This is a genomic window from Syntrophomonas erecta subsp. sporosyntropha, assembly GCF_055395365.1.
Genome location: NZ_AP042459.1, coordinates 57,672 through 115,342, shown reverse-complemented (window position 1 = coordinate 115,342; position 57,671 = coordinate 57,672). Strand labels below are relative to the sequence as shown.

Here is a 57,671-nt window from a genome sequence, read left to right as displayed (position 1 = left end):
GCATATACTCGATTTTGGCAGAGGATGGTATGGTAACTGTACAATCAGAATCACCCATTTTTTTCGAGGAAGCTTTTCGCAGTGTGCATAAAAATATGGGGGCAGTATTTCCCAGGGTAAATATTTATTTAGCCAGTATCCCCACTTATGTAAGCGGACCGTGGACATTTACTATAGGGAGCAAAAAACATAATCCGGTGAAAATACAGGGTGACAGGACATGCTTATCTGGTTTAAAATATTATAATGAGAGTGTACATGAAGCAGCATTCTCTTTACCCCAGTTTATCAGGAGTATGGTAGGATAGTACGGTAGATAGGCTAGGGAGATACAAGGTTTAAGGTGAGCCAAATTTACTAAAGAATCTTAAATGTTGGACGGGAGGACGGTAGAATGTTATTTAAATGGGTTATGGTGTTTGGCTTTGTGTGTTTGATACTGGGATTAAGCCTGTATACGAGAACCAAAACTAACACTATTGATGACTTTGTAGTAGGGAACCGCTCAGTGGGTCCCTGGATGTCAGCTTTTTCTTTTGGGACTACTTACTTTTCTGCAGTTCTGATCATAGGATTTGCTGGAAAAGTTGGCTGGGGTTACGGTTTATCTGCCGTATGGATTGCGATAGGTAATGCCCTTATAGGAACATTTCTGGCCTGGAAGATAATGGGCTCCCGTACCCGGGAACTCAGCGGTCGGTTGAATGTGCTCACTATGCCTTCATTTCTTGAAGCCCGTTATGATTCCCCTAATATGCGTATTTTTGCCAGTCTGATTATATTTATATTCTTTATACCCTACTCAGCTTCAGTTTTTATGGGATTAAGCTATCTTTTTGAGCAGATTTTTTCCATTCCTTATGTATGGGCCCTAATTTTTATGACCCTGCTTACCGGACTATATCTGGTGCTGGGGGGATATAAAGCGGTAGCTTTAATTGATTTTATGCTGGGAATTATCATGTTAGCGGGCATAATATTAATGGTAAAGTATGTGGTCGGCAATGATGCTGTAGGAGGTATACTTAAAGGATACCAGTCTTTAAAAGCTATCGATCCTGGTTTGGTAAGCCCGGTAGGGCCTCCTGGATGGGTAGGAATTATTTCGCTGGTGCTGTTAACAAGTCTGGGTACCTGGGGAATGCCCCAGATGATTCAAAAATTCTACGGTATTAAAAACCAGCAGGTTATTCCCCGGGCTACAATTGTCTCTACCATATTTTCCTTGGTGATCACCGGAGGGGCTTATTATGTAGGCTCATTAAGCCACTTGTTCTTTAAATCTTTACCTGTCTATGGAGGAAAGCCTAGTCCGGATTTACTGATGCCTAACATTATTAATCAGGCTTTGCCGGAATTAGTAGCGGTACTGATACTCTTATTAGTATTATCGGCTTCAATGTCAACTCTGTCTGGATTAGTACTAGTTTCCAGCTCATCAGTAGCTATAGACCTGGTTAAAGGAGCTATAAACCCGGATCTAGATGAGAAGAAAACCATGCTATTGGTAAGGGTGTTGTGTGTGGTTTTTGTAGGATTATCATTATGGCTAGCCTTAAATCCGCCAGGAATAATCTTAACACTGATGGCCTTGTCATGGGGTACGGTAGCAGGAGCATTCCTGGCTCCTTATCTGTATGGTCTTTATGGCAAAAGAACTACCCGAGCTGGGGCTTGGGCCGGCATGATTACGGGTCTTTTCATATCCCTGGGCGGTTATTTTATTATTGCTACTGCACCAGATTTCATAAGCCCAGGTATTATAAGGACCCTGCAGGCTTGGGGATCACCGTTTTTTGGAACCTTAGCCATGATCGTACCATTAATGGTGGTTCCTTTGGTGAGTTGGTTAACACCGGAGTATTCTCCAGAACATCTAGGTAAAGTCTTTGGTAAAAAAGAACTGGCCACCGAAAATGCCTAATTGTGAAATACCTGGTATTAACGACCTCATACGTGATAAATGGGCCAGTTCGTTTGCTTCCTAAAACGAACTGCCCTTTCTCATTTACCGGATAATATTTATATGGGAACGGTTTATTTTCTGCCAGCTTGTGAGCGGTGGGTGGGTCTCACTTTCAAAACGACCTATTGATCCTTTATTAAAAGGAATAAAATAAATAGATGAAAACATATTAAGGAGGATTATTTATGGGTGATTTTGTGCAGGATAAGGCCAGGCCTGAGATTTTTAAACTTAAAGCATATGTACCTGGTAAGCCCATCGAGGAAGTTAAACGGGAACTGGGTATTGATGATGTAATTAAGCTGGCTTCCAATGAAAATCCCTTAGGGGCTTCTCCTCTGGGGAAAAAGGCAGTTGAGAAAGCATTAAATGATCTGCACATTTATCCGGACAGTAATTGCTATTATCTGAAAAACAAAATATCAAAACTTACTGGAATTGATCAGCAAGGTATTCTGGTCGGCAATGGATCAGATGAGCTATTAAAATTGTTGGCGGAGACTTTTTTGAGTCCGGGTGATGAAGTAATATATGCCGAACCTTCTTTTATGGAATATGAATTCACTGCCCGTATTATGGGGGCAGATTGCGTAGCTGTACCACTAGATGCATCGTTTAAGCATGATTTACCAGCCATGCAAAAGGCTATTACTGGTAAGACGAAAATTATTTATCTTTGCAATCCTAATAACCCCACCGGATCAATCGTAGGCAGTGAAGAAATAGACCAATTCATGGCGGCAGTTCCGGAAGATGTTTTGGTGGTGTTTGATGAGGCCTATTATGAATATGTTGAAAGTTCAGAATATGTTAGCGGAACTAAATATTTAAGTCAGGGTCGGAATGTAGTAGTAATGCGGACCTTCTCGAAGATTTATGGGCTGGCCGCACTTCGGGTAGGCTATGCTCTGACTACCCCTGAGATTGCTCAGGCGGTTGAGCGGGTCACCGAACCTTTTAATGTCAACCACCTAGCCCAGGTAGCAGCAACTGCTGCCCTGGATGATACAAACCATGTGAACGAAAGCCGGAAAACCAACCAGGAAGGTAAGCAATACCTTTATTGTGAATTTGAAAAACTAGTCTTGAAATATGTTCCTACTGAGGCTAATTTCATTTTTGTAGATACCGGAAAAGAATGCCGCGGAGTTTTTCAGGCCTTATTGGAGAAAGGTGTTATTGTTCGTACCGGTGATATTTTTGGTTATCCGACATTTATTCGGGTTACTATTGGAAATAAGGAGGAAAATGAGCGTTTTGTTAGAAGTTTAATAGAAGTACTCAAATAATAATTTGGAGTAGCTCTATGATCTTAAAAAAATTATATAGCGATGCAGACGTAAAGCAGGAATTGGTACAAGCATTTGTTGAATTATTTTCTCATTTGGAGGATGCTCCGATTTTTATCTGTATAGGATCAGACCGTCATATCCTGGATTGCTTTGGGCCTCTAGTGGGAACCATGATTAAAGAGGTGGCTCCCCATCTGGAGGTATACGGAACCCTGGAAGATCCTATTCATGCTCGTAATTTGGTTACAAAAATTGCTTTGATTAAGAGGCAACATCCGGGCCGATTGGAAATTGCTATCGATGCGTCAGTAGGCATGGAAGCTGACATTGGCGCTATAAAGCTGCGCCGTGGCTTACTGGTACCGGGTAAAGCATTAGCCAAACGGCTGCCAGCCATAGGAAATCTGTCCCTGGTAGGGATAGTTGGATCCCGGCTGGACCACCGTAGTATGCGGGCTATAAATGCCGGTAGTCTTAGCCATGTATATGCTATGGCTCGGGTAGTTTGTGATGCAGTTTATGAATGGGATGGTCTGGGTAAAAATAATAACCAGCTACTTTAGCGTTTACAGGCTGTATAATTGTATGGTATCATCGTGCTAAATAATTATAATGAGTGTAACATTGGTTGCGTTGGGGTCTAGACCTCTCCTCCCTTGCGGACGAGAGGTTTCTTACTATTAATGAGCTCAAGGGGACGAGGAGGAAAAAGTAGTGAAACGACTTATGATTGGTAATGAAGCCATTGCCAGAGGAGCATATGAAGCTGGGGCTACAGTAGCCACAGCCTATCCCGGTACTCCCAGCACAGAAATTGTCAGCAATCTGGCTAAATTTGATCAGATATATGCTGAATGGGCTCCTAACGAAAAAGTAGCACTGGAGGTAGCTATAGGTGCATCTTTTGGAGGAGCTAGGACTCTGGTAGCTATGAAGCACGTAGGAGTAAACGTTGCTGCTGACCCTTTGTATACGGTTTCGTATACTGGTATTAATGGTGGTCTTGTGCTGGTATCGGCTGATGATCCCGGGATGCATTCTTCTCAAAATGAACAAGATAACCGGGGCTATGCCCTTTTTGCTAAATTTCCGGTATTAGAGCCTGGCGATAGTCAGGAAGCTAAAGATTTTACCCGCATGGCTTTTGCGATCAGCGAAGAATTCGATACCCCGGTTATGTTGAGAGTTACTACCCGGCTGTCCCACTCCCAGACCCTGGTTGAGGAGGGAGAACGACAAGAAGTTGGGATTAAGGAATATAAAAAGGATGCTCCTAAATATGTTATGCTGCCCGGATATGCCCGGGGCCGGCATGTAGAAGTAGAAAAACAGATGGTACGATTAAAGGAATACGCTGAATCAACTCCTCTTAACCATATCGAGTGGGGAGAGCGTAGTCTGGGTATAATCACCAGTGGAGTAGCTTACCAGTATGTAAAAGAGGTTCTTCCTCAGGTTTCGGTATTAAAACTGGGCATGGTAAACCCCTTACCAGAGAAATTAATCCGTTCCTTTGCAGCACAAGTGGATCGATTAGTAGTTGTTGAGGAATTGGAACCAGTGATCGAGCAACAGATAAAAGCCTGGGGAATTAATGTGCAGGGTAAGGAGATTTTTACCCTTTTAGGTGAATATAGTCCTGAGATGATTGGGGAACGTTTAGGTGATGAGAAACCTCTTCAAGCTATTGAACTGGATAGCCAGATTCCTCCCCGGCCGCCCTTAATGTGCCCGGGATGTCCTCATCGGGGTGTATTTTATACTTTACGTAGAATGCGCTTAACGGTAATGGGGGACATAGGCTGTTATACCCTGGGTGCGCTTAGCCCGCTGGAAGGCATAGATGCCTGTGTTTGTATGGGGGCCAGTATCGGAATGGCTATGGGTATGGAGAAAGCCCGGGGACAAGAATTTGCTAACAAATTAGTGGCGGTCATTGGTGACTCTACCTTTGTTCATTCGGGTATAACCCCATTAATTGATATTGTTTATAATCAAGGTACCTCAACCGTATTGATATTGGATAATGATACTACTGCCATGACTGGACACCAACATCACCCGGCTACGGGATATACAATTACCGATGAACCTACTACTAAACTGGATTTACCGGCTTTAGTGCGGGCGATAGGTATCAAAAACATTAGGGTAGTGGATCCACTTAATCTGGCGGAACTAGAGCAAGCCTTGAAAGAGGAACTAAATCGGCGTGAACCTTCGGTAATTATTGCTAAACGACCTTGTGCATTGCTAAATCGGACTAAAGCAGAGGTAAGCTATTATGTGGATCCGGAAGCCTGTACCGGCTGCAAACAGTGTATTAAAATCGGGTGTACCGGCGTTTATTTCCAGGAGGAAGAAAATAAAGCGGCCATGAACCCCAATACCTGTGTTGCTTGTGGGCTCTGTCCTCAGGTATGCAAATTTGACGCTATCAAGGTAATGGAGGGATAATTATGGGCGACCGTATAACAAATATATTAATTGTAGGCGTTGGGGGGCAAGGCACCCTGCTCACCAGCAGGATTATTGCGGATGTGGCGGTGAACATGGATTATGATGTTAAAGTATCGGAAATCCATGGCATGGCCCAGCGCGGGGGAAGTGTAGTTTCCCAGGTGCGTTATGGCGACAAGATTTATTCACCAATTATTAAAAAAGGTGATGCTGATATTATTCTGGCCTTTGAAAAAGTGGAGGCAGCCCGCTGGTTAGACTATCTAAAACCAGACGGGATAATTATCATTAATGATGATCGGGTTGATCCCCTGCCAGTAATGAGTGGGAAGATGAAGTACCCGGATGATATAGCTGAGCGGATAGCCAGGCTGGTTCCGAAAACCAGAATTGTAGATGCCACTGGTATTGCCAGGTCTTGTGGCAATGTCCGGGCAGCTAATGTAGTTTTGGTTGGTATGCTCAGTGAAGCTATCGGCTTACCTGCCGAGGAAGTCGAGAAGGCTATTGTTAAACGGGTACCAGAACGTGCTTTAGATATAAACCTGCGGGCCTTCCGGGAAGGGAAAGGGCTTATAACCACAGCCGGCTAAAGATAATATGGTTTTTATGTATACATGGATATAAAATGAATTAACCGGGGACGATTCGGTGGAAGAGGGGACAACCGAATTCGTCCTCGTTCCTTCTTCAAAAAAGTTAGTTGATTATAGGAAGGGGCAAATACCATTGTACTAGCTTCCTGCATTACTAAAGGTACTCCGATTGGTTTTGTTTGCCCTCATTTAAAACCAATCCAAGAAGCAATGGTAAAAAAATTAGGAGAGGGCATAAATATTATTGAATATACCCACTAAAATAAAGGATGTGAATTATAGGATCTTATGATTTATCTCGACTATAATGCTACAACACCAATAGACCGGGATGTAGCCGAGGCAATGATTCCTTATATTTATGGTAATTATGGTAATCCTTCTAGCAGTCATGAATTAGGCGCTATTACTAAAAGTGCGGTTGAATATGCTCGAGGTCAGGTTGCCTATCTTTTAAACTGCTCGCCGGAAGAAATAATTTTCACCAGTGGGGGAAGTGAGTCAAACAATACTGTTATAAAGGGAGTTGCCTTTACTTATAAAAATAAGGGTAATCATATTATCACTTCGCAAATCGAACATCCTGCTGTTATTAACCCCTGTAATTACTTAAAAAAACAGGGTTATGAGATAAGCTATTTGCCAGTTGATAAATATGGCATAGTAAACATCGCTGAACTAGAAAAAAGAATAACTGATAGAACTATCTTGGTTACAATTATGCATTCTAATAATGAAACAGGTACCTTGCAGCCTATAGATAAGATAGCGGAAATCTGCCGGATACGTAATGTTTTATTGCATACAGATGCATCACAATCTGTAGGTAAGGTGCCTATTGATGTTAAAGAATTAGGGGTTGATTTTTTAACGGTTGCGGGACATAAACTGTACGCACCCAAAGGTATTGGTGCTTTGTATATAAAAAAAGGATTAAAAATCGAACCCTTAGTACATGGGGCTGGACATGAATGCGGACAGCGCGCGGGAACAGAAAATATCATTTTTGATGTTGCACTTGGTAAAGCGTGTGCAATAGCCAAACAGGCTTTAAAAAATGATGATGTTAAACATTTAACAGAATATTTTTATAAAAAACTTAAAGGGAAATTGGGTGAAAAAGTGCAATTAAACGGACACCCAGAAAAAAGGCTTCCTAATACATTAAACGTCAGTTTTATAGGCTTAAATGGACATGAAGTTTTGCATAATTTGAGGGATGTAGCTGCTTCAACTGGTTCTGCCTGCCATGCAGGATTAACCTCAATTTCCCCGGTTTTGCAGGCTATGGGAGTTTCAGATGAAGTGGGACGGGGTGCTATTCGTTTTAGTCTGGGCAGATACACCACTAAAGAGGAGATCGATACGGTACTAGAAAACTTATATAAAGTTGTAGTTGATTAATTAGAAAGGAACAGAAGAATCGTTGCTCTATTTTCAACTAATAGTTATGATTGCCTGTTCCACCGATATTAGCGGGGGTTTAAGCTTAATGGCTGAAAATAGAAAAAGAGAAAAGGGGAGGCAGGGGGATAGTTGTTTCCAGAAGGATGGCTCTTACTAGTTGTGTACCCCTGCCTCACGATACTTTTCGGTTAGGCTTCTCCAGAATCAGCATTTATTTCAGCTAATACCCGCTTGGAATGATCCGAAACTTCCTTGATAGACCAGAGATTGAGGAAGGCAGTATAGCCCCAAAACATTGACGTTCCCTGGTTAGGGGCTTTAAATGACAACCACACGCAGCCTAAACCTACAGCCAGAAATATTACTGTGGATGGCCAGCGGCCAAAATACTGGTGGAAATTAACTACCAGGATATGGTACAGTGCTATAGTTGCTATTACGTAAATTCCAAAAAAAAGCCCATAAAGCATTTAAAAATAATCCCTCCGCTGATCATTCTACTTAAAACTGAAAATTTAAGAGCCATCTACTTGATGGGTACGTAAATTAGTTTAACCGTATCAGTATGGAAATGTCTACTTAATAGTAACGTTAAGTTGCTCATTAGTTTACTTATAACCTATTTTAATGCAATAAATACAAAATAAAATTTTTATCCTGTGCTGGGGTGCTGTGAAAAATTGTCTGCCCTATAACTGGTTAACATGCTTAAGTAGCAGGAGAGTAAAGGACGCGAATAAAGTGTCAGCTAAGGGATACTTGCTGCGAGGTGCTTGTCTTAAGTTGGCAGTTTGATATAAGGGAGGTTTTTATTTATGGCTATTGTAGAAGTAACCATTATTCCTATCGGAACAAAATCAACTAGTGTAAGCAGTTATGTTGCTAATTGTGAAAAGGTCTTAGAGAATGAAAAACGAATAAAATCGCAATTAACACCGATGGGTACCGTTTTAGAGGGAGATATCGAGGTGCTTTTTGAGGTAGTTAGAAGGCTGCATGAAGTTCCTTTCCAGCATGGTGCCATGCGAGTTTCAACTACCATAAGAATTGACGACCGGAGGGACAAAACTGCCTCAATGGACCAAAAGCTAAAATCGGTGCAAGAAAAGATGGGCCAATAGCTATGGTTGATTACAGAACTTAGGAATAATATAATCTCTGAAGGAATACTTAGTTAAAATAATCAGGTTAGTTAACAGGTACACTAGATTCAGGTATTAGTGTCTAGCTAAATAAGGGCCAGCTCCATTAAGTTGTAATTATTTTTATCCTATTTGGATGCATTATTGTTATTGGCTATGTAAACAATAGGCTAAAAAGAGGAGGCAACACTTTGAATTCCCAGGAATTATTACAGGAAGTAATGCAGCATATGGGGTATGTAGATCATCTGTTGGCGGATTTGGCCAGCCGGAGTGAATTTCAAAACAAACGGCATAATTACCTGGATTACCAGACGCAGATCCAGCAGATAAGGGATCAATTAGGTAACGATTTGGATAATATTGATGATTACGAGAATTTTACTACGGTGTTGGATAAAATGTAGCTGATTAGCTTAGAAACACTCTCATGTAAATGGGAGAGAAACAATATACTGGATTTAGAAGTAGTCACTTTTCCTACCTTATATCCACTTAATCTTTAAATATGCCTATGAATTAGGCCCATCAGCAACGGAACAAGTAACTAAAACCATGGCAGCTTTATTTAGTTCGCCTGTAAAAATAAACGGACTGACCCCCTAATATTGTACAAAAACTCTTAATGTCTGGCTGATACTTAGAATTTGAAAATTTATATAAACTGGCTTTGCCAGGATCATTATTATACCCTTACAGACTGGATTTTTAAGGATTTCTGCTGTAACAGGTGGTACGCTTCATTTGGAGTATGATATTTCAAACTGGAATGAATCCGCACTGCGTTGTAGTCTTTTATGAATTGGCTTACCGTATCGTAAGCTTCGGCATAACTTTGGAATTCATGCTTGCTCAGACATTCTCCTTCTAGGATGGCATTGAAAGATTCAATGTGAGCATTTTTATTGGGTGTACGACAAGGAATACGCTCATGTTCAACGCCGAATTTAATACAGCTTTCATCAAAATGATGACTGATAAACTGTGGCCCATTGTCACTTCGGATGACTAAATCATCGGTTCCATATACCTGACGTTTAAACATGGCTGCCTGTACAGTACGTGCAGCATCCTGAGCATTACAGTTTAGGCCGATGTGGTAATCCACAATAACCCGATCAAACACGTCTATGATAGGCAGAATATAAAAGAAACGGTTTTCTCCAGTAATATAGCCGTATTTGAGATCGATTTCCCACAGACGATTTGAAGAAGTAATTTCATGGTTCCGTGCCAGTCGTCTGGGATGCTTTGCTTTAAGTTTACGCTGCGGTTTCAATATATCCAGTTCTTTACACAAACGATATACTTTCTTTTTATTGATGATAAGCTGGTATTTCCGTCTGAGCGCCCAGGTTAATTTGTGGTAACCATAGTATTCTCCTTCAGCGAAGATGAGTTCACAAAGCCATTCTTTAACCTGTTCATTGCTTACAAATCTGCCATCGTTAGTGCAGGTACTTGCAGTTGTCGGGTGGCCGCCTCTGTGATTAAGTGCAGAAACTGGATGCTTCAAATGGTAATAGTATGTTGAGCGGCTAAGCCCGACCAATCGCAATACAAGGGTTTTATGATATCCTCTTGATATCCATTTGCTGGATATATCTACTTTATCTTGAATTGTGGGTTCGTTTTTTTTACAAGATCCTTAAGAATGGCTATTTCAAGGTCTTTTTCGCCCAGCAACTTTTTAAGTTTCTCGTTTTCAGATTCCAATGCTTTAGCGCTTTGATTATATGGTCCGATTCTAACAGGGATTGGTCCTATTCCAATACTATTGTGATTCTTATGTTCTCTAACCCAACGACTGACCATGTTGGCAGATAAATCATTCTTCCGGGCCACAATAGCGGCATTGCCAACTTCCAGAGATTCTTTAACAATCTGATCTTTAAATTCTTGTGAGTACCTTTTACGTTGCATATTGCCCCCTCCTGTTTTAAAAGGTACCAGATTAAGATACTTTGTCCAAGTCGGTTAGGGGGCTAAAGAGTAAAAGGTTAAAGGTGTTTATCACTAAACCAGAGGTTAAAACGAATTTTCTTTCTTAATAACCTTCGATTATACTAAGGGCACAGGTTTTAATTATGATCATTAAAAAAGTTATTCGGACCTATTTGTAAGGAGGAATTTTAATGGCAGAAAAACGGGCTGTGCTAGTGGAAATTATCCACGGTACCCAGGTCGCAACCGGGGGTTGCAGCTGCTGTAGTGGTGGTTGTGATGCTGCTGATAGTTGCGGACCAACTATTGACCATAAGGAAATGACCAACCATCTAGCCGATATCTTAAAAGAGAGCTTTGGTAATCAGGTTGAAGTTAAATATGTTGATGCTGATAAAGAAGGTCTGGATAATTACCCTATTATGCAAAAAGTGCTACAGATGGGCTATCCCTATCCGATTACCTTGATTAATGGACAACCACGCTATGCGGGTGCTTTGATGTTTCCGGAAATAAAAACCAGCGTAGAAGAGGAATTGGCTAAAGGGAGTAATTAATCGTACAAAATAAGGCAAATAATAAGGTCCGGGAGCTAAACCTCCCGGATTAGTATTTTCTGTATCTATTCTAACCTGATGGTAAAGTGCAAAAACCATGATGGGGAATGTAAAACTTTGCAAGATGGCCGCAGCCTAACTTGCTGGAAATGAAGGCCGGGGGTCGAAATAGAAAAGTCTTTAGGTATTAGAGATTTTACTATAGATTTTTAGTTTTTTGTGTAAAAAGCTGTATAATATATAAACACGAGGTGATATAAGGAAATGAACCAGGATCAATACAATCCGTCTGGTTATCATATTTTGACTTACGGTTGTCAGATGAATGTTAGGGATTCAGAAATTATGGCTGGACTTCTTGAAGGGATGGGGTACCTGCCGGTAGAACGTCCGGAGGAAGCCAGTATTATATTGTTCAATACGTGTAGTGTACGTCACTCCGCTGAGAATAAGGTTTATGGCAAACTAGGTGAAATTAGTGTTCTTAAGAGAAAAAACCCCCATGTAATGATTGCCTTTGGGGGGTGTATGGCCCAGTTACCTGAAGTACAGAAAAGGTTAAAAAGAATGGGGGTTGATATTGTCTTTGGAACCCATAATATTCACGAACTTCCGGCTTTGATCGAGGAGGTACGGGACAAACGCCATTCCGTTTTTAGGGTGTGGGATCAGGAGGGGATGGTGGTGGAGAACCTTCCTTCCAGCCGCAAAGCCGGTTTAAGTGCCTTTGTGAATATTATGTATGGTTGTAATAACTTTTGTAGTTACTGTATTGTACCCTATACTCGTGGCCGGGAACGTAGCCGGCTCCCAGCTGATATAATTAATGAAATAAAAAAACTAGCTGATCAGGGTTATCAGGAGGTAACTCTGCTAGGTCAGAATGTGAATTCTTACGGTTTGGGTCTGGATGAAAAGGTTGATTTTGCCGATCTTTTGTTAAAGACGGCTGAGGTAGAAGGGATTAAAAGGGTACGTTTTACTACTTCCCATCCTAAAGATATGTCAGATAAATTGATTGATACCATCGCTGCCCATTCTAAAATATGTGAGCATGTACATGTTCCTTTGCAGGCGGGGAGTAACCAGGTACTTAAAAGGATGAACCGCCGCTATACTCGTGAACATTACTTGGAATTGGCGCAGAAAATGCGGGAAAGAATTCCTGGAGTTGCTATTACCAGTGATCTGATTGTTGGTTTTCCAGGTGAGACTGAAGCGGACTTTATGGATACCCTGGATATGGTGCAAAAGGTCCGCTTTGATGCTGCTTTTACCTTTATGTATTCGGTACGCCGGGGTACTCGTGCGGCCGAGTTCGAGGACCAGCTACCATTAGAGGTTAAAAAGTCCCGGCTAGCCCGTTTAAATTTAGTGCAGTATAGAATTGCCCGGGAAATTAATGAATCTTTAGTAGGATCAATTGAAGAAGTGCTGGTCGAGGGTCCCAGCAAAACTAATCGAGAAAAATTAACTTCACGGACTCGAACTAACCGAATTATTATTTTTTCTGGCCCGGAGGAGTTAATCGGTAAGCTGATTAATGTTAGAATAACAGAAGGTAAAACTTTTTCCTTGTTCGGGGAACTAATTAACTAAATATACAGTTGGGAGGATTTAATATTGACTACAGAAGAGATAATCAAACTGGCATTTGATCTGGGTAACGCATTGGCTGATTCTGATGAGGTTACTACTCTTAAGGTTTTGCAATCTAAGGTTACATCCGATCGGACAGCTTATGATTTGATAATGCGTTACCAGGAGGCCAAATCCAAATTAGAGAATAAATATAATGATGGACTGTTGGTAACTAAAGCGGAAGAGGATCATATCAATATTTTGGAGCAGCAGTTAAATGCCAATGCTGCTATCCAGGAGTTGATGATTGCTCAGGAGAAATTTGATAACCTGATGCAGGCGGTCTATTTCGCTATGAATCAGGCTATTTCCGGTGGCTGCAGCTCTGGCTGTGATTCTTGTGGCGGAAGCTGCCACCAGTAAAATGATGCGGCCTTTAAAAGTGCAAATAAAGAAAGACTTAGCTAGCTAAGTCTTTCTTTATTGGGGAGGTTTGTATTTATTGTCCCAGCATACCCCGATGGTGCAACAGTATTTGGATATAAAAAAAGAGTATCAGGATGCCCTGCTATTTTTCCGTTTAGGTGATTTTTATGAAATGTTTTTTGATGATGCTGAAATTGCGGCCCGGGAACTAGAAATAGTACTTACGGCCCGGGATGGAGGAAAAGCAGGCCGTATACCAATGTGTGGAGTACCCCATCATTCAGCCAGCAATTATATCGCCCGGCTAATTAACCGTGGTTATCGAGTGGCCATCTGTGAACAGGTGGAAGATCCTAAACAGGCCCGAGGGCTAGTTCGCCGGGAAGTAGTCAGGGTCATTACTCCGGGAACGGTCATGGAGGATATCATGCTGGATGCAGGTAGTAATAATTATCTGACCAGCCTGGCAGAAACTAATGAGATTATTGGACTGGCCAGTATCGATGTATCTACTGGTGAATTTATAGTAACCGAAATAGGGGGAAAAGATGTCTGGCAGCTGGTAGAAAATGAACTGCAACGATTAAATCCGGCTGAGTGTTTGCTACCCGATACGGATAGGACCTTATGGCAAAATGAAACTAGGCTTGCAACTGGCCCTATGGTTACTTCTGTTGACAGCAATCTGACCGTGGAACAGGCCCAGAAAATCTTGTGCCGGCAGTTTTCAGTTCTAACTCTGGAGGGATTTGGTCTCAAGGATTATCAGGCTGGCTTAATTGCCGCAGCTCAGATTCTATTATTCCTGGATGAAACCCAGAAAGTCTCTTTATACCATATTCGCACTCTAAAACCTTATCAGATCGACCAATATTTGGAGCTGGATTTGGCCAGCCGTCGCAATCTGGAACTTACGGCTACTATCCGGGATGGAAAAAGGGAAGGGTCCCTACTGGCAGTCTTAGATTCCTGTTGCACAGCTATGGGTCGAAGGAAATTAAAAGAGTGGATTGAGCTTCCCTTACGAGATGTAGAGGAGATAAATAAGAGACTAGATGCGGTGGAGGAATTAAAAAACAGTTTTGAATTACGGGGGAGAATAAGGTCTTTACTGGAGAATGTATATGACCTGGAACGCCTGGCTGGGAAAATTGGCAATCAGATTGCTAATCCTAGAGACCTTTTAGTTCTTAAAGCTTCTCTGGAATCCCTTATACCTATAAAAGAAGTTCTATCCGTTTGTACAAGCAATTTCTTACAAGAGATTGCCCAGTTGGATCCTATGCATGATGTACAGGAACTAATTGACCAGGCCATCGATGATAACGCATCAGCCAGCCTGTTAGAGGGCAATATAATTAAGCGAGGCTATCATAGTGAAATTGATGAACTAAAGGATATTTCTCACCGCGGTTCTAATTGGCTGGTGGGATTTGAGAGCCAGGAGAAAGAGCGTACTGGCATTAAGCATCTCAAAGTAGGATACAATAAGGTCTTTGGTTATTATATTGAAGTGAGTAAATCCAACCTGCCCCTGGTCCCTGAAGATTATATCCGCAAGCAAACCCTGGTAAATACCGAGCGGTTTATTAGTGAGGAATTAAAACAATATGAAGAAAAAATCTTAGGAGCCCGGGAGCGACTTTTCAACCTGGAATATCAGGAGTTTTTGAAGATCCGGGAAGAGCTTAGCCAGGCACTGATGCGTTTACAGGATACTGCCTTTAAGGTAGCCATTCTGGATGTAGCTGGTTCACTGGCTGAAACTGCTTTTTTAAATGATTATGTAAGACCGATTGTTGATGACGGGTATTTAATCGCGGTAAAAAATGGACGCCACCCGGTAGTAGAAAAACATTTGCAAGAAACCCGCTTTATTCCCAATGATATTAAACTTGATCAAGACCATCGTTTTGCCATTATCACCGGACCTAATATGGGGGGGAAAAGCACCTACATGCGCCAGGTGGCATTAATTACCCTTATGGCCCAGATAGGCAGCCTGGTACCTGCCGAAAGTGCTCATATCGGGGTAGTCGATAAGATTTTTACCCGGGTAGGGGCCTCAGATGATCTAGCCTCTGGGCAGAGTACCTTTATGGTAGAAATGGTCGAAGTGGCTAATATTTTGAATAATGCTACCCGTAATAGTCTGGTAATACTAGATGAGATCGGAAGAGGTACCAGCACCTATGATGGTCTCAGTTTGGCCCAGGCCGTAGCGGAATATATATATACCCATATTAGAGCAAAAACCTTGTTTGCAACTCATTATCATGAACTTACCAGCTTAGCGGAACAACTGGACGGAATAGTAAATTTATGTGTATCGGTTAATGATACCGGGGAATCAGTAGTATTTTTGAAAAAGGTCTTGCCGGGTAAAGCTGATAAAAGCTACGGGTTACATGTGGCAGAGCTGGCAGGAATAACCAGGCCGGTTATTGTCCGGGCCCAGGAAATCCTAGTACAGTTAGAGAAGGATAATGGTCAGAAGCGAAAAGCTCCTGAAGTATGTCAGTTAGAATTATTTCCGGAAAAGCGGCATCCCCTGCTGGATGAACTGGAAAATCTTGAACTGGATGGGATGACTCCCCGGGAAGCGCTAAAGGTGCTTTATGAGTGGAAGGATCGGTTGAATGATTAGATGCCTTTTTTAAGGAGGTGTGGGCATGTTAATCGGAATAGATGTTGGCGGTACCTATACGGATGGAGTTGTGTTTGCCGGCAAGAATATTGTGGCTACTGCCAAAAAGCCTACTAATAATGATCACCTGGAAGCAAGTCTTTTAGGAGTCCTGGACCAACTTCTGGCCGATATGAGTAGTAGTGACCAGGTAACCCGGGTAGTTTTAAGTACTACCTTGGTGACTAATCTGATTGCCACTGGACGTACTGAACCTACTGCACTGATAATTATGCCTGGTTACGGGCTTCCCTATAGTTCATATGAGATTTCCAGCCATACTTATTTTATTAAAGGGGCCATTGATTTTCGCGGTCGAGAGATTGACCATCCTGATGATAAAGAAATAAAGGCCACTGTAGCCCGGATATATGATAAAGGCATACGGCGGGTGGCCATTGCCGGAAAATTTTCTAATCGTAATCCGGCTCATGAGAATAGGGTTGCTGGTATTATAAAGAAAACTTATCCTGATTTACAGGTAGTGATGAGTTGTAATCTTTCCAGCCGTTTAAACTTTCCCCGGCGAGCAGCTACTGCTTATTTTACCGCAATGATTCAACCGGAATGGCAAATATTTGCTGAAAAAATGGCCCAATCTGTTAAAGAACGTCTTCCCGGATGTGAACTGCATTTTCTTAAGGCTGATGGTGGTACTATGCCATTAGAATCGTCTTTAGCCTCTCCCTGTGAAACAGTATTTTCTGGACCGGCTGCCAGTACCATGGGAGCCGTAGCTTTGATCGGAGATAACCAAAATGCGGTGGTGGTCGACATAGGTGGAACTACCTCGGATCTTTCATTGATCGTAGGAGGGCAGCCCCTGTATGCTTCCCATGGGGCTAGATTAGAAGGACATTACACCCATATTGATGCCTTTTCCGTGAAATCGATACCCCTGGGTGGTGACAGCGCCCTGCTTAATCAACAAGGGAAGATGGTCATCGCCTCTTATCGCCTAGGGCCGGCGGTATGTTTCGGGGGTTCCTACCCAACTGTTACTGATGCTTATAATTATTCTCTCCAGCTTAAAGTAGGGGATTTTCAGCGCTCAGAAGAAAAACTAAAGGAATTGGCCCGCGGGCTGAAAATGGATGTGACTGAGATGTGTCAGCGGGTGGTAACCCAGGTAAACCATCGTCTGACCCAGGCAGTTCAGGAGATGTTTACGGAATGGGAAAATGAACCGGCTTATCGGGTCTGGGAAGTAGTCAACCGGACTAAATTTAGGTTGGACCAGGTTATCGGTATAGGTGCGGCTGCTCCGGCTATTATTCCTGGGCTAGCCCAGGAATTGGAAGTGGACGGTTTCATTCACCGTTATGCGCCGGTAGCAAACGCCTTGGGAGCGGCCTTGGTCAGACCTACTCTGGCAGTATATTTGCATATTGATACCCAACAGGGCATATGCTCTCTGGAACCAGGAGGGGTAACCCAGTCCCTCCATAACCCACGTAAGTTTCAATTGGAAGAGGCTCGCAAGCTAGCCCTTGATTATCTTAATAAGCTAGGGGCAGGCCGGGGTATGAATGATTACCTGTCTGATTACTCCTTTTTTCAGGAAGAACAGTTTAACCTGGTCCGTGGTTGGGATCGGGTAGGGAAGATATTTGATGTTGGGGTGCAAATTGCACCTGGTTTTATTAAAGAGTACCAGGGGGTGAGTATATGAAACCGACCGGAGTATTATTTTTCCCGGCTTTCGACTGGGCCATTTCCCCTACCCATCCAGAGAGAGAAGAACGACTTCTTTATACCAGAGATCAGATTTTTGAGGAAGGGATCATGGATCTCCCGCAGGTTAAGGAATACCTGCCTCGACTGGCTACTCCTCTGGATATTTCCCGGGCACATTTTTTAGTTCCTGACCTTCCCTCCCAGATAATCGAAGCACATTTAGTGGCGGCTGGTTCGGGTCTGGTCATTGCTGATGCCTTTATGAATGACGAAATAAAAAATGGATTTGCCATTATACGGCCCCCGGGGCATCATGCCATGACGGTCAGTCACGGTAACCGCGGCTTTTGCAATATTAATAATGAAGCGATAATGATTGAGTACTTACGGTCTAAATATGGTATTAAAAAAGTAGCCATTGTGGACACCGATGTACATCATGGTGACGGAACCCAGGAAATTTACTATCATGACCCGGATGTACTATTTATATCTTTTCACCAGGATGGTCGGACTCTTTACCCTGGTACCGGATTTACAGATGAATTGGGTGGTCCTCTGGCTTATGGTAGCAATATCAATATTCCTCTTATGCCGCGTACTACCGATAGGGGAATTCTTTACGTTCTGGAAAATCTGGTAATGCCCATAATGGAGGAATTTAGACCTGATCTGATTGTTAATTCGGCTGGTCAGGATAATCACTACACTGATCCTTTAGCTGATATGCGCTTTACGGCCCAGGGTTATGCCCGCTTAAATGAAATGCTGGCCCCGGATATCGCCGTTCTCGAGGGGGGCTATTCGGTTGAAACGGCTCTTCCCTATATTAATATGGGTATTATGATGGCCATGGCGGGGATTGATTACAGTAATTTACGGGAACCGGATTTTTATCCGGAAAAGCTGCGGGAATCCAGCAGTAACCTGGAATACATCCAGACAATTGTGGAGAAGCAGCTTAAGGCTTTTCGGAGCCGGGAAGAAGTCATAGAAAAGAACCGTCGTACCGGAGATGCTTTTTTTAGCGAATATAAAAACATCTTTTATGATACTGACTATATTCACGAGGAACAGGCGGTGCAAGTACGTAACTGCCCTAAATGCAGCGGATTTCGCATGATTAATTCCAGTGCCCAGCAGCGTAATGGCATACCTTACCGGGTATTTTGTATTAATATTCCGGTGAATACATGTTCTGCTTGCCATAATTATGGACAAAGTATCTACCAGGAAATGATAAAAAATGGCAATTATGATCTGGTCTATCTTCAGGACCGGGTTAATGATCAGTTCCGGGCCTATGATATAAAGATTGAGGCGGAGACTATACTACCATGAGTATTCATCTTTTAGATGATCATCTGATAAATAAAATTGCTGCCGGTGAAGTTATCGAACGACCAGCATCAGTTGTCAAGGAATTGCTGGATAATGCTATCGATGCTGGTGCAACATCTATCGGAGTAAGTATTGTCGGTGGCGGTATTAAACGTATTATTGTAGAGGATAACGGAGCCGGCATGAGTCATGCCGACCTTTCACTGGCATTTTTGCGGCATGCTACCAGTAAAATTGAAAATGAAGCTGATTTATTTCGTATTAATACAATGGGGTTTCGTGGAGAAGCCTTGCCCAGCATAGCGGCGGTAGCCCGGGTAGAGGTTTATACAGCTCGCCAGCAGGAAGGATTTTATGCCTGTATCGAAAAAGGTCAGGTAAGTACAATAGAACCGTATGCCTGGCCCGCCGGAACCCGTATGGTAATAAATGAATTATTTTATAATACCCCGGCCCGGCGCAAGTTTTTAAAATCACCGGTTAGTGAAGGTAATGCCATTTATGAAATGGTATGTCGTTATGTACTAGCCCGCCCGGATATTTCTTTTACTTATCAAAATGATAAGAAAACCTTTTTTAAATCACCCGGCAATGGTTTATGGCGTGAAACCGTAGCAGCTCTTTATGGAGCAGATTACAGTGAGCGTTTGCTGGGTATAAATTACCAGGGGGATAACTATAGTGTATCTGGACTGGTATCCTCACCTGATTTTACCCGAGGTAATCGTAAGAATCAGTTTTTCTTTGTAAATCGTCGCCCGATTCGTAGTCCTATGTTGTTTAAAGCTATAGATACTGCTTATAAAGGACTGCTTGTTTCCCGTGAGTATCCGGTGGTGATTTTAAGTTTAGAAATACCTATGCATCTGGTGGATGTAAATGTTCATCCCCAAAAGACAGAAGTTCGCTTTAGTGATGAATCAGCTATTTTTAGCATGGTATCTAAAATAGTGCGCCAAAAAATTTGGGTACAGGACCAGCAGGCAGTTTTTAAAAATGTGGTTAATAACGAAAAACCTAGCTCACCGGTATTTTCCGGTCGTCCCGGTTATAAGCATCAGACCCTGGACCAATTTGGTTTCCCGCCCCAACAGGTTGCGGAAGCTCAGTTTAATATGGCCTTGCCTTATGTAGACCAGGAGCGAGAGGTTGTAGAAGATGGTTACCGTATTATAGGGCAGGTGATGGATACCTATATTCTGCTGGAAAAGGGTAATGATCTATGGATTGTGGACCAGCATGCTGCTCATGAAAGAATATTATATGAGGGGATAAAACGGAACAATAGCAGGGGGGAACCTGGCCAACAACTTATCATGCCTATACCAATAGAGTTAGCCACCCCGCAAATGGATCTTTTGGAGCTTAACCAACCTTTACTACAACAGTTGGGATTTGATTTACAGGTAATCGGCAATAATACTATGTTGTTAAGAGCTGGGCCTGCTTCCATGCGGGGATGTGAAGTAGATATTATATTTGATATCCTAGATCTATTGGAGAATGGAAAAGATATTGATTTGCATAATGCGGCCTGTATAAGTATGGCCTGCCGTAAAGCTGTGAAGGCTGGCGACCGTTTAACCGGGCGGGAAATGGGTACAATTATTGATACACTCTATTCACTGGAAATGTATCGTACCTGCCCCCATGGTCGTCCCACTATGATCAAACTGGAGCGACGTGATCTTGATCGCATGTTTAAACGTTAGAAAAGCACAGGGATATAATATATGAATATAATTATAACCACCAGTCATTCTATGCAAGGACATCCATATCTGACCGGATTTATAAAGGATAGTGGTCTGACCTTTATTCCCCGGCAGGGAAAGGGACTAACTACACTAAAAAAAGAAAACGGAGCCGATGGGGTAGTGGTATGGAAGCCGTCTGGTCCCGTATTATATCTAAATAATGAGGAATTTTTCTTTCATCCTAATATGGCTAAAACCAGGATCGGTAATATTCGCAAGCTGGGTGGGGGTGATCCCCTGATTAAAGCAGGTGACCTTAAACCGGGTGATAAGTTTTTAGACTGTACCCTGGGCCTGGGAGCAGATGCCATAGTGGCTGCCTACTTTACAGGAATGGGGGTCACTGGGCTAGAATCGTCCCGTTTAGTAGCGGCAATGGTGCGCTGGGGCATGAAAATGTACCAGTCGGGAGTGGGATGGTTAGATGAACCTATTCATCGCATCCAGGTTATTCATACTGACCACCATGATTACCTGGAAAAAATAACCAATAAATCATATGATGTAGTCTATTTTGATCCAATGTTCAGACATCCGGTATTTAAAAGTCAGGCCTTAAGCCCATTGCGCCTTTTAGCCAATCCACAACCTTTAAATAGGTCTACTCTGGAAGCGGCCCGCCGGGTAGCCAGAAAAAGGGTAGTTATCAAAGAAACTATTGATAGCGGAGAATTTCAGCGCTTGCAGGTGGATGATATTGTTTTAAAAGCCCACTACCGGATTGCTTATGGAATTATTTTTGTTTGAGGTGAAGCTTTTGTTAAATGTGGCAGCCATAGTAGGGCCAACCGCAGTAGGTAAAACCAGCCTGGCCATAAAAGTGGCCCGCAAAATCCAGGGTGAAATACTTTCCTGTGATTCTATGCAGGTATACAAAAAAATGGATATCGGAACCGCCAAAGCTACTCCCATCGAAAGGCAAGAAGTAGCTCACCACCTTATTGATGTTGTTGATATAAATAATCCCTATAGTGTAGCTGATTACCAGTGCCAGGCCCAACAGCTGATTTGGGATTTGAATCAGGTAGGGAAATTACCCATTTTAGTAGGTGGAACGGGGCTTTATTACCAGGCGGTAGTTGATCAATATCAGTTTTTTCCTATGGTTTCACAGCAGAAGGTACGCCGCTATTGGCAAGAAAGGGTAAAGTACCAGGGATTAGAGAAGGTTTATAAACACCTGGAGTCAGTTGATCCTGGATATGCTGCTAAAATCAGTTCCCATGACGAAAAAAGAATTATTCGGGCTCTGGAGGTGTATGAACTGACCGGTAAACCTTTTTCCAGTCAGCAGAAGCGTCAGGTTGATAGATATAATCTGGTGGCAGTCGGACTGTACCTGGAAAGAGAGCAGCTCTATGACCGCATTAATCGTCGGGTGGATCTAATGCTGGAACAAGGGTTAATTGATGAAGTAAAAGGGCTCTGGAAGCAGGGATATGATCTGCGTTACAATGCCATGCAGGCACTAGGTTATAAACAGGTACTATTCTACCTAGAGGGATTTGTAACCTTTCAGGATATGGTGGAGGAGATTAAGCGGGAAACGAGACGTTATGCTAAACGTCAATATACCTGGTTTAAGAGGGATAAACGCATAGTTTGGATTGATGTGGGCCGCTACTCAGAAGATGAGATGGTAGAAAAAATTTACACCCGTTGGGAAGGACAATTATATGCAGTGTAGAATGAACTATTAAGGTAGATATAGATTTTAAAAGGGAATGGGGGTAACACATATTTATGAGTAGAAATCAACTTAACCTTCAGGATGCCTTCTTGAACCAGGTCCGGAAAGACAAGATACCGGTCACAATCTACCTGGTGAACGGGTTTCAAATAAAAGGCATAGTAAAGGGATTTGACAACTTTACAGTTATCGTAGAGATGGATCAAAAACAGCAACTTGTCTATAAACATGCCATTTCTACAGTGGCACCCATTAAATCAATTGGCCTGCTTAATCTAGATGCTAAAAACGAAGATGACTAACCCGGGGTTTACCCCGGGTTTTCCCTTGTATTATTAATTTTTAACCCATGAACAACAGCTTGTTTTTCCTATAGTAAATAAACCAGTTTTAGCCCGTAATAATTTTTAAATTTCCCTGGTTCGGGGATAGATTTTTACGGTTTCTCCTCCTGATCCTGTCACTAAAACCCGCACATACTCAGCTGCTTCGTAAGTAGATAGAGCTACTGCCTCACCAACATAACCATGCCGTTTTAAAGGTACCCAATTTCCCACATCAAAATAAGTAGCACCAGGTAGATGACTATAACTTACCTGAACCATTGCTTTAACATGACTAGAATCAGACTGGTTAGCTACTAAAAACGTGGCTTGTTTCCTGGCACCCAGAAAAACAGGAGTAGATGTGATGATAGGAACCTCAGGGCAGTCAGGTATAGTGATTTGTTCGACATCATAGCTATTAAGTATACCATCAACAAAGGAAACATGCAGCCTGGGCCAATCAAAGCTGTTCGTAAAATTAGTGCTGCGAAAAGCAACTAAACTGTTGATGTTTTCGTTGCCTATCAATATTAATCCGTTGTTGGGGATTGATCCATCATACCATCCTTTTACTAATTTGGTAACATAAATAAGCAATTTCCCCAGGGAGGTATCGCTTTTTACTATAATGCTGTTAACCGGTATATTATTATGATCCGGCTGGTTAGACCAGGAAATTAGATTTTTATTCCAACCAAACAACAAGTCGTGGATCTCTACCAAAAGTTCATGGGAAGATACCTCATTGCGATACATAGTTAGCTCTAATTCAGCTTTTTCAATAGTACTAGTTGAGGGCAGGTTGTCAAGATCAAATTGTAGAATTGACCGGTAGCCATCTCCAGGTTGCAAATAGCGACTAACAAATAATGCTGGCGTACCTCTAAAGTTAGATTCGGGATACCATTCAGCTATATATGTGTCCTGGATTGGTAAAAGAGTTATAGATGCCATTTATTCACCCTCCTTTTTCTTTTTCTTATATAAAATGCAAAACTAGGGCCAAAGTGTTCCTTTAGGTAGAAGATTTAGTAACCATATGGTAGCAATAAAAACAATAATTAGGATAAATACCTAAATGTAACAATTTTCTCTAATTTTGAATAATATAAGGCAAACACTAAAAGGTAATTAAGGAGGATGGTTTTATGTCTAATTACAAAATGGATCCACATTGTCCCCACGATCACCATGATGACCATTGTCGCCCCGTCCGTAATCAGGTTATTTTAAACTGTGGTACCGGATCAGGTGTGATCTTACCGTCTCATAGCGAAAGTCGCTCGCAACTATTTAATCCTTATGTTGTGGCTGTAGTAGCGTTAGACACCACCGGATTTAAAAATCCTACCGTAAAGCTGGATTTTTCCAGTATCATTACCTATAAGGAAGATAGCTATTATCCTAGTGATCTGCGCCTTACTTTCCAGCTTAGCAAGGTTTGCAATGGAGCAAAAGTCAGTCTGGGCACCTGGAACTTTGAAAGATTCATAAATGTAGAATCTTATTATGGTGGCTGGGCAGGTGCGGAAGACCAGAAAGTTGAACAAGCAAGTAGTAGTGGCGGTTACAGACGTGTTAAGGTTGAAACAGTAGATTCTTTTGGCTTTACCTGGTGTGAGTGTGAGGATTGCCCCGGATGTTGTCATTATATGGTGGAATTAATAAATGTGGAAAGCAAGAACGTGGATTTTGCAGCTGTAACTAATGCTATGATTAATGCTATGGCCGTTGGTCCCCAGTATTTTTAAATAACTGAATAGTTTAATTTAAATTCAAAGGACGCTTAATAATCTTGGCAAGACACTGATTTTAAAAAGGGGCGTTGTTTAGCCGGTTATATAATTTAAGAACTAGTTGTTATTAGAAAGTTGTTTTTGAAAGCACCAGGTCCCTCCGGAATGGAGGGACCTGGTGCTTAACATTATAGCAACAGTTTCATTATGGAATATGGTATCACCACTTTTATCTGTTTATCATATAATAGCTTAGATTTAAGAAGTGTGGTGATCCGTATGGAAATATCCATGAAGTACATGGAAAGGGATAACGGTCAGAGGCGGGTATTAGCCGAGTTACCGTCTGGGTCTTTCTCAAATAGTGACTCATTTAAAGAATTAGAAAAGCTGGTGGGTTTACGTGAGGTTAAACGTATACTAGCCGAAGTAACCGCTTTTTCACTTATTCAAAATAAGCGTAGCGAATTACATCTAAGGGCCTGTCCCAATGTACTGCATATGGTTTTCAAAGGTAATCCAGGCACTGGTAAAACTACGGTGGCCCGTATTTTGGGTCGCATCTTTCAGGAAATAGACATCCTAAGCAAAGGCCATCTTGTCGAAGTGGAAAGGGCTGATTTGGTAGGAGAATACATCGGTCATACCGCCCAAAAATGCCGGGAGATGTTAAAAAAGTCACTAGGGGGGATCATGTTTATTGATGAAGCCTATACACTAGCCCAGGGGGGGGAAAAAGATTTCGGCAAGGAGGCTATAGCCACTATAGTCAAAGCTATGGAAGACCATCGTGAAAACCTGGTGATTATCCTGGCCGGGTATTCTTATGAAATGGACTCTTTTATGGGCTCCAATCCTGGGTTGCGTTCCCGGTTTCCTATCCATGTGGAATTTAAGGATTATGAAAGTGAAGAATTATTTCAGATCGCTCTACAGATGTATCTGGAAAGGGATTATGAACTAACTAATCGTGCCCGGTGGAAACTTAAGAGTCACCTAAATGAATTCGTTCGTAATCGTCACCCCCATAGTGGAAATGCTCGCTATGTGCGCAACCTGGTGGAAAAATCAATACGCTTGCAGGCCCTGCGTATTATTGACAACAACAACCTGCGCCGCCAAGATCTGATGGCAATAGAAGAAAGCGACTTACCGGACCCTGATATTTTTAAATATAAGTAGTATTTGGCTCCCTTATTATGGGGAGCTATTTTGTATTTACGGTAGATTATCCTAAGCCGCTTAAACTGGTACCGCAGAAATAGCCTGTGTAAAACCCTTGCCAGAGTAGATAATTCGGGGGAAAATAGTTATATTACATTTTAACATCTATCTTTACTGCAAATTAGCTTTCAATAGACCCATCAGTGTACTGTGTTAGAACCACTGTGGTCTTAAAATAGAACCATTATGGTCATAGCGAAAACCACACCTGTATAGTAAGGATATGCACTGTTTATCAGTGTAAATCTTATACGGGAGGTCGATATTATGACCCAGTATCGTGAAATCCTTAGGCTTAGTAGCCAGGGTATGAGCAAAAGAGGCATAGCCACTAGCTGTCATTGTTCACGTAATACCATTACTGCCGTCCTGGAACGGGCAGAACAACGTGGTATTTCGTGGCCGCTACCTTCAGACCGAACAGATGGCGAGTTACATCAGCTTCTATTTCCTGAAAAATGTGTTTCTTCTAGCCGGAAGATGCCGGATTGTGAGCGTATTCATAAGGAAATGGCTAAGAGTGGCGTAACACTTACCCTTCTATGGAATGAATATTGTGAGGAGTGCCATTTAAGCGGTGAGATCCCACTTATGTACAGTCAGTTTTGCAGATATTATCGACGCTACGCAAGTACAACAAAAGCTACCATGCGTATCCAACGTAAACCCGGTGAAATTATGGAGGTGGATTGGGCAGGAAAAACTGTATCCATCATTAACAATATTACCAGCGAAATTATTCCGGCTTATGTATTTGTTGCAGCACTTCCGTGCAGCCAGTTTGCATATGTGGAGGCATTTTTATCAATGGATATGGAGAGCTGGATTACAGCCCATATCCATGCTTATCAGTACTTTGGTGGCGTTACTAGAATCCTTGTACCCGACAACCTTAAGACAGGAGTTGATCGAGTTTCAGGACCTACGCCTACTATTAACCGAACCTATAACGAGATGGCAGAACACTATGGTACTGCTGTTATCCCAACCCGGGTGAAACACCCGAAAGATAAAAGTGTCGTAGAGGGGACAGTTGGGATCATCACCACCTGGATCATTGCTTCCCTAAGGAACCAGCAGTTTTTTTCATTAAGGGAATTGAATGAGGCCATCTTTATCAAACTAGACGAGTTTAATGAAAAACCATTTCAAAAGAAACCGGGAAGCAGGAAGAGTGCGTTCCTTGAAGAAGAGAAGGCTTTGCTTTTACCCCTACCCGCTTCCCCATACGAGTTAGCTACCTGGAAAAAAGCTATTGTACAGTATGATTATCTCATACATGTTGATAAAAACAAGTATTCGGTTCCATATGAATACATCAAACATGAGGTGGATATTCGTGTAACAAGTAAAGTCATTGAGGTTTTTTATCATAACCACCGTATAGCATCTCATGTCCGTATTTATGGGGAAGGAAACGATCCCGTAATATTACCGGAACATATGCCAGACAACCATAAACAGTATCTATCATGGAACGGCGAGCGCTTCATGGACTGGGCTAGAACTGTTGGTCCTAACACAGAGGCTGCCATGCAAGCTATCTTATCTTCACATAAAGTAGAACAGCAAGGATATCGTTCCTGTATGTCACTAATGAAACTGGCGGACAAATATTCTGTAAACAGAGTAGAATCCGCCTGTAGGAAGGCATTATCCTATACGCCTTGTCCGAATTTAAAGAGCATCCAGACTATCTTGAAAACCGGATAAGACAAACTGACAGAAGGAACAAACCCAATAGCTACTTCAAAGAAAAATACAGCAGAAAACTTCGGCTTTACCCGTGGTGCTGACTATTTTGGAGGTAAGAAGCATGATTAACCAAAGCACGATAACAAAACTCAATGAAATGCGACTGACGGCAATGGCAGATTCCTATAGAGACCAGCTATCTGATTCCAAATATCAGGAACTATCCTTTGAGGAACGCTTAGGGCTAATGGTAGACATTGAATGGTCAAGAAGAAAAACAAATAAGCTTGCCCGTTTAATCAAACAAGCGCAATTCCGTTTTCCCGAGGCATGTATGGAAGATATTGAATACCACCCGGACAGGAAATTGGACAAAACCCAGCTCTTACGCCTGGCTACCTGTAACTACATACAGGAAAAGCATAACATTATCATTATGGGTGCTGCTGGAAACGGAAAAACCTATATGGGGTGTGCTTTCGGTATAGCCGCCTGTAGAAATTATTATACTGTTAAATATGTTCGTCTTCCAGATTTGCTCAATGAATTAGCTGTTGCACGAGGTGAAGGGGTTTATCAAAAAGTCATGAAGCAGTACAAAAAAGTAAGCCTCCTGATTCTGGATGAATGGTTATTAAGGCCTTTACGAGAACCACAAGCCATGGATGTTCTGGAAATTGTGGAAGCCAGACATCAAACTGGATCGACTATTTTTTGCTCGCAGTTTGATCCCAGGGGATGGCACGAGAAAATAGGTGAAGATACTTTAGCCGATGCCATTTTGGATCGTATAGTTCATGATTCCTATACTATTCTTATTGATGGTGAAATATCAATGAGGGAACGTCATGGTCTAAAAGAATAAAACAATACTTGGAGCTGCCGTCTTTTGACGGCGGCTCTGAGAAAGACCAGAGTGGTTCTCTAAGATGAACAAGGTGGTTCTGATTTAGTACACTACTGGTTCTACCTCAAAATATTACTCACTTTACTAAAGATTAAAGGATGTGAACGATTCTTTGAATGCTCTAACAGTGATTAAGGAAGCGGAAAAAAACCTGCACGAATATTTTCAGGAATTAGAGGAGATCGCCTATCAGAACGGAATTAAGGTGCTTAAGGCTTTTCAAAACCACCGAGTTCGTGATACTCACTTTAATTCTACTACTGGTTATGGATATGGCGATATGGGGCGAGATACCCTGGAACAAATTTATGCTGAAGTTTTCGAGAGTGAGGATAGCCTGGTGCGCTCCAGGATTATCTCCGGGACCCATGCTATATCAGCCTGTTTATTTGGCCTACTTAATCCCGGGGATCGCTTAGTGTCCATTACGGGAAGTCCTTATGATACTTTAAGTAATATAATCGGATGCGGCGATGGGGCTGTAGGCGGTACTTTGATAAAGCGGGGGATACTATATGAAGAGGTGGCTCTGGACGCCCAAGGGCACCCGGAACGGGAAAACATTAAAGCCATCTTATCCAAAAAGGTTAAGATGGTGCTGATTCAGCGTTCCCGTGGGTATAGCCTGCGCCCTGCCCTTAGCCCGGAGGAGATTAAAGATTTAGTTCAATTAGTAAAAAAGCATTCTCCTTCAACCATTGTTATGGTTGATAATTGTTACGGTGAATTTACCGGCTTACTTGAACCCACCGGCGTAGGAGCTGATATCATGGCCGGTTCTTTAATAAAGAATCCGGGTGGGGGGGTGGCTGGTGGAGGAGGGTATATATGTGGAAAAACTCCTCTAGTGGAACAGGTGGCTGATTATCTGGTCGCTCCTGGATTGGGAAAAGAATTAGGACCTAGCCTGGGGCAGAACCGGCCCATGTATCAGGGATTTTTTCTGGCCCCCCATACGGTGTTACAGGCGCTAAAAGTAGCAGTTTTAGCGGCCTATGTATTTGGCCAGCATGGTTATGAGGTTTACCCGCGTTGGAGTGAACCCCGTAATGATATTGTTCAGACCATTGTGTTAGGATCGGGGCAGCAGATTAAAGACTATTGCCAGCTAGTTCAAAAAAATTCCCCGGTGGATAGTGATGTATATCTTGAATTTGCGGATATGCCAGGATACGCTGATAAAATTATCATGGCCGCCGGCACCTTTGTCCAGGGTTCCTCCATCGAACTATCCTGTGATGGACCCCTGCGCCCGCCTTATTGTGTATATATGCAGGGGGGACTTACTTATGAGCATGGGCGTTATGTTTTAGCCCAATTGGTAGAGCAAATAATCTTAAAAAATAATGAGTGAGGTGGACTTAGCGTATTATGAATGGTACAGTTCTGGCTATGGTAATCCTGGTTATCCTCATAGGCTTGGCAGGTACAGTATTACCCATGCTCCCTGGGATTCCACTAATTTTTATAGCTATTGCCGCTTATGGTTGGTATGAAGGATTTCAGTTAATATCGTCACGCTATCTGCTGGTATTAGGCGGGTTGACATTATTATCCCTGTTGTTTAACTATCTTTCAACGGTAATGGGAGCTAAATGGTTTGGCTCAGGAAAATATGGAGTATGGGGTGCGTTATTAGGAACTATAGCTGGGCTGTTCTTTTTTCCGCCGGTAGGAATTCTGGTTGGTCCCCTAGTAGGAGCATTTGCGGGTGAATACGTAGCCCAAAATGATCCCTACCGCGCTATGAGAGCCGCAGTAGGGGCTTTAATCGGTGTCTTTTCCGGGGTAGTTTTCAATGTTATCATTGGTATTGCTATGCTGGTATCGTTCCTGATTATAGTGTTCTGAATAGTCCCCTGATTGCTTGGTAGTAGGTAAATATGGTATCCTAGGGACGTTAGTTAGAGCGTTATTCTGGAGGGGTAATTTTGCATAAGGAATATATATTGAAGAAGGCAGCCGAAGAAAATGTTAAGTTTATTCGCCTGCAATTTACAGACATACTCGGGGTTATGAAAAGCATTTCTATTACTAGTGAACAGCTAGAAAAGGCTCTAGATGGCGAATTGATGTTTGATGGATCATCCATTGAAGGTTTTGTTCGCATTGAAGAATCGGATATGTATCTAAAACCTGACCCTAATTCTTTCCTGATTCTGCCTTGGAGTAGCCCTAATTCAAACAGTAAAACAGCACGCTTAATCTGTGACATTTATGATTCCAATAACCAACCTTTTGCAGGATCTCCTCGTTATGCCCTGCAGAAAGTACTGAAAGAAGCAGCCGAGCTTGGCTATACCATGTACGTAGGTCCTGAGCCGGAATTCTTTATGTTTCATGTCGATGAAAATGGAACCCCGACACTAGACACCAATGATAAGGCCGGCTATTTTGATCTGCCGCCGGTAGACCAGGGAGAGGAAGCTCGCCGGGACATGGTAGAGACCTTGCAAAGTATGGGTTTTGAAATAGAGGCGGCTCATCATGAAGCAGCTCCAGGACAGCATGAGATAGATTTTAAGTATAAAGATGCCATTACTACTGCTGATAGTATTGTCACTTTCCGTATTGTAGTCCGAACGGTAGCCAGGAAACACGGGTTGCATGCAACTTTTATGCCTAAACCTATCTACGGAATTGCAGGATCAGGAATGCATTTACATGTTTCCTTATTTAAGGAAGGTGAGAATATATTCTATGATCCCTCAGCTAAGGACGGGCTGAGTGACTCCTGCCGCTATTTTATGGCCGGGGTACTTAAACATGCCCGGGCCATATCGGCTATTACCAGTCCCACAGTAAATTCATACAAAAGGCTGGTACCTGGATATGAAGCACCCGTATATATTGCCTGGTCCTATCGTAACCGCAGTCCCCTGATAAGAATACCGGCCCGCCGGGGAATTGGAACGCGTATAGAATTACGTAATCCTGATCCAACCTGTAATCCCTATCTGGGTCTGGCGGTAATCCTAAAAGCAGGTCTGGAGGGAATTAAAAACAAGCTACAGCCACCTGCGGCTGTTGAGCAAAATATTTACGAAATGGATCTGGCTACTCGCAATCTCAAAGGTATTCATTCTTTACCGGAAAACCTCTACGAAGCAGTTAACGAGCTAAGCCGGGATAAACTAATTCAGGAAGCACTAGGGGACCATATTTATTCCCGTTTTGTTCTGGCAAAAATGAAGGAATGGGAAAGCTATAGTTCCCGGGTTTATGATTGGGAAATTGACCAATACCTGGAGAAATTCTAGGAAGCACGGGACTCCTTGCTTTCTTTCCCCATTTATTGACTCCAACCAAAAAGAAATAAAGGCATAAGCAACATAAATATTTCGATAGTCATGTTCCGCCTGGGAAACACTAGCTTGTCTAAGGTTCCGGGGTAAGGGACCGATTCACATCCATGTTCAACGACCTTAGTGATGAAAGGTAGTGGATATTAATGGCGCCCTGGGGAGAGACCGCTCACTCTTTTCCACTGCTAGGCCTTAAGAGGGTGTTTCAACCATGTGTCGTTTAACGGGCCCGGTATAATTATGTATTCAAACCAGCTGGTTTAGGGGCTTTCCCGGAGAAAATCAAACCATAAATGTTTATCTGATCGCAAAAGCTCCTGGATTAGGTAATAAACCTGCCAGGAGCTTTAATCAAATCATTCCAATATCTTTTTAACTAATCTTTCTCATCAATCCGGTTACTTTGCCTACTATCTGAATATGGGGAGCTATAATCGGTTCCATAGACGAATTTTCTGGTTTGAGTTCCACATAGCCATCCCGCAAATAGTAGCGTTTTACGGTGGCATCGTCATCAAGTAGAGCCACTATAATTTCACCATTGGAGGCGTCACTTTGCTGGCGTACAATCAGATAATCTCCATCCATAATACCAGCTTCTATCATACTTTCCCCTTTAACCCGTAATATAAAGTGGTTGCCGCTACCTACCAGGTCCTGGGGTACGGGCAGGTAAGTGTCAATATTTTGTTCAGCGAGAATGGGGGTTCCTGCCGCCACTTGACCTACTACCGGCAGTCTTAGGGCCTCCTCGGCTACAGACATATCGTTATCCACCGGTATTATGGCCCGGGGTTTAGCAGGATCTTTTCGTATAAAACCCTTTTCTTCCAACTGGATTAGATAGGAATGTACAGTTGAACTGGATTTTAATCCTACGGCCCGGCCGATTTCTCTCACTGATGGAGGGTAACCAACATTGCGTATTCTGTCTTTTATATAGTCGAGAATGGCTTGTTCTCTTTCATTAAGATGCTGGTTATCGGTCATATGCGGACCTCCCTAGATTTTTAACCAATTATAACATATTTGAGAAAGTATCCAAAACATATGTTCCTTTAAAAATCTAAAATATATTGCTATTGGTCCTTCCAAAAGACATCCGGGCCTACGTTTTCCAGACTGGCTAAAAATTTACGACGGGCGCCCGGATAGATTGCCTCGATATGGTTTAGCAAGGCTGAGATTTCCGTTCTTTTGGTGGTACCATCGGCCGGACAACGGTTTTCAACAATATTCCAGCCCATAGATTCCACTAGTAATTGAATAGCATGCTCCTCTACATAAACCAGGGGACGGACTACCGTGATGTCCATACGATCCAGATAGGTCTTAGGTTTAAATACCTGGAAGCGGCTTTCGTATAACATAGACATAAAAAGGGTATTTACTACATCGTTCAGGTGGTGTCCCAGAGCCACCTTGTTGCAGTAGAAACTTTTCGCGGTTCTATTTAAAGCCCCCCGACGCAGGTTTGCACATAGGGAACAAGGGTGCCTTTCCTGACGGGCATGGAACACAATCTCACCGATGTTAGTTGTTTCTATAGTCAGGGGCAGACCTAATTGAGAACAAAAGTCTTTAAGGCTATCAATCTCATTGTCCCAACCCAGGTCAATATAAATAGGATATAGCTCAAAATTAAGCGGGGTGTATTTTCGCAGCAGAAACAAGAGATAAAGCAGGGTAAAACTATCTTTACCACCAGACATCCCTACTGCTACCCGGTCCCCGTCTTCAATTAGCCGGTATTTCAGATTAGCATCCCGTACCTGCCGGAATATAATTTTTATGTGTCTTTTATTCATTAAAATTGTTTCCTTTTTAGATTAAAAGATGGACATACACTAATCATAACAAATCTAGTGATAATTCAAGTTAATGTGTAATTAGCCTGTACTTAAGGGGTTAGTTTTTAAACATAATGGATAAGCTGGCGAGGGCCAGGAAATAAGATGGTTTTAGGAATTAAGAGAGAGAACTACTTCTGTTTAGCAGTTCTCTCAAAAAATTAAATACCTGATAAATTATTAATCAGCCGCCAATTTCGGCTGGATTTTTTCCATAAAAGGGCTCTAATAGTTCAATAGGGTGTTTTACCTGGCAATTCCATTTGTGTCGGTTTACTCCGTGCTGCAACTGCATCATGCAGCTGGGGCAGCAGGTAGCTAGAATCTGGGCACCAGTCTCCATAGCACTATCCATTTTGCGGTCCAGTATTTTCATAGAGAGATCATAATGGGTAAGACTATAAGTTCCCGATCCACCACAACAGCGATTAGCTTCCGACATTTCCACCAATTCCACCCCGGGAATTCTATTTAATAATTCGCGGGGCTGCTTTTTAATCCCCTGAGCATTAGCCAGGTGACAAGGATCATGATAGGTTACCTTTACTTTATCAGCAGCCGGATCTTCAGGTACCTTAATATCCAGCACCTCCACCAGGAACTTGGTAAGATCCATAACCCGGTCCGAGAAGGCCATAGCCTGGTCTTCAATCTTCAATCCTCCCAGTAGAAACTGCATGTTTTTATGGGAAAGGGCTGCCGAACAGGAAGCACAATCAGTGACTATATAATCAAAGTCATAGGAATTAAATATTTTAACATTATGAGCAGCCAGTTTTCGTGCCGTATCCAGCTTTCCGTTGGCTATGTGAGGTTGTCCGCAACAGCGGGTTTCCTGAGGAACTATTACCTCACAACCGTTTCTGGTTAATACTGCAACCGTAGCTCGAGCCACATTAGGGTGGAGTAAATCTGTACCACAACCCAGAAAATATCCGACCCGGAATTTTTTCTGGCCCTGGGCCGGGTTTACCTCTTTTATCAGGCTGCGTCCTGAACGTCCTGGTACAGAAGTTAATATTTTTTCAGCCCGGGAAAGATCACCGGGTAATAGTTTGGTAAGACCAAGGTTACGGGCTAATTTTTGTAATCCTGTTTTTTGGGCCCCCCACATCAACCGGGTGGAAGTACGCAGCAACCCGGGACGGGTCCAGAGAGTATCAAAAACCAACTCTTTGGTGGTGGAAGGATTTTGCTCATATATATACGCACGTGCAGCAGCATTTAGTTCATGTACATCAATACCTGAGGGGCAGTTTGCACTACAGGTTTCACATAATAAACAGTTGGTAAGTCTTTCGTTGACCTTATTTTCAGGCTTGACTTTACCATCCCGTAACATCTGTACCATAAAAACCTGCCCCCGGGGAGCAGCCGTTTCATTTCGAATCTCCTCAAAAACCGGGCAGACACTGCGACATTTTCCGCAGCGTACGCATTTCATAATTTGATCCCGTACCGGAGGTATTTTCTTAAACTCCATGGAAGGGTCTCCTTTCTAATCTTAGAACAACTTCTCCGGATTCATGATCCCTTTGGGATCAAACACCTTTTTAATACCTTTCATATAATCAACCGCCAGGCCATGTTCTAATTCAGCATATTTGCGACGGACCGCACCCACCCCATGTTCTCCAGTGGTAGATCCCTGCAATTCAATGGCTAGTAAATGAATCTCGTCTACCAGTTTTAAAACCCTTTCTACTTCTTCCGGGTTTTCTGGATTTATAACTGGAGCAGTATGGACATTGCCATCTCCTATATGACCGTAATTGACTACCTTAATACCGTATTTTTCTCCTAGGGCACGTATGGATCTCAGAGTATCAGCAACTCGGGATAGGGGAACACTGATATCTTCTCCGGCAAATACCCGGCTACCATCGGGACGAACCCGGGCAGCGGCGGTAGCAGTAACACTTCTTCCTTCCCATAGCTGGGTCATCCTCTGGGGGTCAGTAGCCCATTCCACATTACGGGCCCGACGACCGGCAATTTCAGCAATCATCTTGCCTTCGTATTCCACGCTGGGGGGATTGCCATCCACTTCAAAAAGTAAAATTGCTTCCGCCTCAGGCAGGTTAATTTCCGGTTTAAACTGATTTACTGCTCCGATGGCAGAGCTGTCCAGGATCTCAATGCCTGAAGGAAGAATTCCTGCCTGGTATACATCCAAAACTGTAGCAGGGGCATCGTCTAAGTGATCAAAAACTGCCATGGCTATACCCCGGGCTTTGGGCTTGGGCCAGCAACGCAGGCGAATCCGAGTAATTATTCCCAGTACCCCTTCTGACCCTACCATCAGTTTGGTAAGATTAAGGCCAGACACATTTTTTATAACCCGGGCCTTTTTACCCCCGGTGTAAATAACATCCCCATTGGAGAGCACAACTTCTAATCCTAGGATGTATTGCTCGGTGCAGCCGTATTTTACTGCTCTTAATCCACTGGCATTATTAGCTACCATGCCTCCTATGGTACACATCTGGCTGCTGCCTGGATCAGGCGGGAAAAACAGGTTAAAAGCGGCCAATTCTTTATTTAAACGGGCATGAATCACCCCAGGCCGTACAATAACCTGCATATTGCTGGCATCAATTTCAACAATTTCATCCCAGTTAGATAAATCCAGAATAATGCCGCCCTTTAATGCGACACATCCCCCTGTCTCCCCGGTTCCAGCTCCACGGGGGACAACATTGATACTATTTTCAAAGGCGAAGCGCATTACCTTTTGTACATCTTCAGTAGAGCGCGGCAGAACAACTGCAGAAGGATTCCCCGGTTCCAGTTTAGTTAAAAAAGAACTATCGTAGGAGTAGTACATTAAGTCCAGGTCATCGACCAGCACTTTATCTTTCCCCAGAATTTTCACCAGTTCTTTTTTTATTTCAGCATTTTCCACGCTAGCTTCCCCCTTATTTACAGACTATCCTTTAAAACGATACTATAAATTCTCTGCTATTATAACATATAGGTAGAGAGGAGAATTATAAAATCCCAATGAATACGGTATAATTTAAGCATTGAGCAGCATATAAAACTAAAGCTACTCGTCTTTTCAGGTATTATTCTTCATATAAAGCAAATGTATAATTATACAGGGACTGTTCATAGTTGCCGGTATTTGTCCTTTTATTAGATAAATTACAGGCCTAATGATCTGGGAAGGACGTTTAAAAGGGTAAGGAGCAGCTAAATGTTACTATCTCAATATCTTTTGTAATTCGCTAACCGTTCGTTTTATAATCCTTGGCAACTTATTGTGGAATGATTGTTATAAGGGTACAGTTAGGTTTTGTTTAGCCAGCCTGGTAACTTAACAGCTAATTTTGCAGAAAGAGATTTTAAAAGGTGATTAATATGAGAGTTAATACTCCGTTCGGGAAAGATTTTATACAGTTTGAAATTCCGGATACGAATTACGCCGGTACACTTTCTTTACTAGGGCCAGCAAAAGAAAATCGCAGTAATGAACAAATGGTTAGCTTAGCTTTGTCTCATCCGGTAGGGACTCCGCGGCTAAAGGAGATAATCCGGTGCAAGCAGCCTAAGACTGCTGTAATTATTGTTAATGATATTACCAGACCTACTCCGTATAAAACCATGCTCCCACCGTTATTGCATGAGATGGAGGAAGCCGGAATTAAACCGGAAAATATCAAACTGGTAGTAGCTACCGGTATACATCGTCCCCACAGCTACCAGGAGAACCTGGCTATATTCGGTGCCGATGTCTGTTCCCGTTATAAAATCGAAAATCATGATTGTGATTCCCACTTGCTATCACTGGGACGGTTAAGTAATGGAATGGAACTGATTATAAATCAGACTGTGGCTGAAGCCGATTTACTAGTTACTACCGGACTGGTAGGTTTACATTATTTTGCTGGTTATTCCGGGGGACGGAAATCAATTTTACCCGGGGTGGCGGCCCGCTCTTTAATAGAGTTAAATCACAAAATGATGGATGACCCCCGGGCCTGCCTGGGTAATTATGAAGACAATCCGGTAAATACATTAATGCTGGAAGCTGCCCGGATGGTAGGAGTGGATTTTATTCTTAATGTAGTGACTAGTTCCCATGATAAAATTGTTTATGCTGCGGCTGGTGATCTGTATTATGCTTGGATGGAAGCGGTACGCTTTTGTGAAAAGATGAGTGTAGTATCTATAAAAGAGAAAGCAGACATTATTATTGCCGGCTGTGGGGGTTACCCTAAAGATATTAATATATACCAGGCTCAAAAGGCTTTGGATGCTGCTGCATTAGCGGTAAAAAAAGGGGGAACCATTATCCTGATTGCTGAATGCCCGGAAGGGCTAGGGGAGGATACCTTTGAAAAATGGGTAACCGAAGCCCGATCCCCTCAGGATATCAGGCAGCGTTTTCACCGTCATTTTGAATTAGGGGGGCATAAAGCCTACGCTATCTGCCGAACTCTTGAACAGGCTGATATACTTTTATACAGTTGTTTAAATCCGGCTATAGTGCGGAGTATATTCATGCAACCAGTAACAAATTTAGAAACTGCCATTAACCAGGCTTTAGAAAAACATGGGTCTGGTGCCTCTATATTATACATTCCTGAAGCACCTAAACTGGCTATAAAGGTCAGTGGAGAGAATATTTCATAAAGCCGGTTAATATATTACTAGCAGAGTTATTATGGAGAGAACACTTATGTACAATGGAATTAAAAAATTAATTAACAATGAAAAACTTTTATTTAATGAACCTATGAGCAATCATACTACTTTTAAAATCGGCGGACCGGTAGATGTCCTAGTATGCCCGTCAAGTGTAGCTGAATTACAAACAGTAGTGAACTATTGTCGCCAGCACAATATACCTTATTTTGTGTTTGGTCTGGGTAGTAATTTACTAGTATTAGATAAAGGCTTTAGGGGAGTTGCTATTAAGCTGGGAAATAACCTGAAAAGTTTATATATATCCGGTCATGAAATAGTAGCTGAAGCCGGTATTCGCCTGTCAGAATTAGCCCGAAAAGCAGCTGCTTATGAACTTAGTGGGCTGGAGTTTGCAGAAGGAATACCCGGCAGCCTAGGGGGAGCGGTAGTAATGAATGCCGGTGCTTATGGAGGCGAAATAAAGGATGTACTGGTACGAGTTTCAGCCGTAGACCAGGAGGGTAATCTTAAAACCTTTAATTCTTCAGATTTTATGATGGGATATCGGCAGAGCATTTTCCAGGAAAACGGCTGTATTATAGTGTCGGCCCTGCTGGAATTAAAGCCCGGTCAACGGGAAGAGATTCAATCTAAAATGAGAGATTTGGCTCGCCAGCGCCGGGAAAAACAACCCCTGGATCTGCCCAGTGCAGGCAGCACCTTTCGCCGGCCGCAAGGATATTATGTAGGACCAATGGTGGAAAAAATGGGATTAAAAGGCCATACTATAGGAGGTGCTCAGGTTTCCACCAAACACGCTGGATTTATTGTCAATACTGGTAATGCAACGGCTCACGATGTAGTAACCTTGATTACCCATATTCAAACCAGGGCCCGTGAGGAGTATGGGGTTGACCTGCAACCAGAATTAAAAATAATTGGGGAACAATAATGAACATGGGCCAGGAAGCGCGCTTCCTGGCCTATATTTAGTTTAAGGAGAAACGTTATAGATGAAGGTGGTTTTAAGCACTTTAAATGCCAGGTTTGTACATTCATCATTGGCACTAGCCTATCTTAAAGCATATTGTCATAATCCACACTGGCAAATTCATATCAGAGAATTTACTATAAATGATGAACTTAATTATGTACTTTCCGAACTATATAAGGAACACCCCCGGGTGGTTTGTTTTTCATGTTACATTTGGAATATTGAACTGGTGATGAAGCTGGTACGCGATTTACGTCAGGTTGATGGCGAGGTAATGATTGTTCTGGGGGGACCCGAAGTTTCATATGAAACCAGGTCATTTATGGAATTAAATCCGGAAGTAGATATAGTAGTGCGGGGAGAAGGAGAAGCAACGATGTTTTCCTTGTTTACCGCCTTATTTCATTCTCATTCTTTAAGTAATGTGGAGGGAATAACCTATCGTTATGGCGAAACTATTGTGGAGAATCCAGACCGACCCTTAATTGAGGATTTGGACACTATTCCTTTTACATATAATTTAGACAACCTCAATTATTATCGAAACCGCACCTTGTATTATGAAACTTCCAGGGGATGTCCATTCAATTGTGCTTACTGCCTTTCCTCTACTATTAAAGGAGTGCGCTTTTTTTCTTTGGAACGAGTCAAATCCGACCTGGCTTTTCTCATGCAACAAAAGGTTAAAGAAATCCGGTTTGTAGACCGAACCTTTAATTGTAATGAAAAACGTGCCCGTGAAATTATGGAATTTATCATCAGGCATAATATCTCGACCCGTTTTCATTTCGAGATGGGGGCCGATTTACTTTCCGAGGAAATGCTATCTTTTTTAGAAACAGTCCCGGCTGGAATTTTTGATCTGGAAATTGGTATCCAATCTACCTGCCCGGAAGCCCTGCAAGCGGTAAACCGCACTGCCGACTGGCAATCACTACAGCGCAATGTTAAAAGATTAGCTGTCAAAGGGAACCTTCACCTGCATGTAGACTTGATCGCTGGATTACCATATGAAAGCTATGAGCGTTTTGGACAGTCTTTTGATGATGTTTATGCTTTACAGGCCGATGTAATTCAATTGGGTTTTTTAAAATTATTAAAAGGTTCGTCTTTACGTGATGAGGCTGATAGACTGGAATATGCTTATCAAAGCCACCCTCCGTACCAGGTTCTTTCTTCTAACTGTCTGTCCTATGGCCAGCTTATCAAGTTAGTTCGTATAGAGGATTTGGTAGAACGGTATTATAACAGTGGTTTTTTCAAACACACTCTAAAGTATTTGACCAGAGTATGTTTCCAGCACGGTGCTTTTAAATTTTATGAAGAATTTGGGCACTATTGGGCATTACGGGATTTATTTAGTCACCATCACCAGAGAGCAACCGAATATACTATCTTAATACAGTTTATAGAATCCTATTACCCTCAATACAGTTTGTTGGTGGGCGAGGTGCTTAAACTGGATTATCTGACTAACCAGCGGTCAGTTAATCTACCCGAAGGAATGATTAGTTTCAATCCGGATGACTGGAATAAAAAACTTTATATATGGCTTAAGGACGAGCTTTTTTTACAGCAATTCCTGCCAGAGATGAAATCCTTAAGTCCGCGACAAATCAGGCGTAGAGTTCACCTTGAATATCTAAAAATAGATCCTGGCACTGGAGAGGAATTATCTCAACCTGAACCGGTGCTTTTCGTATATCCCCCCGGAGGGAGCCAGGCCTGTTCCACCATTAAATTACCTTTGTACTAGTGAGATCTGCATTTAGTTCATGAGTCTTAATATTTTAATTAAACTCCTTTTTCTGTTAGTATGTTCAGAATATAGTTTAAATAAGATTAAGTGTAAACATAGGGTTTGGAAATATGTTTTAGCCTTCGGTATACTTTTCCAATATTTAAGACGATACAATTAATAGAACCTTAATTGGTTATAAAAAAGTTATGAGGCGTTAGCAGTAAAGTTTCTGGGGCAGGGAGGTAAAGTAATTATGAAGATTTTTGTATTAATTGGACCACCGGCAGCAGGGAAATCAATCTTGATGGATTATTTGCTCCTACATGATAGTGATTTTATGACCCCGATCATATCTTTTACTACCCGTTCCCCGCGTCCCGACGAAAAAGAGGGTAAGAACTATTATTTCATTGACAGAAATAAGTATTTGCAATGGTGTATAAATGGAAGCATTCTGGAAGAGGTAAACTATCTGGATCAGATTTATGGATTGACCCATGAGGAAATTAGCCGGGTAAAGGAAACTGGTAAAAATGGAATCATTATCATGACCCTGGAGGGTTTAAGGATGCTTAAGGCCCGGCTGGGGGTGAGAAACATTGTGAGTATATATATATATCGCGATATGAAAGATATTATAAAAGCAATTGAAAGTGGGAATGAAGACCGGGAGAAAAAAGCAGCCCGCATCGAAAAGGCCTACCAGGAAGTGTTAGACATAAGTGCCAGTGACTACGTAATTTATAATATCGGATCCCTAGATGACGCTTACCGGCAGCTGTTAAGCATCATTCGTAAGGAAATAAATGCTCCTCCCTTCAACCTGGATATAAAGCCGGGACAGCGTTACCGACATTTTAAAGGCAATATTTATGAAATAATAACAATAGCCCTGCATACGGAAAATTACTGTCCCCTGGTAATCTACAAAGATTTGGAATCGGGACGGGATTATGCCCGGCCCTATGAAATATTTTGCGGCAAAAAAGAGCTAACAAAGGAAAACCGGATTGTAAATCGGTTTGAGTTAATCCGGGAAGAGGATGGTGCTGATAGTTAGATATGTTTGGCTCTTTTTTGTAACCAGTGGTGAATCTGTTTGATAAAAAACAATGAACTTATAAACCAGGCTATAGTTGCGATAACCAAAGATAGGCCCCACTGTTGTAAATAAATGAAACCCAGGACCGCAACTATTACGCAAACTGTACATCCCAGCATACCAGCTGTAGCTCCCAGGGCAATGTCAGCAGCCTGTTTTGATCCTTCAAAAACCCCAGCCATGATTACTGCTGCTATCATTACGGCCGGAAAAGCAGCAAAGACACCGGCAAAGGATTTCCAGGGAATAACCTGCAGAAAAATATAACAAGCCGCTACTGCGCCTCCGCCTAGTAAAAATCTGATTAATAGATCATCAAATGGAGAATTTTTCATTTAAATCACCGACTTCCATAATAAGTATATGCCTACGGAGGCTACTGACCATACTAGTAAAGCTAGTATTAGTCCCCGGCTCCAGCCTCGTTTATATATAAAGTAGCTGGCACACAGTGCACAGATAATATTAGCTACCATCCCCACCAGGGCTCCCTGGGAAATTTGGATGGATACTTCCATCAGTTTATCACCATGGTAATCAAGGGCCAGGCTGATAATAGCGGCCAGGTAAACAGCCGGAAAAGCTGCGAATATACCGCCTACCCGTCCTCCAAAGGCCCGGGCCAGTAAAGTAGAGGCTACTACTGCTCCTCCACCAAACAAAAAGCGTATTACTGCCGGGGCTAAACTTAAATCATACATATTACTCACCTTAATCCAAAAAAATTCAAACTTAATTATAACTCAACTTAAAGATTTTAGCAGAAAACCAGTCTAGTTGTTAATTAAGATAAGGAAAGCTACAATAAATAAAAACTGTAAGAAATCTCGTTTATACCGGTATGAAAACAAACGGGGAGGTAAACATGGAGAAAAAGCCTGTAGAATGGAAACGCTTGCTCAATGTTCATGATAATGATCAAAGCCAGGTAATCGAATCACTCCTGGCTTCCGAAAATATACCGGTACTTCGTAAAGAACAGGGAACTGGTAACTATCTTCGAATTTATATGGGATCTTCCCTAACCGGGGTTGATATTTATGTTCCCGATTCCTGTTACCAGCAAGCATTGGAATTATTAACCGGTGATGATGAATATCTGCCGTCTTCGGCATCTGAAGCAATAGATGTTTACCAGCCAGATTTCATAAAACGTAAAAAGACAGCCCGAATGATCATAGCTATAACTATAATAGCACCTGTTATAATAGGACTTATCTATATTATCGTTTCAAACCTGCTAAACCTGTTTCACCTGCTCTAGTCGATTAAAATATTAGGAGGATGACCTATGACTGATCCTAGAATAATAATTCTAGCTAACAATCTGATTAATTACTCCTGCGAAGTTCAACCGGGAGAAAAGGTATTAATTGAATCCATTGGGCTGGAGGCTCCCCTGGTCAAAGAATTAGTTAAAGCAGTTTATGCAGCTGGCGGTCTGCCTTTTGTAACCATTAAAGAGCGTTCCCTGGATCGGGTTTTGATACTGCAGGCCTCCGAAGAACAGCTTAAAATGATGGCTCACTACGAGGCAATACGTATGTCCGATATGGATGCCTACATAGGAATTCGCAGCGGCGATAATGCAGCTGAGTTTTCCGATATCCCGGCGGAAAAGATGGAGTTATACCAGAAGCTATTTCTACAGGAAGTACATATGAAGATCCGGGTACCCCGGACAAAATGGGTAATCCTGCGCTATCCATCTCCTTCTATGGCTCAACTAGCTAATACTAGTACGGAAAGTTTTGAGGACTTTTATTTTGAGGTCTGCAATCTGGATTATGCCCGTATGGCTAAGGCTATGAATCCTCTGGTGGAATTGATGAACCAGACTGACCAAGTTCACATTAAAGGTCCCGGTACTGATCTGCGTTTTTCCATTAAAGGGATTCCTGCGATCAAGTGTGCAGGAAAACAAAACATTCCCGATGGGGAAGTTTTCACGGCTCCAGTACGTGATTCAGTTAATGGCCATATTACCTACAATACACCGGCACTATATCAGGGAAAGGCCTTTGACCAGATATATCTGGAATTTAAAGATGGAAAGGTAATAAATGCCCGGGCCAACAACAGCGAGCAGCTTAACCGTATTCTGAATACCGATGAGGGAGCCCGTTATATAGGGGAATTTGCCATAGGGGTAAACCCCTATGTTATTAAACCTATGCGGGATACCTTGTTTGATGAGAAAATCAGTGGGTCCATTCACTTTACACCAGGAGATTCTTATGATGAATGTCCCAACGGAAACAAATCGGCTATTCACTGGGATCTGGTCCTGATTCAAACTCCAGACTATGGTGGAGGCGAAATTTATTTTGATAACCAGTTGATTCGCCAGGATGGACTATTTGTACTTCCTGAACTTAAACCGCTTAACCCTGAGAATCTTAAGTAGCAAAGGGCAGAGTACGAGGGTAACTAGGTAAATAGAGTAGGATAAGAACTTTGTTCAGACGATGGTACCCAGTAAATAGGGTGGTAATAAGGATGGCTCTGCTGTTCCCTTATTTCACCCTGTTTTAATTTTTGAGTAGCTCTCGCAGCAGGCTAAGTATTTTACCACAATGTAAATTAAGAACGAAGGGACGAAACGTTCCAGTACTTTCCATGCACCTCGCAGCGGGGTGCTTTTTCTGTATGCTTGGCATGTTGGTTGAACGGTATATGGAAAGTGTGCCAGGGTTGTATCTATATGAACAATTGCCTTTTCATCCTATTTTTTAGCCCATATTGTACGTGACAGTGTATTTAGTACAGCTTTTGGGGTATTTATGCCCCGGTGGTCTTTTATTCCGTATTTCTTGCAATATAGGTGACTATAGTCCATAATTGGTTGGGAAGAATATGCATTTTAGATGGGACATAGGTCCTCTGGAGGTGAGCTTATGTATAAAAGTAGCATATAAAATATTTGTCAGGTAGCTGACTAAATAATTGCTCCATTTGTTTCCCGATTGTTCATAAAAATAGGTTTTTACTAATCTTGTTATTATTTAATTTCAGTATAGGAAAGGAGCAATATAAATGAAATGGTTTGATAACTTAAAGATTAACTATAAAATGTTGATCATAATTAGTATACAGATTGTTTTTATGATGGCTATTACTTATGTGGGCTATAGTCGAATAAATATTTTAGATAGTTGCATTGATGACATGTATAACGGGAATCTGTTGCCAGTTAAATACAGTGAGGCCATGCGGGCTGAAAATCGTGCGATTGAAGGTGTGCTTTACCAGTTAATATTAGTCGCTGATCTTTCTGATCAGCAGCGTCAGGATCTAATTAAGCAAATTGATATTCACACTAAGGAATATGATGTTCTAAGCCAACGATTTGAAAAGGCAGGAATGGTAGACGTCAAAGAAAAAGATATCTACTCCCGCCTACAGGCCAACAGTCTCCAGTTTAGATCAGAGACAGAGAAGGCCGTCCAACTTTTAGAGTCGAGCAGTGGTGATTCCTTTACTTATTTTGTGGTCCATGCTAAACCATTATTGGATAAAGTTAATGCAGATTTGGAAGATTTGGCTGATTATAATACCCAGGAAGCAGATGAAATGAACCTCCAGGCGGTAGGGATAACCGCAGCAGCACAAAAATCGGTACTTTTTATGGTTTTAATATCCCTTATAATCAGTGGACTGGGGGGGATTCATCATATCCCGGCGGATTTCGGTCCCAGTGATTGCAGCTTCCCAACATGTTGGACTAATAGCTACCGGGGATTTTAGCATAGATATTCCCGTAAATTTAAAGGGGCGTCAAGATGAACTGGGTCTTCTGGGAGAATCAATGCAAGAACTAACCCTGAAACTGCGCACTACTATAGGAGAGGTTACTAATAATGCTGAGGAGGTGGCTGCCTCCAGTCAAGAATTAGCAGCATCAGGTGAAAATATAGCCTCTAGTATGCAGCAGGTATCAGCTTCAACCGAGGAGATAGCTACTGGGATAGAAGAGGTTTCCTCAGCATCTGAGGAGATAAACGCTTCCATACAGGATATTACTACAACATTAGGCCAAGTATCTGCAAAAGTTGAACAGGGATGCCAAGAATCACAGGAAATTCAACAGCGGGCTGAAACAGTACATTCAAAAATGGGAGAGTCGAGGGAATCGACTAAGCAGATTTATGAGAACATCCATACAAAAGTTATTCAGGCTATCGATCATGCTCAGGTGGTGGAACAGATTTCTGGCCTGGCCGAAAGTATCGCCGGCCTGGCCGATCAAACTAATTTGCTGGCGCTAAATGCCGCCATTGAAGCAGCCCGGGCCGGAGACCAGGGACGTGGGTTTGCCGTAGTTGCTGAAGAGGTTAGACAACTAGCGGAAGATTCTTCCCAGGCGGTAAATGCTATTCAAAATCTCACTCTTAAGGTTAAAGGGGTTCTCGATGATCTAATCTCTACCTGCCATGAATTATTGCGGTTTATTAATGAGGATGTTAATCAGGACTATGATTTTATGATGGACATAGGGGATCATTATAAAAAAGATAGTAATTTTATTACGGAAATGGCTGAAAATATTAACCATAGTATGGAAATTGTTACCCAATTAATGAGCCAAATAACCCAGGCAGTTGAAGTTACTGCAGCCAGTTTAGAGGAAGCCACGGCAGGTTCCCAGGAAATAGCTCAGGGAACTAGTGAAGTTACCTGTGCAGCGGTAGAACTTGGAGGTGCATCAGAACAGCTGGCTACTAATGCCGAACGGTTAAATAGCCTTATGCAGGAATTTAAACTATAGTATGTTTTAGACCATGACATAGTAAAAATTATTGCGGTCGCCAATCTGCCTGCAGATCGGCGGCTTTGAAAGAAATCCCGGTATGAAGACCTATGCCTTCTAACCGTAGAAATGATATGCCAATACCCACGGAATTGTGCTAAAACATAGAGAAATACGATGAAAAAATCCCTACCACCAGTAAAAAAGACTGGTGGTAGGGATTACTGTTGAAAAACAGACTTCCTGGGTATGCTGATGTACAAAGATGAGTTGATTGGTAAGTCTTAACTGATGTTTCACCAGGTGGGTTAACCAGCAGTCTTCAACGTAAGTAGTCCCTCCGGCGGTTACTAAAACAGATAGTGGCCAGGTAAGCGGTCATTATTAATGTTCTTTCATTCACCTAAAACACCCATATTATAGTCTATAATGTTCTTTCATTCACCTAAAACACCCATATTATAGTCTATTATGAAAAACTAGTGTTGCAGCTGATCATAGCGCATAATCATTTCCCAGACCTGTTGTGGTGTTTTACCGCTGGCATTAATTACCGGTGTATCAAGGGTCATATCCTGCATTCCCATTAAGTTCTGGTCACTGCCGGAGATAACTACCGCATCAGCCCGTCTACGATAGGATTCTTCCATATCAATTACCTGGCATCCCTGGGCGGTAAGAAAATCCTTTACAGGGCTAAGATTTCCTTCCACCGCTATAGTTTTAGCCACTTTTGTCACCTCCCAAACTATATCAACCTTATTATGCCTAAACATGAGGGCTTTATGCTCCATCCCCGTTATATCTCTAGTTTTTTAGTTATTAATTTGAGATTTATATATCACTACTTTGGTTTCTTATTCATACCTATATAAATAGCAGTACTAAGTACTGATAATTTTTTATTAAAACCACTATAGGTGGAGGTATATAAGGGATGGTGGAAATTAAATGGCTATTCATGATTGGCAGTGGAAAAATCCTTTGCCCCGGGGAAATACTTTAAAGACTGGATGCTATGGCAATGATCGGTATGTAGTAGTGGGCCAGTATGGAACCATAATGACCTCATTAGATGGTAGTGACTGGGAAACCATACTAACCGGCATCAGTAATTACCTTTTGGGAGTAACCTATGGGGATGGTAAATTTATATGTGTAGGCTCAGCCGGGCTTATTTTAACATCTCCCGATGCTCATGTATGGACAGTGGTTGATTCCGGGGAAGAAATCTGGATTGATTCGGTAGCCTATGGAAATGGGATGTTTGTGGCAGTAGGGCAGGGAGGAACCGTTTTGCGGTCCCCAGATGGTGAGACGTGGGAAAGTAAAAACATAGGGGATTTCTGGCTGGATGACATAACTTATGGGAATGGAATATTTGTTGCGGTAGGTATGAATGGAAGTATATTAACTTCACCAGATGGTTGGGAATGGTTAGCTCATGAATCTCCCACCTTAAACCGCTTAGAATCAGTTATCTATGGAAACGATTTATTTGTTACGGTAGGCCGCAACGGCGTTATATTAACCTCGGCTGATGGAGAACATTGGGAAAGCAGTAATTCAGATACTAAGGTCTGGTTGAAAGGAGTGGCTTTCGGAAATGGCACCTTTACTGCAGTAGGCGAAGATCAGAATAATTTTGGTGTAATACTCACTTCTGAGGACGGAGTCAGCTGGTCTGCAAACAGGTCGGAAAACTATAAGCTTTTAATGGGGGTAGTGTATGGTAATCAGGAATTTATTGCTGTAGGTCGGGGGGGTATAATCTACCAATCACTTAAAGAGCAGGAGTGGGTGTGCAAAACCAGCGGCACTTATGGGGAACTGTATGGTATTATTTGCGATGATAATATGTTCCTTTGTTTAGGAGAGGGAGGAACAATATTACGTTCGCTTAATGCTACTACCTGGACAGCGTGTAATTCAGACACCAATATATCATTATTTGGTATTACCCCTGCTATGGGGGGCTATATAGCAGTAGGGGATCAGGGAACTATTTTATTTTCGGCTGACGGGATTAATTGGGCTAGAAGAAAAATTTCGGTGACTAACCGCTTATTTGGGGTTGTTTATGGTAATAACCAGTTAGTAGTAGTAGGGGAAAAGGGCTTAATTTTGGTTTCTGCCGATGGTTTTGTTTGGAACCCGGTTAATTCAAAAACGAATGCTAATCTTTTAAATATAACTTATGGAAATGGACAGTTTACCATAGTTGGTGATGGAGGAACCATTCTATCTTCTGATGATGGCTTATCCTGGTATAAAGTAGAATCTGGTACAAATTGGCACATGATTCAAGGGGTGGCCTGTGGCCAGGGCTTATTCGTAGCTGTCGGCGATCACGGGTTAATATTAGTATCCCGAGATGGAAAGCAATGGGTGGACCATTCCATTACCACATCTCCGCCCTGGTTACAAAAAGTAATCTATAATGACACAGGTTTCCTGGCCTGCGGCAGCCCTGGGGTTGTCTTGCAGTCTACAGACGGACTAAAGTGGGGGGAGGTCCCAGTCCCCACTGAAAATTTTCTCTATGGAATAGCCAGTGGAAAAGAGGCAGTCGTAGTAGTAGGAGAATTAGGAACCATCTTGCATGCTAATCTCCGTTAGTTTTATTAGCCAATTCTTCTTCAAAGTTTTGGATCATTTTTTTTACCATCTGGCCGCCAATTATACCACCAATCTGTCCGGCTTGACTGGTTAACATATCACCATGATAACCATTGGTAATCTTAGAACCAGTTTCATCCAGGGCCTTTTTTCTTAGATAATCCATTACTGGTTGTGATTCCGGTACTAATAAACGGCTGTTTTTTGACATATAATCACCCCTTCAAGATATATTTAGTATAGTATGAGAAATTAAGCGGTGGTCAAACCTACAAAATATTGACATATTATAAAAGTAAATGGCCATAATCATTTCTAGTCAAAAATGTATCAATAATAATAAAAAAACAAGGGATTAAAATCATAAGTCCCTTGTTTTTTATTAAAAAGAAATTAAATTGTCTTAAACTTCAGTTATCTCGATTTTAAAACGTACTTCCGTATCATCTGAAAAACCGGTGTCCTTAAAAATACTTAACACATTATAAACCATACTGGCAGGTCCCTGGGTATCCAGGGAAAAGGAAAACTTACTCCGGTTATTTTGTTCTTCCGGTTCGGTTGTTATCTGATTCGGGGTATTATTTGCATTTTGTGTTTCAGTACTAGGGGATGAATTAGTTTTTCTAGCTCTTTTTCCCCGGGCTTTCATAGGCAGTCCAATTTCCCGTGCCATAGCATAATACTTAGATTTGGATATTCCCCAGGCACTGGCTATATCATTAACACTACGTTGGTTGCGAAGTTTTTGTAGGTATGTAAGCTTTTCCTCATTAGACAAATTATTAAAATCTGTAAACGAAAGCATGTTATTCCTCCTTTTTATTTACTATTTTGATAATGTCCTACCCATCTCTTTTTTATACATTTATTCAATAAATCTATTTCCTATGCAAAACAACTGTACTACATTTTACAATCCTGCTTATCCCATAGAGTAAACTTAATAACTTTTTACGATACTGTCTTTGTGATTGAGTTCATAGTGTTTTGCAAAAAGGTTCTCCATAGTAGCAAAATACCTATAAATATGAAATGAATTACTTATAATCAATGATAGTTAACGAAAATTGATTAAAACTACTACTAGTTTAGCGATTATGGCTTTTAAAAGCTAGTAATACTTAGTAGTTGGGCATGATTAAATAATATTCCGCTTTAAACTGTACTATGGATATAAAATATAAATTCTAATATTACTGTAAAATATCTTGTTCTTTAACGTATATTGTTTATAAGAAAGTCTATTGATAAAATCAAGTTAGGAGCTCTTAAATGCAAAGGTTGTGTAGAAGTTATTATTCCGGCAAATATAGGGGGTTATTTTATGAAAAGGCTTACTGATAACGTGTTATTGTTTGGCAATGGCAACTTCAACTATTATGTAGTCGGCAATAAGGAAGCTGCACTCATAGAATGTGGGATGAGTGCCGGTGTTTCTATATTTGCTAACCAGTGGTCCCAATTAAAAAACCCACCCGAGGTGAAATACATCCTGGCATTGCATTCGCATTTTGATCATGTGTGTGGTATACCCATGTTAAAAGAAATGTTTCCTGCTGCTCAGGTGCTGGCCAGCCTTCCTACTATGAATGTTCTTTCATTGGACAAAGTCTTGGGTGTAATGAAAAGAGCCGATAATATTGTTTCGGATGAATATGTTAAAGCCGGTCTCCTGGATGAAAAGCCTATTACGCTGGATACTAAAAATCTTACTGTTGATCGAGCTCTTCATGACGGTGAACATATTAATTTATCAGATGATTTAGAAATGACCATTCTGGAAACCCCCGGCCACAGTCCTTGTTCAATTGCAGTTTATCTAGAAAAGGATCAGGTAATGTTTGTTTCCGATGCAGCCGGTTACCGTTTATCAGAGGGTTTAATGTCTCCGGTATTCTTTCAGGATTATGATTTATATATAAATTCTATAAAAAAACTAATGGCCTATTCCACCAGTATACTAGGTGTCGGACACGGGAAAGTTCCCATAGGAACTAAAGAGGTAGATGCTTACTATCAGCAAAGCCTGGCAAACTGTTATGCAGTATTTGCGGATATAAAAGATAAACTTGAGTCGGGAATAGGTGAGGAAGCTATAGCTGAGCAATTATTTAATACCTTTATCAAGGAAGCCATGGCCTACTATCCCGCAGATATGATGTTAGGTTCTATGTATCAATTGATAAAAAATGTACGCTCTCGGATATAACTAAAGGTCGACCCAGGAAGAGGTCCTATTGCTTCTCACAGGTGTGATCTTGTTAAGAAGAAGCCCAGCAAAAGCAAAAGCTTCCTGGGTTGTTTCGTATAAAAGTAAAACCCTCAGGCTTTCCTTGCTTGAGGGTTTCCTAATTCCCGCTTTGCCGTCATTTATTTTTTAAAACCCACTTTATCATAAAGTGGGTGCCTGGCTAATAGCTTCTGTCGTCCTCCTTAACTAAGGCCTGACATGGACTAGTAGACCAAAGCTCCCTTGTTCAATTTGTAGGTTAAAATAAACAAGATCAACGAACATCGCAGGTTTGCCGCTTAAGTATTATATAACCGGTTAATCTTATTATCAATAGTTATTTTGTGGTAAGAGCTTTAGTCAACTATATTTCTTTTTCGCCGATATTATCCATCCCATATTCTCCAGTAGTAGATCAGTTTTAATTAACTATATTTCTTTTTTCCCCCCGGAGAAAAGCTTCAATATTAAGGTGAATTTCCTGTATAAGGGCCTTTCTGGCTTCCACGCTAGCCCAGGCAATATGGGGGGTAATTAAGAGACGATGGGGATGTTTTACCTGTAATAGGGGATTATCAGAATTAATTGGTTCATGCTCTAAAACATCCAAGCCTGCTCCGGCGATTAACTCCTGATTAAGGGCTTTAGCCAAGTCGGATTCATTGACTATACCGCCCCGGCCTAAATTTAGTAACAAGGCCTCCGGTTTTATCAGTTGTAACTTTTCATAATTGATAAGGTTAATTGTCTGGGAGTTTAACGGGGCGTGTATGGATATTATATCAGCATGTTTAAGCAGGTCAGCCAGATCCACTCTAGTATAGATCTTACTATTATTTTTCCCGGAAGTGGAATAATAAACTATCTGGCAACCAAAAGCTCGGGCTATTTCAGCTACAGCAGAACCAATAGTACCCAATCCTATAATTCCCCAGGTCTTGCCCCGCAGTTCGCAAAAGGGAAATTGCAGATGAGTGAAATTACTACCTTGTGCATATTGACCGGACTTAACATAATTATCATAATAGGGTAAAGATTCCAGTAAATAAAAGAGCATTGCAAAAGTGTGCTGGACCACACTATAGGTGGAATAACCTGCCACATTAGTTACGACAATATTTTGTTCCCGGGTGTAGTTTAAATCAACATTGTTAGTGCCGGTAGCAGATATACAGATTAGCTTAATATGGGGAGCAGCAGCCAGATTGGACTGGTTTAAAATTACTTTATTAGTTACAACAATATCCTGGTCTTTAATTCTTTCTACTACTTGGTCTGGTTCTGTATTCTGATAAATAGAGACCTGGCCTAGATGGTTAAAAATACTCAAATCGGCATCTTCACCCAAGGTGTTAGCGTCCAGAATACATAATTTTAGCACTCCTATCACTCCACTCTTTTATAATGTTGCTAGCTAGAGAAAACGAATTTTGGTGATATGACTTTACTATTATACTAGTCTAACCACTAATCGGGGCGGTATTTGTACTATATTATAGCACCAGATAAGAAACTTTCTATTTGACATAGCATGATAATAAGGTTATACTTTTCTTGCCTTGTTCTTAGGATGTGTCTCCTTTTTGGGGAACTGAGTCAAGAGTATTTCCAGAAGGGAGATGATTGAATGTTTGAAGATAAATATTTAGTATGCAAGGATTGTGGCAACGAATTTTTGTTCTCAGCATCAGAGCAAGAGTTTTATGCTGAAAAAGGCTTTGAGAACGAACCCGGCCGTTGCCCAGAATGCAGAAGGGCACGTAAACAACAGCGTAACGGTAATTCTCGTAGAGATGACCGTCCAATGTTCAAGACAGTATGCGCTGCTTGTGGGCAGGAAACTACTGTACCATTTGAGCCTACCGGTGATAGACCAGTTTATTGCCGGGATTGCTTCCAGGCTAGACGTAGCCGTAGTTACAGATAACGATAAAAGGGTTAGTAGTAATATACTAACCCTTTTTTTAGTTTGTATTGAATCGGTAGGGTAAAACTGCCCGATAGGATTATTAGCTTTCTGGTTCCACATCATTATTTACCTGGCTGTGGAAAATTTCTTCCAGGCTAAGTTCTTTCTCGCTGATACTTACCTGATTAAGTACTCTGGTTACACCCCGGGCCTGGGAGGCTGCTTCCTGAGCTGCCTCAATCTCAGCCGGATCATCAGTGTTTCCTTTTAAAACAACGTTACCGTGCCCGCCTCTACACTCAGCCCCAATATGATTAGTATTAACCCGCGGATCTTCTTCTAATTCTTCCCGGACCTCCATACCCGCATCTTTTCCATCAATTTCCCCATCAGTACTAATGGTAATACCGTTATTTACACCTTTTACTCCCATAACCCCACGCACTATTTGTGCAGCCCGTTTCTTTTCTTTCAAGGTGTCTACTATACCCTGTAAGTGAACGGTACCCTCTATAACTTCTACCTGTAGCTGGTACCCTTGAAGATCTTTGCTTTTTTCCAATAAAGATTGGATATGATTACGTAATTTATCATCTATATTATGGCTCATTTATTAGTTCCTCCTTGATGACTATATAGCTTATTGTTCCCCGAGTTATATAGAGAATACTGTCCACAAACTGGTTGTAATTTATCCAACCGGGCTAAATGGGATTAGTAAAAATTAGACTCTGTTTATAAAAAAAGATTAATGCTTCTGGATTAAATCCTGGGATCTAGGGTAAAAAATTTAATATAGTTTATTGACATATGCCCACATGCGGGAGTATTATGAAAACGGACATATGACCACATAAGGAGGTGTGAAAACTATGCCAGGATTAAATGGAAGGGGTCCTTTAAATGAAGGCCCTGGTAGCGGTAGAGGCAGAGGACGTTGCCGGAATATTTCGGGGCGAGGTAGATTTGATGGATTGGGACCAGGTCGATTCTGTGGTGTGAACGGCAGGGGTTTTGGTATTGGTTGGAAAGGTCAGACGGGAAATAACTGGGATCAGGCTGAAACTTACCGTCAATGGTTGCAAAGGGAACTAGATAACCTTAATACTATTGACAAATAAGAGAGTTTATGGAAAACCCAGGCGGTCTGATTTAGATCGCCTGGGCAATTTTAGCAGGGGCAGTTAGATTTTTGATTATGGTTACCGGAAGGGAGTATGAACCAAGATAGTGAAAAAAATAGCAGTTTGTGCAACTGGTGAAAATCCTGAATCTAAAGTAGATGGACGGTTTGGAAGATGTAATTATTTTATAATTAATCATTTTAACGGTGATCAATATACATCACTGGTGAATAGTGGTGTTAACGCTAATCAAGGTGCGGGTATTGGGACAGCCCAAACATTGGTTAAAGAAGGGGTCAATGTGGTGGTGACCAACCGCATAGGCCCTAAAGCTTTTAAGGTACTTAAAGCGGCAGGTATTAAAATGTACGCGGCAGAAGCAGACCAAACTGTTGCTATGGCAGTTAAAGAATACTACGAAGGTAAACTACCGGAAATTAACAGTCCTAACAATTAGATAAAGAGGTGTGTCAAATGTTAATAGCTATTCCTAAAGAAGGGGATATGGTTTGCCCCCATTTTGGGCACTGCGAGGAATTTGCCCTGTACGATACGGAAAAGAACCAGTGGAATTTTATTAAAAATCCTGAACATGTTCCCGGAATGCTGCCTGGATTTTTAAAAAAGCAAGGGGTACAGGTAGTTATTGCCGGTGGAATGGGAGGAAGAGCTCAGGAATTGTTTGAGCTGGAAGGCATTCAGACCTTGGTTGGTGCTAAAGGTGACTTCAAAAAAGTTATGGATAGCTTTCTTAAGGGCCAGCTGAAAAGTACCGGAGAGGTATGCTCAGAACATGCTCACGCTGGGGAATGTCATGGTTAAAAATATAATCTAGCTATAGAAATTAAACCCGGGCAACCCTACTTGTCCGGGTTTTTGAAAGGGGGAATAAAAGGTGCAAATAGCAGTAGCCAGCGGTAAGGGAGGCACTGGAAAAACATTAATAGCTACTTCCTTGGTTAGGGTCCTGGCTGATCAAAACCTGGTAATAATTGATGCCGATGTGGAGGAACCTAATGCAGGCTTATTTTTATCAGGAGAATTAGGGCAGGTACGGGCAGTTACCCGGCAGGTGCCGGTAGTAGATGAAAAGGCCTGCACTTTGTGTGGAAAGTGTGCCGAAGTCTGTAATTTTAACGCTCTGGTGGCATTACCCGAAAAAATAATGGTTTTAAGAGAAATGTGTCATTCCTGTGGAGCTTGTGCTTATTTGTGTCCGGAAAGGGCCATTAAAGAAGATGATTACCAGGTAGGGACCCTAGAAATCACCCGGCTTAACAGTAAAGGCAGGCTGGTTACAGGCCGGTTGTCTATTGGGGAAGCCATTAGTCTGCCGGTAATAAAAGCAGCCAAAAACGGTGCCGATGAATTTTCTTTGCAGATTATTGACTGTCCTCCCGGGACTACCTGCCCTATGATTGAAGCAGTGCGGGATAGTGATTTTTGCTTATTAATAACTGAGCCTACCCCTTTTGGAGTCCATGATTTGTCACTATCGTTTCAAGCCGTCCAGATGCTGGACATACCTGCCGCGGTGATTATTAACCGCTGGAATGGTGATGATGGTGGTATAGAAGTACTTTGCGAAGAAAACGGGTTTCCGATTATTGCTCGTATCCCCTTTAGTAGAGATCTGGCCAGGGCCTATGCCCGAGGAGTAGATCCTTTTATAGCTATGCCGGACTTTAAAAATAGTATTGAAACCATAGCCAGGTTTATTCCGGACTTATTAAGGAGTAACGATTATGAAAGAAATTTTGTTTATAAGCGGAAAAGGGGGAACCGGTAAAACCTCTCTGACAGCATCTTTTATTCACCTGGCGAAAAATTGTACTGCCTGTGATTATGATGTTGATGCTTCTAATCTTCCTATACTGCTAAAACCTAAGGAGGTACAGGCGCACTTCTTCAGCGGCGGAAAGAGCGCTATTCTGGACCGTGACAAATGTATACAGTGTGATTTATGTATAGATTTATGCCGTTTTGATGCTATTCATGATTATTCAATTAACCCGCTTTTTTGTGAGGGATGTGGCTTATGTTCACGAGTTTGTCCAGTTGAAGCTATAAATATGAAGCCTAATCCTTCCGGACGCTGGTTTGAGGGGGAAAGTGGTTCACATTTTGTTTATTATGCAAAGTTGAGGCCAGGGGAGGAAAACTCCGGTAAACTGGTAGCCCAGGTAAAAGCCGCCGCCCGCGCCAGAACCAAAGAAGCAGGTATTCCTTTGATAGTGGCTGATGGGCCACCGGGTATTGGTTGTCCGGTAATATCGTCACTAGTTGAAGTTGACCTGGTAGTATTAGTAGCTGAACCTAGCTTATCAGGATTTCATGATTTACAAAGGATTCATCACTTAGTCCGCTCCCGTGGCATTAGGGAAATACTGATTATCAATAAGTGGGATATTAACCCAAAGAAGGTAAAGCAGATAGAAAAGTGGGCTGTAGCAGAGGAGGTACCCTGTGTAGGTAAAATTCCATTTGATGCGGAAATAGCCAGTTGTATTGCTAATACTGATAATCCCGCTGCTAATCCTCGTATTAAGGCATATTTAGAGCCGATTTGGGAACAAATTACTGCCCAGTTAATGTTACAATCCTTACCAAAATCAATAAAGATAAAGGATTTATAAAATAAACACGGTGGATTTATCAGTACAAGAGAGCTCGCTTATCGGCGGGTTCTTTATTTTTTTGGATTATATTATTACAGGCGATTGGTAATAGGCGCTAACGCCACTCTTCGATCCAAAAATAATCGACCATATCGGTGCCAAAATTACTGGATTCCTCAACAGTATAGTTACTGGTAGTTCCATGGAAAACATCTATCCAATAGGGATAATCAGGCCATAAACGATAATTTATATCACCGGTATCGGTAACTTTAAAAGCATAATATTGGTTACCTTGAATAACCAGAGGTTTTTTTAGATGTATAACGGTGCCGAAAGGAATAATGGGTTGGAGGGGATCTCCTCCGTATTTTACAGGTACCC

The 57,671-nt window shown here is 41.9% G+C and carries 57 protein-coding genes, 1 other RNA gene and 1 pseudogene (2 of these 59 cut by a window edge); 42 read left to right on the top strand and 17 right to left on the bottom strand.

Going from position 1 to position 57,671, the window contains the following annotated elements; genetic code table 11:
- The 7 genes from speE to ACZ5Q0_RS00540 all read left to right on the top strand — a co-directional run.
- Positions 1-308, top strand: partial view of a polyamine aminopropyltransferase gene (gene speE / locus ACZ5Q0_RS00570; RefSeq protein WP_446820058.1) — the final stretch only. 523 nt of this gene lie to the left of the window's left edge; 308 of the gene's 831 nt are visible here — the last part of the coding sequence; the start codon falls outside the window, past its left edge; its stop codon occupies positions 306-308.
- Between the two features lie 86 nt (positions 309-394).
- Positions 395-1,924 carry a sodium:solute symporter family protein gene (locus tag ACZ5Q0_RS00565; protein ID WP_446820059.1) on the top strand — a complete coding sequence of 510 codons (1,530 nt, stop codon included), beginning with the start codon at positions 395-397 and terminating at the stop codon, positions 1,922-1,924.
- A gap of 227 nt (positions 1,925-2,151) precedes the next feature.
- Positions 2,152-3,255 (top strand): histidinol-phosphate transaminase, encoded by a 1,104-nt coding sequence (gene hisC, locus ACZ5Q0_RS00560; RefSeq protein WP_446820060.1) that lies wholly within the window; start codon positions 2,152-2,154, stop codon positions 3,253-3,255.
- Between the two features lie 17 nt (positions 3,256-3,272).
- A complete protein-coding gene (gene yyaC, locus ACZ5Q0_RS00555) occupies positions 3,273-3,821 on the top strand; it encodes a spore protease YyaC (RefSeq protein WP_446820061.1) in 549 nt (182 codons plus the stop codon).
- A 151-nt stretch (positions 3,822-3,972) separates the two neighbouring features.
- Positions 3,973-5,715 carry an indolepyruvate ferredoxin oxidoreductase subunit alpha gene (gene iorA, locus ACZ5Q0_RS00550; RefSeq protein WP_446820062.1) on the top strand — a complete coding sequence of 581 codons (1,743 nt, stop codon included), beginning with the start codon at positions 3,973-3,975 and terminating at the stop codon, positions 5,713-5,715.
- 2 nt (positions 5,716-5,717) lie between these two features.
- Positions 5,718-6,311: an indolepyruvate oxidoreductase subunit beta gene (locus ACZ5Q0_RS00545; RefSeq protein ID WP_446820063.1), complete on the top strand. Its 594-nt coding sequence runs from the start codon at positions 5,718-5,720 to the stop codon at positions 6,309-6,311.
- A gap of 291 nt (positions 6,312-6,602) precedes the next feature.
- Entirely contained in the window at positions 6,603-7,718 is a 1,116-nt protein-coding gene (locus ACZ5Q0_RS00540) for a cysteine desulfurase family protein (protein WP_446820064.1), read from the top strand.
- A 191-nt stretch (positions 7,719-7,909) separates the two neighbouring features.
- Here ACZ5Q0_RS00540 and ACZ5Q0_RS00535 read toward each other — a convergent pair whose 3' ends face one another.
- Entirely contained in the window at positions 7,910-8,191 is a 282-nt protein-coding gene (locus ACZ5Q0_RS00535) for a DUF4491 family protein (RefSeq protein ID WP_446820065.1), read from the bottom strand.
- A 345-nt stretch (positions 8,192-8,536) separates the two neighbouring features.
- Between ACZ5Q0_RS00535 and ACZ5Q0_RS00530 the strand changes: the two genes are divergently transcribed.
- Together ACZ5Q0_RS00530 and ACZ5Q0_RS00525 are read left to right on the top strand one after the other, a co-directional pair.
- Positions 8,537-8,842, top strand: a complete 306-nt coding sequence (locus ACZ5Q0_RS00530; RefSeq protein ID WP_446820067.1) for an MTH1187 family thiamine-binding protein — start codon at positions 8,537-8,539, stop codon at positions 8,840-8,842.
- A 212-nt stretch (positions 8,843-9,054) separates the two neighbouring features.
- Positions 9,055-9,270 carry a hypothetical protein gene (locus ACZ5Q0_RS00525; RefSeq protein WP_446820068.1) on the top strand — a complete coding sequence of 72 codons (216 nt, stop codon included), beginning with the start codon at positions 9,055-9,057 and terminating at the stop codon, positions 9,268-9,270.
- Positions 9,271-9,548: 278 nt separating this feature from the next.
- Here ACZ5Q0_RS00525 and ACZ5Q0_RS00520 read toward each other — a convergent pair whose 3' ends face one another.
- The gene (locus ACZ5Q0_RS00520) at positions 9,549-10,415 is read right to left on the bottom strand and encodes an IS3 family transposase (RefSeq protein ID WP_464827279.1); all 867 of its coding nucleotides are present in this window, start codon (positions 10,413-10,415) and stop codon (positions 9,549-9,551) included.
- A gap of 53 nt (positions 10,416-10,468) precedes the next feature.
- Positions 10,469-10,786, bottom strand: coding sequence for a transposase (locus ACZ5Q0_RS00515; RefSeq protein WP_447182485.1), 318 nt, complete (start codon positions 10,784-10,786; stop codon positions 10,469-10,471).
- Positions 10,787-10,998: 212 nt separating this feature from the next.
- On the opposite strand from ACZ5Q0_RS00515, the gene ACZ5Q0_RS00510 reads away from it, so the two are divergent.
- The 10 genes from ACZ5Q0_RS00510 to hfq all read left to right on the top strand — a co-directional run bounded on the left by ACZ5Q0_RS00510 (position 10,999) and on the right by hfq (position 22,824).
- Positions 10,999-11,364: a hypothetical protein gene (locus ACZ5Q0_RS00510; protein ID WP_446820069.1), complete on the top strand. Its 366-nt coding sequence runs from the start codon at positions 10,999-11,001 to the stop codon at positions 11,362-11,364.
- Between the two features lie 264 nt (positions 11,365-11,628).
- The gene (gene miaB, locus ACZ5Q0_RS00505) at positions 11,629-12,963 is read left to right on the top strand and encodes a tRNA (N6-isopentenyl adenosine(37)-C2)-methylthiotransferase MiaB (protein ID WP_446820070.1); all 1,335 of its coding nucleotides are present in this window, start codon (positions 11,629-11,631) and stop codon (positions 12,961-12,963) included.
- Between the two features lie 24 nt (positions 12,964-12,987).
- Complete coding sequence (locus ACZ5Q0_RS00500; RefSeq protein ID WP_446820072.1) at positions 12,988-13,368, top strand: YlbF/YmcA family competence regulator; 381 nt, start codon at positions 12,988-12,990, stop codon at positions 13,366-13,368.
- A 79-nt stretch (positions 13,369-13,447) separates the two neighbouring features.
- Positions 13,448-16,018: a DNA mismatch repair protein MutS gene (gene mutS / locus ACZ5Q0_RS00495; RefSeq protein ID WP_446820074.1), complete on the top strand. Its 2,571-nt coding sequence runs from the start codon at positions 13,448-13,450 to the stop codon at positions 16,016-16,018.
- A gap of 25 nt (positions 16,019-16,043) precedes the next feature.
- Positions 16,044-17,729: a hydantoinase/oxoprolinase family protein gene (locus ACZ5Q0_RS00490; RefSeq protein ID WP_446820075.1), complete on the top strand. Its 1,686-nt coding sequence runs from the start codon at positions 16,044-16,046 to the stop codon at positions 17,727-17,729.
- Positions 17,726-19,075: a histone deacetylase family protein gene (locus ACZ5Q0_RS00485; protein ID WP_446820077.1), complete on the top strand. Its 1,350-nt coding sequence runs from the start codon at positions 17,726-17,728 to the stop codon at positions 19,073-19,075. The genes ACZ5Q0_RS00490 and ACZ5Q0_RS00485 overlap by 4 nt, the downstream gene beginning before the upstream one ends.
- Positions 19,072-20,787 carry a DNA mismatch repair endonuclease MutL gene (gene mutL / locus ACZ5Q0_RS00480; RefSeq protein ID WP_446820078.1) on the top strand — a complete coding sequence of 572 codons (1,716 nt, stop codon included), beginning with the start codon at positions 19,072-19,074 and terminating at the stop codon, positions 20,785-20,787. The genes ACZ5Q0_RS00485 and mutL overlap by 4 nt, the downstream gene beginning before the upstream one ends.
- Before the next feature lie 21 nt (positions 20,788-20,808).
- Positions 20,809-21,579, top strand: coding sequence for a class I SAM-dependent methyltransferase (locus ACZ5Q0_RS00475; protein ID WP_446820080.1), 771 nt, complete (start codon positions 20,809-20,811; stop codon positions 21,577-21,579).
- Positions 21,560-22,519 carry a tRNA (adenosine(37)-N6)-dimethylallyltransferase MiaA gene (miaA, locus tag ACZ5Q0_RS00470; protein ID WP_464827185.1) on the top strand — a complete coding sequence of 320 codons (960 nt, stop codon included), beginning with the start codon at positions 21,560-21,562 and terminating at the stop codon, positions 22,517-22,519. Before ACZ5Q0_RS00475 ends, miaA begins: the two co-directional genes overlap by 20 nt.
- Before the next feature lie 56 nt (positions 22,520-22,575).
- On the top strand, positions 22,576-22,824 hold the full coding sequence (hfq, locus tag ACZ5Q0_RS00465) for an RNA chaperone Hfq (protein WP_446820081.1): 249 nt from the start codon (positions 22,576-22,578) through the stop codon (positions 22,822-22,824).
- A 105-nt stretch (positions 22,825-22,929) separates the two neighbouring features.
- Here hfq and ACZ5Q0_RS00460 read toward each other — a convergent pair whose 3' ends face one another.
- Positions 22,930-23,802 (bottom strand): DNRLRE domain-containing protein, encoded by an 873-nt coding sequence (locus ACZ5Q0_RS00460; protein WP_447182631.1) that lies wholly within the window; start codon positions 23,800-23,802, stop codon positions 22,930-22,932.
- A 194-nt stretch (positions 23,803-23,996) separates the two neighbouring features.
- Here ACZ5Q0_RS00460 and ACZ5Q0_RS00455 point away from each other — a divergent pair, with 194 nt between their 5' ends.
- From ACZ5Q0_RS00455 to glnA, 7 genes and pseudogenes are all read left to right on the top strand, one after another.
- A complete protein-coding gene (locus ACZ5Q0_RS00455; protein ID WP_446820083.1) occupies positions 23,997-24,599 on the top strand; it encodes a DUF4489 domain-containing protein in 603 nt (200 codons plus the stop codon).
- A gap of 192 nt (positions 24,600-24,791) precedes the next feature.
- Positions 24,792-25,766 (top strand): AAA family ATPase, encoded by a 975-nt coding sequence (locus ACZ5Q0_RS00450; protein ID WP_447182630.1) that lies wholly within the window; start codon positions 24,792-24,794, stop codon positions 25,764-25,766.
- A 309-nt stretch (positions 25,767-26,075) separates the two neighbouring features.
- Positions 26,076-27,632, top strand: a pseudogene (istA, locus tag ACZ5Q0_RS00445) (IS21 family transposase).
- The gene (istB, locus tag ACZ5Q0_RS00440; RefSeq protein WP_446818376.1) at positions 27,625-28,368 is read left to right on the top strand and encodes an IS21-like element helper ATPase IstB; all 744 of its coding nucleotides are present in this window, start codon (positions 27,625-27,627) and stop codon (positions 28,366-28,368) included. The pseudogene istA and the gene istB overlap by 8 nt, the downstream one beginning before the upstream one ends.
- Positions 28,369-28,510: 142 nt before the next feature.
- Entirely contained in the window at positions 28,511-29,764 is a 1,254-nt protein-coding gene (locus ACZ5Q0_RS00435) for a methionine gamma-lyase family protein (RefSeq protein WP_464827184.1), read from the top strand.
- Between the two features lie 17 nt (positions 29,765-29,781).
- The gene (locus tag ACZ5Q0_RS00430) at positions 29,782-30,261 is read left to right on the top strand and encodes a DUF456 domain-containing protein (RefSeq protein ID WP_446820086.1); all 480 of its coding nucleotides are present in this window, start codon (positions 29,782-29,784) and stop codon (positions 30,259-30,261) included.
- An 80-nt stretch (positions 30,262-30,341) separates the two neighbouring features.
- Positions 30,342-31,670 carry a type I glutamate--ammonia ligase gene (glnA, locus tag ACZ5Q0_RS00425; protein ID WP_446820087.1) on the top strand — a complete coding sequence of 443 codons (1,329 nt, stop codon included), beginning with the start codon at positions 30,342-30,344 and terminating at the stop codon, positions 31,668-31,670.
- A gap of 417 nt (positions 31,671-32,087) precedes the next feature.
- Here glnA and lexA read toward each other — a convergent pair whose 3' ends face one another.
- The 4 genes from lexA to ACZ5Q0_RS00405 form a co-directional block, all read right to left on the bottom strand.
- The gene (gene lexA, locus ACZ5Q0_RS00420; protein WP_446820089.1) at positions 32,088-32,705 is read right to left on the bottom strand and encodes a transcriptional repressor LexA; all 618 of its coding nucleotides are present in this window, start codon (positions 32,703-32,705) and stop codon (positions 32,088-32,090) included.
- A gap of 89 nt (positions 32,706-32,794) precedes the next feature.
- Complete coding sequence (locus tag ACZ5Q0_RS00415) at positions 32,795-33,523, bottom strand: tRNA lysidine(34) synthetase (protein WP_446820090.1); 729 nt, start codon at positions 33,521-33,523, stop codon at positions 32,795-32,797.
- Positions 33,524-33,749: 226 nt separating this feature from the next.
- Positions 33,750-35,048, bottom strand: a complete 1,299-nt coding sequence (locus tag ACZ5Q0_RS00410; RefSeq protein ID WP_446820091.1) for a (Fe-S)-binding protein — start codon at positions 35,046-35,048, stop codon at positions 33,750-33,752.
- A 21-nt stretch (positions 35,049-35,069) separates the two neighbouring features.
- Positions 35,070-36,470 (bottom strand): FAD-binding oxidoreductase, encoded by a 1,401-nt coding sequence (locus ACZ5Q0_RS00405; RefSeq protein ID WP_446820092.1) that lies wholly within the window; start codon positions 36,468-36,470, stop codon positions 35,070-35,072.
- A 458-nt stretch (positions 36,471-36,928) separates the two neighbouring features.
- Between ACZ5Q0_RS00405 and larAH6 the strand changes: the two genes are divergently transcribed.
- From larAH6 to ACZ5Q0_RS00385, 4 genes are all read left to right on the top strand, one after another.
- The gene (gene larAH6 / locus ACZ5Q0_RS00400; RefSeq protein WP_446820746.1) at positions 36,929-38,203 is read left to right on the top strand and encodes a nickel-dependent malate racemase, LarAH6 family; all 1,275 of its coding nucleotides are present in this window, start codon (positions 36,929-36,931) and stop codon (positions 38,201-38,203) included.
- A gap of 31 nt (positions 38,204-38,234) precedes the next feature.
- Entirely contained in the window at positions 38,235-39,149 is a 915-nt protein-coding gene (gene murB, locus ACZ5Q0_RS00395; RefSeq protein ID WP_464827183.1) for a UDP-N-acetylmuramate dehydrogenase, read from the top strand.
- 61 nt (positions 39,150-39,210) lie between these two features.
- Complete coding sequence (locus ACZ5Q0_RS00390; protein WP_446820096.1) at positions 39,211-40,947, top strand: B12-binding domain-containing radical SAM protein; 1,737 nt, start codon at positions 39,211-39,213, stop codon at positions 40,945-40,947.
- A 238-nt stretch (positions 40,948-41,185) separates the two neighbouring features.
- Positions 41,186-41,992 (top strand): DUF1653 domain-containing protein, encoded by an 807-nt coding sequence (locus tag ACZ5Q0_RS00385; RefSeq protein ID WP_446820097.1) that lies wholly within the window; start codon positions 41,186-41,188, stop codon positions 41,990-41,992.
- On the opposite strand, the gene ACZ5Q0_RS00380 is transcribed toward ACZ5Q0_RS00385, so the two are convergent.
- Entirely contained in the window at positions 41,989-42,369 is a 381-nt protein-coding gene (locus ACZ5Q0_RS00380) for a DUF3147 family protein (protein WP_446820099.1), read from the bottom strand. The two genes, ACZ5Q0_RS00385 and ACZ5Q0_RS00380, sit on opposite strands and share 4 nt — an antisense overlap.
- A complete protein-coding gene (locus tag ACZ5Q0_RS00375) occupies positions 42,370-42,735 on the bottom strand; it encodes a DUF3147 family protein (RefSeq protein WP_446820100.1) in 366 nt (121 codons plus the stop codon).
- Between the two features lie 164 nt (positions 42,736-42,899).
- Here ACZ5Q0_RS00375 and ACZ5Q0_RS00370 point away from each other — a divergent pair, with 164 nt between their 5' ends.
- From ACZ5Q0_RS00370 to ACZ5Q0_RS00355, 4 genes are all read left to right on the top strand, one after another.
- A complete protein-coding gene (locus ACZ5Q0_RS00370) occupies positions 42,900-43,298 on the top strand; it encodes a putative signal transducing protein (protein ID WP_446820102.1) in 399 nt (132 codons plus the stop codon).
- A gap of 27 nt (positions 43,299-43,325) precedes the next feature.
- Positions 43,326-44,441, top strand: coding sequence for an aminopeptidase (locus ACZ5Q0_RS00365; RefSeq protein ID WP_446820104.1), 1,116 nt, complete (start codon positions 43,326-43,328; stop codon positions 44,439-44,441).
- A 629-nt stretch (positions 44,442-45,070) separates the two neighbouring features.
- Positions 45,071-45,781, top strand: a complete 711-nt coding sequence (locus ACZ5Q0_RS00360; RefSeq protein ID WP_446820106.1) for an MCP four helix bundle domain-containing protein — start codon at positions 45,071-45,073, stop codon at positions 45,779-45,781.
- A complete protein-coding gene (locus ACZ5Q0_RS00355) occupies positions 45,732-46,802 on the top strand; it encodes a methyl-accepting chemotaxis protein (protein WP_446820107.1) in 1,071 nt (356 codons plus the stop codon). Before ACZ5Q0_RS00360 ends, ACZ5Q0_RS00355 begins: the two co-directional genes overlap by 50 nt.
- A gap of 461 nt (positions 46,803-47,263) precedes the next feature.
- On the opposite strand, the gene ACZ5Q0_RS00350 is transcribed toward ACZ5Q0_RS00355, so the two are convergent.
- The gene (locus tag ACZ5Q0_RS00350) at positions 47,264-47,515 is read right to left on the bottom strand and encodes a YkuS family protein (RefSeq protein ID WP_446820108.1); all 252 of its coding nucleotides are present in this window, start codon (positions 47,513-47,515) and stop codon (positions 47,264-47,266) included.
- 220 nt (positions 47,516-47,735) lie between these two features.
- Between ACZ5Q0_RS00350 and ACZ5Q0_RS00345 the strand changes: the two genes are divergently transcribed.
- Positions 47,736-49,403, top strand: a complete 1,668-nt coding sequence (locus ACZ5Q0_RS00345; RefSeq protein WP_446820109.1) for a WD40/YVTN/BNR-like repeat-containing protein — start codon at positions 47,736-47,738, stop codon at positions 49,401-49,403.
- Here the strand turns inward: ACZ5Q0_RS00345 and ACZ5Q0_RS00340 are convergent.
- Both ACZ5Q0_RS00340 and ACZ5Q0_RS00335 read right to left on the bottom strand, forming a co-directional pair.
- Complete coding sequence (locus tag ACZ5Q0_RS00340; protein ID WP_446820110.1) at positions 49,390-49,614, bottom strand: small, acid-soluble spore protein, alpha/beta type; 225 nt, start codon at positions 49,612-49,614, stop codon at positions 49,390-49,392. The two genes, ACZ5Q0_RS00345 and ACZ5Q0_RS00340, sit on opposite strands and share 14 nt — an antisense overlap.
- Before the next feature lie 192 nt (positions 49,615-49,806).
- The gene (locus ACZ5Q0_RS00335) at positions 49,807-50,211 is read right to left on the bottom strand and encodes a hypothetical protein (RefSeq protein ID WP_446820111.1); all 405 of its coding nucleotides are present in this window, start codon (positions 50,209-50,211) and stop codon (positions 49,807-49,809) included.
- A 519-nt stretch (positions 50,212-50,730) separates the two neighbouring features.
- Between ACZ5Q0_RS00335 and ACZ5Q0_RS00330 the strand changes: the two genes are divergently transcribed.
- The gene (locus ACZ5Q0_RS00330) at positions 50,731-51,615 is read left to right on the top strand and encodes an MBL fold metallo-hydrolase (RefSeq protein ID WP_446820112.1); all 885 of its coding nucleotides are present in this window, start codon (positions 50,731-50,733) and stop codon (positions 51,613-51,615) included.
- Between the two features lie 139 nt (positions 51,616-51,754).
- Here ACZ5Q0_RS00330 and ssrS read toward each other — a convergent pair.
- Together ssrS and ACZ5Q0_RS00320 are read right to left on the bottom strand one after the other, a co-directional pair.
- Positions 51,755-51,932, bottom strand: a non-coding RNA gene (gene ssrS / locus ACZ5Q0_RS00325) — 6S RNA.
- Between the two features lie 125 nt (positions 51,933-52,057).
- Entirely contained in the window at positions 52,058-53,017 is a 960-nt protein-coding gene (locus tag ACZ5Q0_RS00320; protein ID WP_446820113.1) for a D-2-hydroxyacid dehydrogenase, read from the bottom strand.
- Between the two features lie 246 nt (positions 53,018-53,263).
- Here ACZ5Q0_RS00320 and ACZ5Q0_RS00315 point away from each other — a divergent pair, with 246 nt between their 5' ends.
- Positions 53,264-53,563 (top strand): zinc-ribbon domain containing protein, encoded by a 300-nt coding sequence (locus ACZ5Q0_RS00315; RefSeq protein ID WP_446820115.1) that lies wholly within the window; start codon positions 53,264-53,266, stop codon positions 53,561-53,563.
- 82 nt (positions 53,564-53,645) lie between these two features.
- Here the strand turns inward: ACZ5Q0_RS00315 and ACZ5Q0_RS00310 are convergent, their stop codons facing one another.
- Positions 53,646-54,155 carry a BON domain-containing protein gene (locus tag ACZ5Q0_RS00310; RefSeq protein WP_446820116.1) on the bottom strand — a complete coding sequence of 170 codons (510 nt, stop codon included), beginning with the start codon at positions 54,153-54,155 and terminating at the stop codon, positions 53,646-53,648.
- A gap of 262 nt (positions 54,156-54,417) precedes the next feature.
- Between ACZ5Q0_RS00310 and ACZ5Q0_RS00305 the strand changes: the two genes are divergently transcribed.
- The 5 genes from ACZ5Q0_RS00305 (at position 54,418) to ACZ5Q0_RS00285 (ending at position 57,305) form a co-directional block, all read left to right on the top strand.
- A complete protein-coding gene (locus ACZ5Q0_RS00305) occupies positions 54,418-54,666 on the top strand; it encodes a DUF5320 family protein (RefSeq protein ID WP_446820117.1) in 249 nt (82 codons plus the stop codon).
- A gap of 109 nt (positions 54,667-54,775) precedes the next feature.
- On the top strand, positions 54,776-55,126 hold the full coding sequence (locus tag ACZ5Q0_RS00300; RefSeq protein ID WP_446820118.1) for a NifB/NifX family molybdenum-iron cluster-binding protein: 351 nt from the start codon (positions 54,776-54,778) through the stop codon (positions 55,124-55,126).
- Positions 55,127-55,143: 17 nt separating this feature from the next.
- Positions 55,144-55,491 (top strand): NifB/NifX family molybdenum-iron cluster-binding protein, encoded by a 348-nt coding sequence (locus ACZ5Q0_RS00295; protein WP_446820119.1) that lies wholly within the window; start codon positions 55,144-55,146, stop codon positions 55,489-55,491.
- A 73-nt stretch (positions 55,492-55,564) separates the two neighbouring features.
- Positions 55,565-56,458 (top strand): nucleotide-binding protein, encoded by an 894-nt coding sequence (locus ACZ5Q0_RS00290; protein WP_446820120.1) that lies wholly within the window; start codon positions 55,565-55,567, stop codon positions 56,456-56,458.
- The gene (locus tag ACZ5Q0_RS00285; protein WP_446820121.1) at positions 56,415-57,305 is read left to right on the top strand and encodes a 4Fe-4S binding protein; all 891 of its coding nucleotides are present in this window, start codon (positions 56,415-56,417) and stop codon (positions 57,303-57,305) included. Before ACZ5Q0_RS00290 ends, ACZ5Q0_RS00285 begins: the two co-directional genes overlap by 44 nt.
- 97 nt (positions 57,306-57,402) lie before the next feature.
- On the opposite strand, the gene ACZ5Q0_RS00280 is transcribed toward ACZ5Q0_RS00285, so the two are convergent.
- Positions 57,403-57,671, bottom strand: partial view of a hypothetical protein gene (locus ACZ5Q0_RS00280; RefSeq protein ID WP_446820122.1) — the 3' portion only. 256 nt of this gene lie beyond the right edge of the window; 269 of the gene's 525 nt are visible here — the last part of the coding sequence; its start codon lies off the right edge, out of view — the gene reads right to left on this strand; its stop codon occupies positions 57,403-57,405.

Bases quoted from the DNA above. Each gene is read 5' to 3' on its own strand.
- ACZ5Q0_RS00545 (WP_446820063.1), top strand. From the start codon at position 5,718: ATGGGCGACCGTATAACAAATATATTAATTGTAGGCGTTGGGGGGCAA.
- ACZ5Q0_RS00475 (WP_446820080.1), top strand. From the start codon at position 20,809: ATGAATATAATTATAACCACCAGTCATTCTATGCAAGGACATCCATAT.
- ACZ5Q0_RS00310 (WP_446820116.1), bottom strand. From the start codon at position 54,155: ATGAGCCATAATATAGATGATAAATTACGTAATCATATCCAATCTTTA.
- ACZ5Q0_RS00485 (WP_446820077.1), top strand. From the start codon at position 17,726: ATGAAACCGACCGGAGTATTATTTTTCCCGGCTTTCGACTGGGCCATT.
- ACZ5Q0_RS00430 (WP_446820086.1), top strand. From the start codon at position 29,782: ATGAATGGTACAGTTCTGGCTATGGTAATCCTGGTTATCCTCATAGGC.
- mutL (WP_446820078.1), top strand. From the start codon at position 19,072: ATGAGTATTCATCTTTTAGATGATCATCTGATAAATAAAATTGCTGCC.
- ACZ5Q0_RS00360 (WP_446820106.1), top strand. From the start codon at position 45,071: ATGAAATGGTTTGATAACTTAAAGATTAACTATAAAATGTTGATCATA.
- ACZ5Q0_RS00285 (WP_446820121.1), top strand. From the start codon at position 56,415: ATGAAAGAAATTTTGTTTATAAGCGGAAAAGGGGGAACCGGTAAAACC.
- ACZ5Q0_RS00530 (WP_446820067.1), top strand. From the start codon at position 8,537: ATGGCTATTGTAGAAGTAACCATTATTCCTATCGGAACAAAATCAACT.
- ACZ5Q0_RS00335 (WP_446820111.1), bottom strand. From the start codon at position 50,211: ATGCTTTCGTTTACAGATTTTAATAATTTGTCTAATGAGGAAAAGCTT.
- ACZ5Q0_RS00375 (WP_446820100.1), bottom strand. From the start codon at position 42,735: ATGTATGATTTAAGTTTAGCCCCGGCAGTAATACGCTTTTTGTTTGGT.
- miaA (WP_464827185.1), top strand. From the start codon at position 21,560: ATGGAATTATTTTTGTTTGAGGTGAAGCTTTTGTTAAATGTGGCAGCC.
- ACZ5Q0_RS00565 (WP_446820059.1), top strand. From the start codon at position 395: ATGTTATTTAAATGGGTTATGGTGTTTGGCTTTGTGTGTTTGATACTG.
- istB (WP_446818376.1), top strand. From the start codon at position 27,625: ATGATTAACCAAAGCACGATAACAAAACTCAATGAAATGCGACTGACG.
- ACZ5Q0_RS00515 (WP_447182485.1), bottom strand. From the start codon at position 10,786: ATGCAACGTAAAAGGTACTCACAAGAATTTAAAGATCAGATTGTTAAA.
- ACZ5Q0_RS00380 (WP_446820099.1), bottom strand. From the start codon at position 42,369: ATGAAAAATTCTCCATTTGATGATCTATTAATCAGATTTTTACTAGGC.
- ACZ5Q0_RS00305 (WP_446820117.1), top strand. From the start codon at position 54,418: ATGCCAGGATTAAATGGAAGGGGTCCTTTAAATGAAGGCCCTGGTAGC.
- lexA (WP_446820089.1), bottom strand. From the start codon at position 32,705: ATGACCGATAACCAGCATCTTAATGAAAGAGAACAAGCCATTCTCGAC.
- ACZ5Q0_RS00415 (WP_446820090.1), bottom strand. From the start codon at position 33,523: ATGAATAAAAGACACATAAAAATTATATTCCGGCAGGTACGGGATGCT.
- murB (WP_464827183.1), top strand. From the start codon at position 38,235: ATGGAGAGAACACTTATGTACAATGGAATTAAAAAATTAATTAACAAT.
- ACZ5Q0_RS00295 (WP_446820119.1), top strand. From the start codon at position 55,144: ATGTTAATAGCTATTCCTAAAGAAGGGGATATGGTTTGCCCCCATTTT.
- ACZ5Q0_RS00410 (WP_446820091.1), bottom strand. From the start codon at position 35,048: ATGGAGTTTAAGAAAATACCTCCGGTACGGGATCAAATTATGAAATGC.
- miaB (WP_446820070.1), top strand. From the start codon at position 11,629: ATGAACCAGGATCAATACAATCCGTCTGGTTATCATATTTTGACTTAC.
- hfq (WP_446820081.1), top strand. From the start codon at position 22,576: ATGAGTAGAAATCAACTTAACCTTCAGGATGCCTTCTTGAACCAGGTC.
- ACZ5Q0_RS00460 (WP_447182631.1), bottom strand. From the start codon at position 23,802: ATGGCATCTATAACTCTTTTACCAATCCAGGACACATATATAGCTGAA.
- ACZ5Q0_RS00345 (WP_446820109.1), top strand. From the start codon at position 47,736: ATGGCTATTCATGATTGGCAGTGGAAAAATCCTTTGCCCCGGGGAAAT.
- yyaC (WP_446820061.1), top strand. From the start codon at position 3,273: ATGATCTTAAAAAAATTATATAGCGATGCAGACGTAAAGCAGGAATTG.
- ACZ5Q0_RS00385 (WP_446820097.1), top strand. From the start codon at position 41,186: ATGAAGATTTTTGTATTAATTGGACCACCGGCAGCAGGGAAATCAATC.
- ACZ5Q0_RS00455 (WP_446820083.1), top strand. From the start codon at position 23,997: ATGTCTAATTACAAAATGGATCCACATTGTCCCCACGATCACCATGAT.
- ACZ5Q0_RS00490 (WP_446820075.1), top strand. From the start codon at position 16,044: ATGTTAATCGGAATAGATGTTGGCGGTACCTATACGGATGGAGTTGTG.
- larAH6 (WP_446820746.1), top strand. From the start codon at position 36,929: ATGAGAGTTAATACTCCGTTCGGGAAAGATTTTATACAGTTTGAAATT.
- ACZ5Q0_RS00330 (WP_446820112.1), top strand. From the start codon at position 50,731: ATGAAAAGGCTTACTGATAACGTGTTATTGTTTGGCAATGGCAACTTC.
- ACZ5Q0_RS00540 (WP_446820064.1), top strand. From the start codon at position 6,603: ATGATTTATCTCGACTATAATGCTACAACACCAATAGACCGGGATGTA.
- ACZ5Q0_RS00510 (WP_446820069.1), top strand. From the start codon at position 10,999: ATGGCAGAAAAACGGGCTGTGCTAGTGGAAATTATCCACGGTACCCAG.
- ACZ5Q0_RS00370 (WP_446820102.1), top strand. From the start codon at position 42,900: ATGGAGAAAAAGCCTGTAGAATGGAAACGCTTGCTCAATGTTCATGAT.
- ACZ5Q0_RS00535 (WP_446820065.1), bottom strand. From the start codon at position 8,191: ATGCTTTATGGGCTTTTTTTTGGAATTTACGTAATAGCAACTATAGCA.
- ACZ5Q0_RS00340 (WP_446820110.1), bottom strand. From the start codon at position 49,614: ATGTCAAAAAACAGCCGTTTATTAGTACCGGAATCACAACCAGTAATG.
- ACZ5Q0_RS00390 (WP_446820096.1), top strand. From the start codon at position 39,211: ATGAAGGTGGTTTTAAGCACTTTAAATGCCAGGTTTGTACATTCATCA.
- ACZ5Q0_RS00450 (WP_447182630.1), top strand. From the start codon at position 24,792: ATGGAATATGGTATCACCACTTTTATCTGTTTATCATATAATAGCTTA.
- ACZ5Q0_RS00315 (WP_446820115.1), top strand. From the start codon at position 53,264: ATGTTTGAAGATAAATATTTAGTATGCAAGGATTGTGGCAACGAATTT.
- hisC (WP_446820060.1), top strand. From the start codon at position 2,152: ATGGGTGATTTTGTGCAGGATAAGGCCAGGCCTGAGATTTTTAAACTT.
- ACZ5Q0_RS00365 (WP_446820104.1), top strand. From the start codon at position 43,326: ATGACTGATCCTAGAATAATAATTCTAGCTAACAATCTGATTAATTAC.